Here is a 56,104-nt window from a genome sequence, read left to right on the forward strand (position 1 = left end):
GGAAGCGGACGAGCCGGTCACCTTCACCGAGGCGCTGCAGGACTATGCCAATGCGCTGCGTGAGGCCGGCGACCGGCGCCTGGCCGACAGCCTGAGCGGAGAGATCACCGCGCGGCGCAACCAGGAGGTCGGCACCCGGCCGCGCTACCTGATCGCCCGCTACAGCCCGTCCTGCCGGAACGGCCATATGCTGGTCTATAACGGCCGCGCCTGAGCGCCCCAGCACCTGTGGCCTGACACCGGGCCCCCTTGATTCTCCGGGGCGGCCCGACCACACTCCGCGCCGATGAGCAACGCCGTCGTCAGCCCGCAGAAGATTACAGTCCGACCCGGACCGATCATGTTTTTCGTCGGCGTCGTCAGCTGCTGTATCGGCTTTGCCATGCTGGCGCCGATGCTGGTCGACATCGCTGATGACCACGAGGACTACGCCGTCTTCCTGGTCTGCGCCACCGGCACGCTGTTCCTCGGCGCTGGCCTGGCCTTTGCCACTTACGACCGCGGCCAGAAGATCACCCTGAACGAGACGCTGCTGCTGCTGCCGGCCACCTGGCTGACTGTCAGCCTGGTGAGCGCGGTGCCCTTCATGCTGTCGGAACTGCAGATGCCATTGGCCGATGCGGTCTTCGAAGCTGTTTCCGGCCTGACCAACACCGGCTCCACCGTAATTGTCGGACTGGATGACCTGCCGCGCGGCCTGCTGATGTGGCGCTCGCTGCTGATGTGGATCGGCGGGTTTGGCGTCGTCACCATTGCCGTGCTGGCGCTGCCTTTCCTGCGCATCGGTGGCCTGCAGCTGTTCAGCCTCGACCTGTCGCCCAATTCCAGCAAGTTTCTGCCACGCATCACTGAAGTGGTGAAGCAGATCGGCGTTATTTACGCGCTCCTTACCTTCGCCTGCACTTTCGCCTTCTGGGTGGCGGGGATGAGCTTCTTCGATGCCATCAACCATGCCATGACGGCGCTCGCCACCGGCGGCTATTCCACCCACGACGCCGGTTTTGGCTTTTTCGAGAGCGCGGCCATCGAATGGGTGGCCGTCGTCTTCATGATGCTCGGCGCCATGCCCTTCGGCCTCTACATCCTTGCCACCTACGGCCGGCCCGAGATGCTGTGGCGTGACGAGCAGGTGCGCCTGTTTCTCGCCATTATTGCCGCGTCTACCGCGATGATCGCGCTGTGGCGGCTGGTGCATGAGGACCTTGGGGTCTGGGAAGCCATCCGCAGTGCCGCCTTTGCCGTGGTCGCCACGATCACGACCTCCGGCTTCACCGGTCACGATTACTCGCTCTGGGGCGGCTTTCCCGAAACGGTTGCCTTCCTGCTGATGCTGATCGGCGGCTGCACCGGATCGACGGTGGGTGGCATCAAGGTCTTTCGTGTTCTGATCATGCTCAAAACCCTGCGCATGCAGGTGCGGCGCCAGATTTATCCGCATGGCGCTTTCCGCGTCACCTTCAATGGCGACACGGTGTCTGATGCCATTCGCACTGGTGTCGCCACCTATATATTCACCTACCTGCTGCTGCTTGTGATGCTGATGCTGGCAATTTCGGCCTTCGGACTGAATTTCACCGAAAGCCTCGGTGCGGCAGCCACCGCGCTGGGTAACGTCGGCCCCGGCCTCGGCCCCAACAGCGGCCCCTGCTGCACCTTCAAGGAAGTGCCGGCCGGTGTAAAATGGCTGATGTCGTTCGGCATGTTGGCCGGGCGACTGGAAATCCTGATCCTGCTGATCCCGTTCAGCCGCTCTTTCTGGCGGAACTGATCCCCTCGGCAACTGACGTGACGGCCGTCACTGGCCGTTCACACACCCATCTTGCGGGCCCATCGGGGCAATCTAATCTCGTAAGCACCATGCGCCGCCACCTGCTCTCCCTGCCATTACTGCCACTCCTGGCACTGACCGGCTGCGCTTCCAGCACCGAGATACCGATGCCGAACAAGCCTGCCCATCACCTGGCCGACGGACGCTTCCGCAATCCCTATAACGACAATCCGCCGGCGCCAGCGACGCTCGGTGACCGAATTCCGTTTTTCTGGGGCATGATGTGGAAGGGCTTCGACATCGTGACGGTGCCCGAGGGCCATGTATTGCCTAAGGCCGAAGTCTTGGCCGGGCTGCAGCGCCATCATAACGCCGACAGCTACACCTGGCTCGGCCATGCTGCTTTCCTGATCAAACTCGGCGGCGCCACCATCCTGACCGACCCCTATCTGTCTGAGGTCGCCGGACCGTTCAATGCCTTCGGACCGAAACGCTACGTGCCGTCCGCCCTGTCACCGGCTGAGCTGCCGCCCATCGATATTCTGACGCTGAGCCACAATCACTACGACCACCTCGACCTGAAAGCTATCGCGGCGATTCCAAACAAAGACAGGATCAGCGTGGTGGTGCCGCTTGGTCTCGGCGTGTATTTCCGCGACTCCGACTATACCGATGTGACCGAACTCGACTGGTACGACAGCATCGAGCGCAAGGGTGTCCTCGTGACGGTAACGCCTGCGGTGCATTTTTCACGCCGCGGCCTGTTCGACGGCAACCGCACGCTCTGGGCCGGTTTTACCTATGCGGCCGGCGGCCGCAAATTGTATTTCTCGGGCGACACCACATATGGCACGGTCTTCCGCGAAATCGGCAGGAAGCTCGGCCCGTTCGACACCGCCTTCATCGGCATCGGCGCCTATGAACCGCAGACCATCATGCGCAGCAGCCACACCACGCCCGAACAGGCTGCCCAGTTGGCCCGGGATGTTGGCGCGCGGCGCGTGATCGGCATGCACTGGGGCACGGTTGTGCTCAGCAATGAACCACCTTTCGAGGCGCCGGACCGCCTGCGCGCGGGTGCGGCTGCCGCAGGCTATGCGCCAGGCGAAGCCGATGTGATGCCAATCGGGGCGACGAGAGCTTTCTGACCGGAACTTTCGCGGCCTTCCGCCATTTACTCCCAGCCTGCCCCAAGACGTCTGAGGAGTGCCCATGGCCAGCGAATCCCTGCATGCCCCACGCGAACGTCTTTCGAAAAAGACGATCTCGATGCATCACGCCATCGTCTCACTGATGGAGGAGTTGGAAGCGGTCGACTGGTATCGTCAGCGCGCCGACGACTGCGAAGACGAGTCGCTCAAAGCCATTCTGCTGCACAACATGCGCGAAGAGATCGAGCATGCCGCGATGGCACTGGAATGGCTGCGCCGCAACGACGAGCACTTCCAGGAACAGCTCAAGGAATACCTGTTCACCGAGAAGGACATCGTCGCCGCCGAAAAGACGGCGATGGGCCGGGAATAGATGAACCTGGGCTAGCCAGCCGCCACGATCTCCAGCTCCACCAGCCATTCCGGTACCAGCGTCTGCACCACGATGGCGGTCGTCGGCACCACGCGGCCCTTCAGTGCGGCGACACGCGCGTTCTGATTGGCCTCGACATAGGCCGGATCGCGCAGATAGCTGGTGATGCGGACGATATTGTCCACCGTCATGTCGGCGCTGGCCAGAATGGCGCGCAGGTTGTTCCAGATCAGCGCCAGTTGCTCGTCCAGCGTCTTGCCGGCCGCGCCGCTTTCATCCAGTCCCATCGTGCCGGCGACATAGAGGAAGCGTGACGGATTGCGCACTTCCAGCGCATGAATGTAGTCCGGCGTGGCGGCATAGACGCCTTTGGTCGGATTGCGGGTGATGGTTTCCATGGTCGTCACCCTTTCAGTCTGGCCCGTTAAGTCTGGCCAGGGCGCGGGCGTCGACCTCCTGCATCATGGTCGCATAGGGTCCGAGCTTTCCGCGTAAGCTTTCTACCGTTGCCGGATCGGCCGTGGCCGGCGACCCGCCATAGGGCGGCTGCGGCTCGTATTCGATCTGCAATTGGATTTCCCGCGCCGCCTGCTCGCCCGCCAGTGCCTGCACCAGCACCAAACCGAAATCGATCCCGGCCGTGACGCCACCTCCGGTCACGCGGTTGCGGTCGGTGACGACGCGTTCAGACACCGGTATCGCGCCAAACGTCGCAAGGCGTTCGATCGACATCCAGTGCGTGGTTGCGCGATAGCCTTTGAGCAGCCCGGCCGCCGCCAGTACCAGTGCGCCGGTGCAGACTGCCGTGACATAGCGGCAGCCCGGCGCCTGTGCGTTGAGGAACTTCAGCGTGGCAGCGTCTTCCATGACCTGAAGATGCCCCGGCCCGCCGGGAACGCAGACGATGTCGAGCTGCGGGCAGTCGGCATAGGTCGTGGTCGGCAGGATGGTGAGGCCGGCACTGCTGCTCTTCACCGGCTGCATATCTGGTGCCAGCAGGTGGCAGGTTGCGCCGGGCAGCTTGGAAAACACCTCCCACGGCCCGGTGAGGTCAAGCTGGGTCAGGTTCGGAAACAGCACAAAACCGATCTGCAGGGACATGACGGCCTCCCGGTTGGAACAAGGTCAGAATGTTTTGATGCCCAGGCGAGCGGCGCGGCAGAATCCGCGCTCCCCGGTGGAACCACCTTGTCTCGCCAGTCGCGCCGATGCGGCCAGTGTGATGGATGCGCCGCCACGCTTCAATCGTGGAATTGCACCGGTTCATTTTGGATTCCCGCTTTCGCGGAAATGATGAAAATGGGAAACTGCGGTGAAATTTTTTACCGGAGCCGCCCCATGGCCCATGCCTTCACGCCCGCCCCAGCCATTCACAGTGGCCATAACCGCCCGGACCTCGACACGCCGGAGATTCGCCAGGCCCGCATCGACCTTGCCACCTGCTTTCGCATGGCGGCAAGGCTCGGCCTGCATGAGGGTATCTGCAACCACTTCTCGGCCATGCTGCCTGGCCATGACGACCTCTTCCTGGTCAATCCCTACGGCTTTGCCTTCAGTGAGGTGACCGCCTCCAATCTGGTGGTCTGCGACTTCCATGGCAATGTCGTCGCTGGTCACGGTATCCCGGAAGCCACCGCCTTCTTCATCCATGGCCGCATGCACAAGAACGTGCCGCGTGCCCGCGTCGCGCTTCACACGCATATGCCGCATGCCACGGCTCTGTGCATGGTCGAAGGCGAGCCGCTGGCTTTCGCCGGCCAGTCGTCGCTGAAATTCTACGGCCGCACCAGAGTCGACCACGACTATAACGGCCTGGCGCTCGACAATACTGAAGGCGATCGCATTGCGGCCTCGGTGGGCGATGCCGACATTATTTTCATGATGCATCATGGCGTGATGGTGCTGGGCAAGACCATCGCCGAGGCCTGGGACGATCTCTATTACCTGGAACGCGCCTGTCAGGCCCAGCTGCTGGCCGAAAGCACCGGGCGAAAACTGAAGCCGGTGCCGAAACACATCGCGCAGGCGACCTATGAGCAGATGCGCGCTGGCGACGATGAGTCAGCCCGCCTGCATCTGCTGAGCCTGCAGCGCATTCTGGATCGCGAAGAGCCGGATTACAAATCCTGAGACATAGGCCGGTGCCCGCTGGTCCTACAGCACTTCCTCGGCACGGGCGGCGAGCTCTTCAAGCCGCAGTGGCTCAGCGCGGCCGGGCGTCAACGCGGGGAAGACCAACGTCACGGTAGTCCCCTCCCCCGGCACGCTGTGCAGATCGAGACGGCCGTGATTGAGTTCGACCATCGCCTTGGCCAGCGGCAGGCCTAGACCGGTGCCGACATGCTTACGACTCAGCATGCTGTTGACCTGACCAAACGGCATGAATGCGGCGCGGATGTCAGTCGCCGACATACCGATGCCGGTATCGCCAATCTCGACCACGGCCTCACCTGCTGCATTGCTGCTCAGCATGACCGTCACCTGCCCCTGCGGCGGTGTGAACTTGATCGCGTTGGACAGAAGGTTGATCAGGATCTGGCGCAACATCCGCTCGATCGCCATGATGTGCAGGCCCGGGGTAGCGATCTCGACCTTGACCTGAACCTGTTGCTGCGTTGCCAGTGGACGCAACAGGCGGATCGCCATTTCAATGCCGTCCTCCACTTCGATGGCTTCGGCGTCGCGGGCATCGAACCCGCCGGCTTCCAGCTTGGCCAGATCGAGCAGGTTGTTGATCAGGTCAAGCAGGTGCTGGGCGCTGTCGTTGATGTCGCCCGCGAATTCGAGGTAGCGCGCATTCTGCATCGGGCCGAAACGCTGATGACGCAGGATATCCGAGAAGCCGACGATGGCGTTCATCGGTGTGCGCAATTCATGGCTCATATTGGCGAACTGCGCCGCGCGGGAATTATTGACGTCCTCGGCATTGTGCAGGGCGATGGCCAGTTCGCGAGTCATCATCTTCAGCCGGTAGCGCGCGGTGCGCTGTGCCCGCAGCATCATCTGCGCATGCAGGATCACCGGCGTGGCGACCAGGATGGTGATGATGCCGCAGATCGTGAACATCTTGCCGTTCAGCGGCTGCGCAAAGATTTCGCCGCAGAGGACCAGCAGTATCTGTGTGCCGAGGGCGCAAAACCCCACCAGGATTGCCGTCGCAAGCGCGACATGGCAACGGCCGAGCCAGCGGTTGGCGGCATGCAGGTAGCGCAACAGGCGGGGCTGTTGTCTGGTCGCGGCAAAAAGCATGCCGGAGTGTAGAATCCCGGCCGCAACCGCAGCAGTATAAAAACAATAATCTGGGCCCTGACGGACACAGATTCCGGCCCTTGCCGCACTTAATAGTTGAAATCAGATTTCACCCTGCGGGTATCTGCCACCCGAGAGGCGCGCCGGATACTCACCCAGGCCAGTTAATTTTAACGATTGCCGACCAGGCTCCTTTCGCTACCCCACGATGCCGATCTGCCAGGGTACGAATTCGTGGTCGCCGACGCCGAGAAGCTCGCTCTTGCTCTTCTCGCCCGACGCGGTGCGCAGGATATGTTCGAAAATCTCCTGCCCCATTTCCTGCATTGACCTCGTGCCGTCGAGGATCTGGCCGCAGTTGATGTCCATGTCCTCTTCCAGACGACGGTACATCGGCGAATTGGTGGCAAGTTTCAGCGACGGCACCGGCTTGGCGCCAAAGGCCGAACCGCGACCGGTGGTGAAGGCGATGATGTTGGCGCCGCCGGCGATCTGCCCGGTGGCCGAACATGGGTCGTAGCCGGGTGTATCCATGATGACGAGGCCCTTGGTCGTTACCGGTTCGGCGTATTTGTAGACATCCATCAGCGGCCCGGTGCCGCCTTTCATGGATGAGCCGAGCGACTTCTCGAAGATATTGGCCAGGCCGCCAGCCTGGTTGCCCGGACTGACCACGCCGTTGATCTGCACGTCGCGACCGACGGCATAGACGTCTTTCCACCAGCGAATGCGCTCGATCAGCTTCTCGCCGACCTGTTGCGTCACCGCGCGGCGCGTCAGCGTGTGTTCGACGCCATAAAGCTCCGGCGTTTCAGACAGGATCGCCGTGCCGCCATGACGGACCAGGATATCCATCGCCGCGCCCAGCGCCGGATTGGCGGTGATCGACGAGAATCCGTCCGAGCCGCCGCATTGCAGGCCCACTGTAATGTGGCTGGCCGACACGGTGCTGCGCGTCACATCGTTCGCCTTGGGCAGGATGCGCTTCACGGCCTCAATGCCGGCTTCGATGGTCTTGCGGGTGCCGCCCGTATCCTGCATCACGAAAGTGACGAGGCTGTCGCTACGCTCCAGTCCCTGTTCTTCCATCAGGCCGCCGATCTGGTTGCGCTCGCAACCCAGGCCGATCACCAGCACGGCAGCCAGATTGGCATGGCGCACATAACCACCCAGCGTCCGGCGCAGCAGTTGCATCGCCTCGCCGGTCATCTCCATGCCGCAGCCCAGCGCATGGCTGAAGGCCACCACGCCATCGATATTCGGATATTCTGCCAGACGCTCCTCGGTGAAGTGCCGGGCGATGGCATGCACCACCGTGGCCGAGCAGTTCACCGTCGAGACAATGCCGACGAAGTTGCGCGTGCCGACCCGGCCATCGGGCCGCACGATGCCCTGGAAGGTGGCGCGCTGCGCCTCGGGTAGCATCTCCACCGCCCGGTAATCCTGGGCATAGGCATAGTCGCGGTCGAATTCGCGGAACTCGGTGTTGTGACTGTGCAGCATGCTGCCGGTCTGGATGTCGTCCTTGGCGAAGCCGACGGTGACATTGTACTTGCGGATCGGGTCACCCTTCCTGATGTCTTCGGCGGCGATCTTGTAGCCGGCCAGCGTCTTGTCGCGGATCAGGAAGCCGGGATGCCGGTTATCGCCTTCCACGGGGATGCCGGGCACCACATCGATGCGGGCGACGACGGTGTTGTCGTCCGGGTGAAGACGGATCACGGGCCCGATCAGGCGCTTGGCATGCAGGTCGATCATGGACATGGGGCGGACTCTGTTGCTGGTCAGAACTCGATTGATTTTACACCGGTGTGGGCTGGTCGTAAAAAATGTTACCGGTAACATGAAAGCCAAACCTACCGTCAAAAAGCGCGTTTGGCTATACTCGATTTGTGAAGAAGCCCGCTCAGAAGCTATCTAAGACCCGTACCGCAGTTGCGAAAACGCCGACGTTGGCCGATATCGCCGTCGAGGTGGGCGTTACGAAAATCACGGTTTCCCGCGCTCTGAACACACCGGACCAGCTCTCGCCAGCCACGCTTGAAAAGGTGCTCGCCGCCATCAAGCGCAGCGGCTACACCCCCAATCTGCTGGCCGGCTCGCTGTCGTCGAATCGCTCCAAACTGATCGTCGCCCTGGTGCCCAGCATCAGCGGTGCGATGTTCACCGCAACGATGCAGAATGTGGCCGAACACCTGCAGCAGCATGGCTATCAGCTGCTGATCGGCCAGGCCGGCTATGACGATGCGCGCGAGGATGCGCTGCTGGAAGCCGTGATCGGCCGCCGGCCGGACGGCATCATCCTCACCGGCATCGTACACTCCACCCAGGCGCGACAGAAACTGCGCGCCGCCCGCATTCCGGTGGTCGAAACCTGGGACCTGACTCAGAAGCCTATCGACATGCTGGTTGGCTTCTCGCATCCCGCCATCGGCAAGGCGGCGGCGGAATACCTGTGGCAGCGTGGCTGTCGCCGGCCAGCCATCATCTCGCCCGACGATCGCCGCGCCCGGCTGCGCGCCGAAGCTTTCACGACCTTCTATGCGGCCAGGAAGATTGCCGTACCGATCGTGGAGGCGCCCGCCCCCACTCCCATGGGCGACGGCCGCAGCGGGCTGGCTGCATTGCTGCATGACCATGCGCACATAGATGGCGTGTTCTGCGGCTCAGATAATCTGGCGCTCGGCGCGGTGGTCGAGGCGAAGGCGCGCGGCATTGCCGTGCCGCAGCAGTTGAAGGTGATTGGCTATGGTGACCAGAGCTATGGCAAGGATGCCGATCCACCGCTGACCAGCGTGCGGATCGATGGGGCTGCGATCGGGCGTATCGCGGCCGAGATGCTGATGGCACGCGCCGCCGGCCAGACCCCGAAGAAAAAAGTCGTCGATGTCGGATTCGCCATCGTGGAGCGCGCCAGCGCCTGAGTCGCGACTTCAATCTGGGTCATCATACGAGTATACACGCGATTACTACCCGCACGCCTCAACCACAAGTATTCGATGCAATAAACCATAAGTAATCAGATACACCCCAAAATCATTCAAAATAAAACTTCAAGTAAAAAAACATTAAGCACGAAGATTTCACTCATCCAAAAAACGTTTTTCTGCGAATAATCCGCATACGCTGATTTCTCGAGAATCAACGTTTCAAAAAAAGAACCACTGGCAATGACGCTGGTGATGTGCAGAAAAAGGATGCGTTGATGTTTCAGTTTTCCACGTCGCCCTCAGCGAATGATCTGCGGGCGCAGTTCGCGGCTATCAACCGCGCTCAAGCCATCATTGAATTCACGCTGGATGGCAAGATTCTTACCGCCAATGAAAACTTTCTCAGCGCCATCGGCTATTCGCTGGTCGAAATCCAGGGCCAGCATCACGGCATGTTCGTGACGCCGGAATATCGCGCCAGCGCGGAATATAAGGCCTTCTGGGCCAGGCTGGCACGCGGTGAGTATGAGTCCGCGCAGTACATGCGCATCGCCAAGGGTGGCCGGGAAATCTGGATCCAGGCCAGCTACAACCCGATCTTCGACAAGCGCGGGCGCCCGTATAAAGTCGTGAAATTCGCGACAGATATCACCGAGCAGAAGCTGACCATGGCCAATTACGAAGGCCAGCTCTCGGCCATCGGCAAATCGCAGGCCGTGATCGAGTTCAGGCTCGACGGCACCATCTTGACCGCCAATCCGAATTTCCTCAGCTGCATGGGCTACAGCCTGGATGAGGTGAAGGGTCGTCATCACAGCATGTTCGCACCGCCCGGCGTGAGCGAGAGTGCGGAATACAAGGCCTTCTGGGCCAAGCTCGGTCGCGGTGAATTCGATGCCGGCCAGTATCGTCGCGTGGGCAAAGGTGGCACGGAAGTCTGGATTCAGGCCAGCTACAACCCGATCATGGATGCCGCGGGCCGCCCATATAAGGTTGTCAAATACGCCACCGACATCACCGCCCAGACCAAGGCCGCGCAGATGCAGCAGCTGGCCGTGCGGCAGGTGGGCGAGGTGGTGGAAGCCACCAAGGCGAACGATCTGACCCGGCGCGTTTCGCTGGACGGCAAGACCGGCGACACCCGCGCGCTATGCGAAGGCGTGAACGATCTGGTCGTCGCCATGAGCGCCATCATCGGCAACCTGCGCACGACGTCGGCGACTATCGCCGCCGCCTCGGCGGAAATCTCCACCGGCAGCCAGGACCTCGCGCAGCGCACGGAAAGCCAGGCCGCCAGCCTGGAAGAAACCGCCGCCTCCATGCATGAGGTGACGCAGACCGTGAAGATGAATGCCGACAATGCCCAGGCCGCCAACCAGTTGGCCAGCGCGGCACGGGACACCGCCGAAAAGGGCGGCACCGTCGTGCAGAATGCGGTGGCCGCCGTCAGCGAGATCGAGAACAGCGCCCAGAAGATCAGCGACATCATCGGCCTGATCGACGAGATCGCTTTCCAGACCAACCTGCTCGCCCTGAATGCTTCCGTGGAAGCCGCACGTGCGGGCGAAGCCGGCAAGGGCTTTGCCGTCGTGGCGCAGGAAGTGCGTGCCCTGGCCCAACGCTCGGCCAACGCATCGAAGGACATCAAGGCGCTGATCCAGACCTCGAACAGCCAGGTGAAGACCGGCGCCACGCTGGTCAACCAGGCCGGCCAGTCGCTGACCGAGATCGTCGGTGCGATCAAGAAGGTGTCGGATATCGTCGCCGAGATCGCGGCCGCCAGCCGCGAACAGTCGAGCGGCCTTGAGCAGATCAACACCGCGATCGCCAGCATGGATGAGATGACCCAGCGCAACGGCGCGCTGGTCGAGGAAACCTCTGCTTCCGCCCAGTCGCTGTCGAACCAGGCCCAGGATCTTGCCGGTCTCGTACAGCGTTATCGCCTGGACGACAGTGTGTCACCCGCCCCTGCTCCGGCAGCCCGGCCGAAGACGACAGTTCTCACGGTGAAGAGCAACGGCGCAGCCCGCCCGACTGTCACGCCACGGCCGGCACTCAAGGTCGTGCCGCAACAGCCCAAGACGGCCAACGCTGGCGAGTGGGAAGAATTCTAAGCGCGCGGGCCGTCGTCAGTTTCTGACGGGGGCGCGGCAATGGCGATCTGCCAGTTGTGGCGGATCGCCAGCACCCGCAGCACGAAGCACAGCAAACCGCCCGCAATCATGCTGATATGCGGCGGCACAGCCAGCAACTCTCCGGCCACCACGATGGCAGCGCCGGCCAGCGCCGCCACCGCGTAGACTTCGGCGCGCAGCACGGTGGGGATTCCGGCCAGCATAATGTCGCGCACCATGCCGCCGCCGATGCCGCTCAGCACACCCAGCATCGCGGCGGCCAGCGGATTCATGCCAAACATCAGCGCCTTCTGCGTGCCCAGCACGGCAAACAGCGCCAGACCCGCAGCGTCGAAGAGTTGCACCGGATGCTTCAGCCGCTCGATCAGCGGATAGCGGAAAAACACGATCAGGGCGGCCACGCCGGCAATCACCGGATAGGCCCAGTCGCGGATCGCCACCGGCGGCAACGCGCCGATCAGCACGTCGCGCAGGATGCCGCCCGCCGCCGCGGCGGCAAAACTCAGCACCAGCACGCCGAACAGGTCGAGCCGCCGACGCACGCCGGCCGTCGCGCCCGAAAGCGCGAACACGAAAGTCCCGGCGAAGTCGAACAGGGTCAGGAACATGGCATCCGCAGCCTGATCGTGATCAAGGTGGCTGGCGCCGGTCGTGCAGCCCCGGTCAGGGCTGCTTTTTTTTCGGTTTCGACCAGCCGGACTTGTTTGTAGCAGGCGCACGGTCGGGCTGGAACTCTCCGCCTTCGCTGCGTTCCTTCTTTTTCCACGGCGGCTTGCCGCCCGGCTTGAAGTCGCGCGGTTTGCCCTCGCCGGGTTTACCGCCGCTGGCCGCGCGTTGCTGGCGGAATTCGTGTTCCGGAATCCAGGCCTTCTTTTCGCGCTGCGGCGAGGCGGTTTCCGGCGGCGGGCCATCGGCGCGCGTGATGCTGATCTTCTTCTCGCCGGTGCCTTCGCGCTCCACCGTCTGAATGAAGCGTTCGGCTGCGGGGGCCGCGATCTCGAACAGGCTTTCGGTATGGAAGATCTTGATCGATCCGACATCGTTGCGCGTGACATGGCCGACGCGGCAAATCAGCGGCAGCAGCCAGCGCGGTTCGGCATTCTGCTTGTGGCCGGCATTGATCTTGAACCAGCTGCCGCCCAACCTGCCCCTGCCCGGGCCGTCCGAGGCAAGGCCGTCGCGCGGCGTCTTCCGGCCGTAATTCGACTGTTCCGGCCCCCGGTCATTCTCGGCGGCGACATCCAGCAGCTCTTCCGGCGCAGGACGGTTTTTCTGCTGCAGGCGCAGGAAGGCGGCGGCAATCCGCTCGGCGCCATGCTGTTCGATCAGCTGGGCGGCAAATGTCTGCTCTTCAGCGGTCAGTTCGCCCTGCAGCGTCTCGTCGTTCAGGATGCGCTTGCGATCGGCGGCCTGGATTTCCGTGGCCGACGGCGGCTGGCCCCAGGTGGCGTCGATATTCCGCTCGCCCAGCAAACGCTGCATGCCGCGCCGGCGGTTATGCGGCACCAGCAGCACGCAGAGGCCCTTGTTGCCCGCTCTGCCAGTACGACCTGACCTGTGAAGCAGTGTCTCACTGTTGGTCGGCAGGTCGGCATGCACCACCAGTTCCAGACCGGGCAGATCGATGCCGCGTGCCGCCACGTCGGTGGCGACGCAGACCTGGGCCCGACCGTCACGCATCGCCTGCAGGGCATGCGTGCGCTCGTTCTGGCTCAGCTCGCCCGACAATGCGACGACTGTAAACCCACGATTTGAGAGGCGCGCGGTCAGGTGTGTCACCGCCATACGCGTGCCGCAGAAGATAATGGCGCTTTTGGCGTCATGGAAACGCAGCACGTTGATGATGGCATTCTCGCGCTCGTTCGGCGCCACCATCAGCGCGCGATAGGCGATGTCGCCATGGCGCTCGGTCGCACTCGCGGTAGCGATGCGGATCGCATTCTTCTGGAACCGCGTGGCCAGTTGCGCGATCGGCTTGGCCACGGTGGCCGAAAACATCAGCGTGCGGCGCTCGGACGGCGAGGCATCGAGGATGAACTCAAGGTCCTCGCGGAAACCGAGATCGAGCATCTCGTCGGCTTCGTCGAGCACGACAGCGCGCAAGGAACCGATATCCAGCGCGCCGCGTTCGATATGATCCTTCAGGCGGCCAGGCGTGCCGACCACGATATGCGCGCCGGCATTCAGCGCCTGGCGCTCGGCTCGCATGTCCATGCCGCCGACACAGGAGACGACGCGGGCATTGGTCTGTTCATACAGCCAGGCCAGTTCGCGGCAGACCTGCAGCGCGAGTTCGCGCGTCGGCGCGATGATCAGCGCCAGCGGCGGCATCCAGCTGCCCGGACGGAACGGCTCGAAGCCGTCCGATCCCTGCAGCAGCGTCGGTGCGATATTGAGGCCAAAGGCGACGGTCTTGCCCGAACCGGTCTGCGCCGAGACGAGAAGATCGGCCTCGGCATGTTCCGGCGCCAGCACGGCGGCCTGCACAGGGGTCAGGGTGGTATAGCCGCGCGCGGTGAGCGCCGCGGCCAACGGCGAAACGGCACCGGCAAAGGCGGCGCCAACAGACTCAGTCATGTCTACTCTAACTTTCAGGAGATGCGGGGTTCGGCGGTCAATGCAGCGGCCCACCCAATGTCACAGGGCCGATCAGGGAATGGCGATCATCCTGCGCCGGCCCTGCTGGGGCGGGTTTTAGGGGCGAAACCCGGATTCGTCAACCGCAGGGCGCCCCCCTGTGACAATTGGGCACTTTACCGCGGGAAACGGGGCACCGATTGACCTTGCGGCCCGCCCCGGCAAGGCAGACACTGTCGCCAGACGACTCCTGACAATCAAACCGCACTCCAGCTCGCATGGGGTCCACAGCAGGGCAGCACCTCGCTCTGCTGCGGCACCGATTGTGCTTATGAAAGCCCGCCTCATGTCCAGCCGCAGTACAGAGACCACCGTCACCTTCCTGCATGCCTTCCATATGAAGGGGCTGGAACAGCCGCAGCCGGCTGGCACCTACCTCGTGGTGACCGAGGAAGAACTGCTGGATGCCCTGTCCTTCCCGGCCTGGCTACGCACCGGCACGCAGCTGCATCTGCCCGCCATCGGTCTGCCGGCGTTGTCGCGTCAGGCAATTACCATCGATCCGGACGACCTGTCGGCCGCACTGCTGGCGGATGGCCCGTCCCGCACCGCGCCGCCTGCCGCCTCGCCGCATCCGGGCGGGCACTGAGATGCAACTGCGCATCCATCATCGCACCATCTATCTTTACAGCCGGCCGGTCGATCTCGGCCCGCATCGCCTGATGCTGCGGCCACGCGAAAGCCCGGACATGCGGCTGCTGTCCTTTGCGGTCAGCACCTCGCCGCCGAGCCTGTTCGGCTGGAGCCAGGATGTCTATGGCAACAGCGTGGCGCGCGCGCTGCCGATGTGGACCGCCGACAGCCTGATGATCGACTGCGAAATCCGCGTCGACAACCTGGCCCTCGCCAACCCGACGCTGAACATCGCGGCCGAGGCAACCTCCTACCCCTTCCGCTATACCGACACCGAGTGGAACGATCTCGGCCACCTCACCCAGCCGCTCTATGCCGATCCGCACGGCGAGCTGCGTGCCTGGGCGCAAGCGTTTGTCGCCGCGTATCCAACCGGCACACTGGCGCTGCTGCTCGACCTCAATGCCGGCGTCGCGGATGCCGTCGCCTATCAGAGCCGGCATGGCGACGGCACGCAGACGCCGCTGGAAACCCTGCGGCGCGGCTGGGGCTCATGCCGCGATTTCGCCGTGCTGATGGCGGAAGCCGCACGCCAGCTGGGATTCGGTGCGCGGCTGGTCTCGGGCTATCTCTATCTGCCGGATCTTGATCCTGGTCTCGATGCCGGGCCGGCCGATGCGACGATGCCGGCCACCGGCGCAACGCATGCCTGGATCGAGATCTATCTGCCCGGCGCCGGCTGGGTGGCTTTCGATCCCACCCATCGCAGCTATGGCGGCGCCAACCTGATCCCGGTGGCGGTGGCGCGCGGCATTGCAGACCTGCCACCAGTGGAAGGCAGCTTCACCGGCACGACCGGCGACTATATCGGCATGCATGTGGGCGTAACCGTCTCGGCGCCGGCGGCGCAGCACGGCATGATCCGCAGAACCTGAAACCCGCCGTCGGGACTACTTGCGGTAGCCGCCGCCCTGCATCTCGCGCAGCACCTCAAGTTCCTCCCGGTTCGGGCAGAAATATGGCAGCGCGGCGTCATCCCGCGCTTCCGCCGGTACGCTGAGCCAGTCGCGACATTCAGAACGTTGCCTGCAAAGGGCGCAGACACGCTGCAGATCCGGCAAGGCGCCCCGCATGGCTGCAGTCTGCTGCAGATCGCCACGACGCAGCAATTCGTCCAGTTCGGCGGTACCGCCGCTTTCGGCGATCAACGTGCCGACATCGCCTCCACTGAGTCCAAGATCCTGCGCCACCCGTCGGCGTTCGCATCCGTCGAGCGACTGCCACTCACGCAGGCGAGCGGCGCGGCAAAAGGTTTCCTTCACATCGTCCAGCAAACTGCCGACAACGCTGCGCTCGCCCGGTTTCCTTGGTTCGTTCATGGCCTGCCTCCTCGCCTATGAATACGAATGAAGGCTGTATCCAATCGTGTGGAAGCTCTTTGTCCTGGATCAACGATGGCCACCTTTAGTCCAGACCATTCGCTCCCCCGGACCACCGTCACCCCGGCTTCGCCACCCGCAGGAAAACCTCGCCGACCAGCAGATGGCTCACCTCGCCCCCGGCATCGGTCAGCGGCAGGATCAGCCGGTCGTATTGCAGGATGCGCGGCCCGTCCCAGCGCGTGATGCTGACATGGAAGGCCTCGCGCTGCTCGAGCGCCAGGTCGAGATGCTGACGCACCACCGGGCGCGTCTCGCGTGTGACGCCGTCGGCATCGGGCTTCAGCGCCGCCGTGCGGCGATACTGCTCGCCCATCGCCAGATAGGCATAGCGGCCATCGCCTGCCACCTCGAGGATGGCGAGGTCGGCCGGCCCGGGCAGCGCATGCGGTTCCGGCAGCGCATCGAAGCCGGCCATCGCCTTGTCGCCGCGCGCCTCGTCATACCAGACCTTCAGCGCGATCAGCGCCGGCGCGACGATCTCATCGGCCGCATAGTGACGCGTGCTGCCGTTGGTCACGTCACTTCCCTTCTGCCGGCACCGGACGCGACTTGCCGTTTTCATCGATGGCGACATAGGTGTAGACGCCCTCGGTCACCTTGATCTCGGTGGGATCGAGGCGGCGGGCCACGATGGTTTCCATTTTTACCGCCATCGAACTGCGGCCCACACGGATGACGCGGCCGTAGATCGAGACAATATCGCCGACCTTGATCGGCTGGTGGAAGGTCATCGCATCCACCGCCACGGTGACGACGCGGCCCTGGGCGCGACGTGCCGCGACGATGCCGCCGGCGATATCCATCTGGCTCAGTACCCAGCCGCCGAAGATGTCGCCGTTGCCGTTCATGTCGGCCGGCATTGGCGCCGAGCGGATCAATGGCTCGCCGCGCTCCGCGACAGTAAGCTCCCTGGCCGATTCGCCTACCGATTCTTTGCCCATGCGAACCTCTATATTCCTACCAGATGTTGGTTGTTTCCCGGGTGTGGCCTACTATACTGCGGCGCAAATACGAGTCACCCCTTAATCTTAAATCCGTGAATAGTATGAACGACTTGTTCCAGACGGGAAGCAAGGGCGGCAACGATTACACCGCCAAGGACATCGAGGTTCTCGAGGGTCTGGAGCCGGTGCGTCGCCGGCCCGGCATGTATATCGGCGGCACCGACGAGCGCGCCCTGCACCACCTCTTTGCCGAAGTGCTCGACAACTCGATGGACGAGGCCGTCGCCGGCCATGCCGACCGCATCGAGGTGTCGCTGCTGGAAGACGGCAGCTTGCGCGTGACCGATAACGGCCGCGGCATCCCGATCGACAGGCACCCCAAGTTCAAGGACAAGTCGGCGCTCGAGGTCATCCTCACCACGCTGCATTCGGGCGGCAAATTCTCCGACAAGGTTTATTCCACCGCGGGCGGCCTGCATGGCGTCGGCATCTCGGTGGTGAACGCGCTGTCTGACCGCCTCACCGTCGAAGTCGCCCGCGACAGGGAACTGTGGAAGCAGGATTACTCGCGCGGCGCGCCGCAGGGCAAGCTGGTCAAGGTCGGCGCTGCCCCGAACCGTCGCGGCACAGCGGTGATCTTCCATCCCGACGAACAGATTTTCGGCAAGGGCGCACATTTCCGCCCGTCGCGCATTTTCAAGATGGCGCGCTCGAAGGCCTATCTCTATCCGGGCGTGAAAATCGTCTGGTCCTGCGCGCCTGAGCTGCTGACAGGCAGCGAGGAAGTCACGCCGCAGGAGGCCGTGCTGCATTTCCCCGGCGGCCTGCAGGATTACCTGTCCGAACAGCTGGAAGGCCAGCAGACAGTGACCCCGACGCCGTTTGCCGGCCGCGCCGATCTGGCCGGTGGACGTGGCAAGGTGGAATGGGCCATTCACTGGCCGCAGGATATCGATGAAGGCTGGCTGCAGTCCTACACCAACACGGTGACGACGCCGGAAGGCGGCACGCATGAGGCCGGCTTCCGCACGGCCCTGCTGCGCGGTCTGAAGGATTATGCCGAGCTGGCCAACAACAAGAAGGCCGCGCAGATCACTGCTGACGACATTCTTGGTGCCGGCGCGGCGATGCTGTCTCTGTTCATCAAGGATCCGCAGTTCCAGGGCCAGACCAAGGACAAGCTGGTCACCGTGGAAGCGCAGAAGCTGGTCGAGACGGCAATCAAGGACCATTTCGACCACTGGCTGGCCGGCGCGCCGCAGCATGCCAACGCGCTGCTGACTCGCCTGATCGAACGCGCCGAAGACCGCCTGCGCCGCCGCGCCGAAAAGGACGTCAGCCGCAAGTCGGCCACACGCAAATTGCGTCTTCCCGGTAAACTCGCGGACTGCGCTGATGAGGCCGCCAACGGTTCTGAAATCTTCATCGTCGAGGGTGACTCGGCCGGCGGTTCGGCCAAGCAGGCGCGCGACCGCCGCACCCAGGCCGTGCTGCCGCTACGTGGCAAGATCCTGAACGTGGCCTCGGCCGCCTCGGGCAAGCTGGCCGCCAACCAGGAACTGGCCGACCTGATGCTGGCGCTGGGCTGCGGCACCGGTGGCAAGTATCGCGACGAAGACCTGCGCTACGACAAGGTCATCATCATGACCGATGCCGATGTCGATGGCGCGCATATCGCCTCGTTGCTGATGACCTTCTTCTTCCGCGAGATGCCGAAGCTGATCGAGCACGGCCATCTCTATCTGGCGCAGCCCCCGCTCTATCGCCTGTCCGCCGGCGGCAAGACTTTCTATGCGATGGACGATGCCGATAAGGACAAGCTGATCAAGCAGCATTTCGGTACGCGCAAAGTTGAAATCAGCCGCTTCAAGGGTCTGGGCGAAATGCCGCCGGGCCAGTTGAAGGAAACCACCATGAACCGGAAGAACCGCGTGCTGCTGCGCGTGCAGGTGCCGGTGGAGGAGGCCCGCGAGGCCGACGATCTGGTGGAGCGCCTGATGGGCCGCAAGCCGGAACTGCGCTTCCAGTTCATTCAGGAACGTGCCGCCTTCGCCACCGATATCGACGTCTAGCCGATGTCGGATTTCATCAGGGCCAACGACCTGCCGGTTATTGCCCTGGTGACGTTAGCTCTGCTGGGGATCAATGTCCTCGTCGGTGTCTGGGCCAGCATCGTGCATCCACGCGAGGAAGGCCCGGCGACCTGGGCGCTGGCCAATGTGCTGTTTGCCACCAGCGTTTCGGTGCTGATGCTGCGTGTGCCGCAGCAGGAGCCCTCCGTGGCCCTGTTCGGCAACGTCGTCATCGTCGTCAGCTATCTGCTGATGTGGTTCGGCTTCCTGCGCTTCCGCTTCCGCACGGTGCCATACTATCCGGCCGGCATCGGCCTGCTTGCCTATGTGACCGGGTTTATATGGTTCCTGTTCGCGCAGCCCGACATCGTGGTGCGCGTTAGCCTCACGGCCGGCACGATCGCTCTGCTCTGTGGCCTGATCACCTGGACCATGCTGTATCGCATCGAAGCCGGCCTGGTGCAGACCCAGGCTTTCATCGGCATGCTGTTCGGCGCCCTGGGCATGCTCAATCTGCTGCGCGCGGTGGCCGCCGCGACCGGCGCATTGCTGCCCAGCGATTTCGGCGGCGGGCCGCTGGGGGCCGGTATCTTCGTACTGCCTACCATCGCCTCGCTGCTGGCGGCTGCCGCCTGCATCCTGATGCTGAACCAGCGGCTGCAGCAACGCCTGCATGTCAGCGCGCAGACCGACCCCCTCACTGGCCTGATCAACCGCGGCATGCTCGACGATCTCGGCCGAAAGGAAGTTGCCCGGGCCAAGCGCCATGCCTACGGGTTGTCAGTGGTGCTGATGGAGATCGATCATTTCGATGCGATCAACAGCACGCATGGCTACGATACCGGCGACATGGTGCTGCGGCGGATTTCCGTACTGGCCACCGCCAGCCTGAGGCAAGAGGATTTCATTGCCCGGCTGGACCATTCTGGTTTCGCAATGCTGTTGCCCAGCACGCGGATGGCCGGTGCCCAGCAGATGGCGGAACGGTTGCGGCTGGAGATTGCTGACGCCGTCATCGAAACGGGTGGCGAGCCCCTGTCGCTGACCGCCAGTTTCGGTATCGCCGCCTTCGGCCTGCACAGCGAAGACTGGACTGAAATGGTGCAGCGCGCCCAGACCGCGCTTTATCGCGCCAAGACCGATGGCGGCAACCGCATCGAGATCGCGGTGCTCAGCGACACATTGCTGGAACGTTCAGCCTAGGCGGCAAGCCACGTCTTCAATGCGGCTGCCGTCTCGTCGGGCTGTTCCATCGGCGGCAGATGGCCGCAATGATCCAGCACCACCTGCACGGCATTGGGGATCAGCAACGCCATTTCGTCATGCAGTTCCAGCGGCGTCAGGGCATCCTGCCGGCCGCAGAGCACCAGCGCCGGCACCTTGTAACCTTTCAGGTCCGGGCGGCCATCGGGCCGGTTGATGATGGCGGTCTGCTGGTTGGTGAAGCCGTCGCTGCCAATCTCGACCGCCATATCCATCAGCCGGTCGACGATGGCTTTGTTCGTCTGGTTGTCGGGATGCAGCAGCAACGGCAGCAGTCGCGGCGTCACGCCCTTGAAGTTGCCGATCTTGCCAAGGTTTATCAGTGCCCGGCGGCGTTCGGTCTGCTCCGGCGTATCGGCACGGGATGAGGTATCCATCAGGCAGATACGCGTCACCCGCTGCGGCGCCTGGCGCATGATCTCCTGCGCGACATAACCGCCCATGGAGAGACCGCAGAGCGCAAACCTCTCAGGCGCCTCGTCGAGCACCAGGCGCGCCATATCGCTGAAACTGTCCATGCGGAAATGGCTTGTAGGTACAATGCACTGCGCAACTTCAGAAAGGCGCGCGATCTGCTCACGCCAGAAGTCTTCGGTCTGCAGCAGGCCGGGGATCAGCACCAGCGGCTCACGCATGAAACGGTCCTTTCAGCATTGCGAAAAAATCACCTGATCAGGCCTGACAATGTCTTGAAAGCCGGATGAGATGCCGTGCCCAGCCATTCGAAAATGCACATTTCGGTGGTCACCAGCGTGATGCCAGCCGCCGCCATGCGATCGCGCGCCACCATCGCACTGTCGGGATGGCGCGAGGAGATTGCATCGGCGACGACCGTCACGCGAATACCCGCGGCCGCCATATCGAGCGCGGTCTGCAGGACGCAGACATGCGCCTCGACGCCAGTGATGACGGCCGCCGGTCGCGACACCTTCTCGATATGCGCGCGAACGGTGTCGTCGCCCCAGGCGGAGAAGTGCATCTTTTCCAGCGTCGGACTTTCGCCGGCCGCAGCGCGAATTTCCGGCACCGTGCGCCCCAGTCCCTTGGGATACTGCTCGGTCAGCAAGGCGGGAATCTGCAGAATATTCGCTGCCTGCAGCAGGATTCCCGCATTGCGCTGCACGCGCACGCCATCATGGATCGCCGGTAGCAGGCGATCCTGGATATCGATGGTGATCAGCAGGGTCTGATCGGCGGTCAGCAGCATGAGTGCGGGAATCCTTGCGCTCCGGATGAAAATAGGGCCTGACCTTGGCAAATACCACCGCGCGAGCCGGCCAGCGTTGCTTTTTAGCGCACCTACAGTGCAAAATTGACCACCGTCCGCTTTCACAGTAGCCATGACTCTCGATACACCCACAGTCGCATTCGTCACCGTTCTGGTCGTGTGTCTGCAAGGCGGAATTCTCACCGCTCTCTGGCTGATCCATCGCGACATGCGAGGCATTGGCTTCTGGGCCGTCGGCGCGCTGGTCGTCGCGCTGGGCGTGCTGGGAGCTTTCCTGCGCAGCGACTCCCTGCCCTCCGCCGCCCTGGCAGCTGCCAATATCGCGATCGTCACCGGCCTGACCATCACATGGTGGGGCGTCGATGCCTTCTTCGGACGTCGCCCCGGCTACGGCCTCGGCCTGGCCATCCTCGCGATCACTGCCACCGGGGTTGTCTATTTTATCGTCACCGAGAATTCGCGTGCCCGCATCATCTTCCTGCTCGGCATTTTCGTCTTGATGGCAGGATTACGCCTTTACAGCCTGCTGCGCGAGGTGACTCCCGGCACGCGCTTTTCACAATTCCTGACCAGCATGGCGCTGGGCGCGCAGGCCATCTATTACCTGGTGCTGGCGACCACCGTGTTCAGTCTGCCGCCGGTCGAGAAACCGCTGGCGCAGGTTCCCTTCTTCGGCTGGCTGTTCCTGATCCCGATGCTGCTCTCGATCGTGGTCGTGTTCGGTATCGTGCTGCTGGTCAACCAGACGATCGCGACCCGGCTGAAGGAATCGGCGCGCCGCGATGCGCTGACCGAGGCGCTGACCCGTCGTGCCATGGAAGAAATGGCGGAACATGAACTGGCGCGCAGCCGGCGGCATGACCTGCCGCTCAGCCTGCTGCTGCTCGACATCGATCATTTCAAGCTGGTCAACGACCAGTATGGCCATGCTGCCGGCGATGCCGCATTGCGTCAGTTCGCCTCCGCCGTGCGCGGTTGCCTGCGCCGCGAGGATGTCTTCGGCCGGCTCGGCGGCGAGGAATTCTGCGCGTTGCTGCCCAGCACCGCGGTAGGCGGCGCCGCGCAGCTCGCCGAACGCATTCGCCAGTCGGTCGCCAACCTGGCGGTCGAGGCCGGTGGCAATCGTCTGTCGCTGAAGGTCAGCATTGGTGTCGCCAGCCTTGGCGACCATGCCGGCAGCTGGGACGAACTGGTCAACCAGGCAGACCGCGCGATGTATGCCGCCAAGCGCGCCGGGCGCAACCGCGTGATCGTCGGCAATGCCGAGCCGGCGTCGGCAGAACAGCCCGGTTAGTTGCTCAGCAAGCCTGGTTGCTGAGTAAGACTAGTTGCTGAGTAAAACTGGCAGCGTCATGTTGCCCAGCACGGTTTCCGTCACACCGCCGAACACCATCTCGCGCAGGCGCGAATGGCCGAAGGCGCCCATCACCATCATGTCGCAGCCGCGCGACTTGGCTTCGTTCAGCAGCGCCTGCCCCACCTTGGCGCCATTGGGGGCGATCACCGCGCTTTCCAGCCGCAGGCCGTGGCGCTGCAGGTGGTCGGCGATTTCCGCCAGCGCGGCACGCCCCTTGCGCTCGGGACCGAGCGTGATCAGATGCACCATCTCGGCGCCGCGCAGCAGCGGCATGGCGTCATGCAGCGCGCGCGCCGCCTCGCGCTTGCCGTTCCAGGCCACCAGAATGCGGCGGCCGAGATCGGGCTGGCTGCCGGCATAGGGCACCGCCAGGATCGGCCGGCCGGCCTGCAGCGCCAGTTCATGCGGCAGCACATCCGTGCCGTAGGGAATGCTCGCCGGGTCGCTCGGATTGGGATCGGGCTGGCCGACGATGGCGATGTCGCTGCAGCGTGCCGCCAGCCGCAGCGCCTCCACCGGCGCCAGGTCGCTGCTGAGCCAGCGATGCTCGATGCCAGCGGCTGTGCAGGTGGCGAGGAATTCCTCCTTGGCGCCGACCGAGGCTTTCTGCGCCTCGTCCATCTGCTTCTGGATCAGCTCTGTCGGAATATACTCGCCCATATAATAAGGCACGTTCGGCGGCGGCACCGTGTACAGCCCGCTGATGCGCGCGCCAAAGCGGCGCGCCATAGCGATGGCAATCTGCGTGCGCGCAGCATTGCGCGGGTCAAGCGTAAGATGAACCACGATATCGCGGTAACTCATCGCGCGGCCTCCTGTGTTATGGCCGTGCCGCTTATCCCCCGGCAGCATCGACCCGTCTTTATCGGAAGTGCAGATGATCTACTGGCCTAGACTTTAGGCAGCCGGACGCGCCGAGGCAAGGACGGCCTGTCGCCATCCCGCCCCTGTTTATCGTTCGTTTATAGGCGAATCAGGCGGCGGCCAGCCTTACGCGGCAGCCTGGGCCTTCCACGGCGGCAGGCGGTTTTCCTCGACCGCATGGCAGGCCACGGCGCCGCCCTCGACCGGCAGCGCCTTCGGCACTTCGCGCTTGCAGCGGTCGTTGGCCAGCGGGCAGCGCGGATGGAAGCTGCAGCCTGGCGGCGGATTGAGCGGGCTGGGCACCTCGCCGGCCACCGGCGTGCGGGCCCGGCCGGTCATGTCGAGATCGGGGATCGCATCCAGCAGCATGCGCGTATAGGGATGCAGCGGCCGGTCGAACAGCGTCTTGGTGTCAGCCCATTCCACAAGGCGGCCGAGATACATCACGCCGACCTTGTCGGAGACATGATAGACCACCGCGAGATTGTGGCTGATGAACAGATACGTCAGCCCGAGCTTGCGCTGCAGGTCCTTCATCAAATTGAGAATCTGCGCCTGCACCGAGACGTCGAGCGCCGAGGTCGGCTCGTCGCAGACCAGGAATTCCGGCTCGCCGGCGAGTGCGCGCGCGATCGAGATGCGCTGGCGCTGACCGCCGGAGAATTCATGCGGATACTTGCGCGCATCCAGCGGCGACAGGCCGACCTGGGCCAGCAGTTCGCCGACCCGCTTGTCGATCTCGGCGCGGTTGGTGAGCAGCCGGCGGAAGCGCAGCGGCTCGGCCACAATGTCGCCCACGCGCCAGCGCGGATTGAGCGACGCATACGGGTCCTGGAAGATCATCTGCATCCGGCCCTGAATGTCCGGATGCTTGGCGCGGTCGGCGCCGCTGCCGATTTCCACGCCTTCAAAATTGATCGAGCCATCGCTCGGCTCATACAGGCCGACGATCAGCCGCGCCACGGTCGACTTGCCGCAGCCGGACTCGCCCACCAGGCTGAAGGTCTCGCCCGCCCTGATCGAGAAATTCACGCCGTCCACAGCGCGCACGATGCTGCGACCCTTGCCTTCCAGCAGGCGGTTCAGCAGGGGCGCGGAGACGTCGAAGACGCGCTTCAGATTGGTGACGGTGAGCATCGGAACGGAGAAGTCTCTGGTGCGGGTGGGCTTAGACATGCGCCGGCTCCTTCGCCACCAGCCAGCAGGAGGCGTGGCTCTGACCGGCCGGCATCAGATCGGGCCGCTCGACGCGGCAGCGGTCAAACACCTTCGGACAGCGCGGATTGAAGGCGCAGCCTTTCGGAATGGCATTCAGGCGCGGCATCGACCCGTCGATCTGCGTCAGGCGCTCGGTCTTATGGCCCATCGTCGGGATCGCGCCCATCAGGCCAACGGTATAGGGATGATGCGGCCGCTTGATCACGTCCTGCACCGGGCCGATCTCGGCGATACGCCCGGCATACATCACAGCGACACGGTCGGCGGTTTCGGCGATCACGCCCATATCGTGCGTCACCAGCATCACCGCCGTGCCATGTTCGCGGCAGAGCTTTTTCAGCAGCTGGATGATCTGCGCCTGGATCGACACGTCGAGCGCGGTAGTCGGTTCGTCGGCAACAATCAGTTTCGGCTCGGCCGCGAGCGCAAGCGCGATCACCACGCGCTGGCGCATGCCGCCAGAGAACTGGTGCGGATAGCTGTTGATGCGTTCCGCAGCTGAGGGAATGCCGACATCTTCCAGCAGTTTCACGGCACGGTCGCGCGCCTGGGAATGAGTCATCGGCAGATGCGTCAGGATCGTCTCGATCAGCTGATCACCCACCTTGTAGAGCGGGTTCAGGCTGGTCAGTGGATCCTGGAAGATCGCGCCGATCTGGCGGCCGCGGATCTTGCGCATCTCGGCATAGGGCAGGTTGTCGATGCGGCGACCTTCGAGGCGGATTTCACCCGAGGCAATACGGCCGGGCGGTTCGAGCAGGCCGATGATGGCCGTGCCGGTCATCGACTTGCCGGCACCGGACTCGCCCACCACGCCGAGCACTTCGCCGGCGGAGATTTCGAGCGAGATATCGTCCACCGCGACAAGGGTGCCGCGCCGGGTGGGGAACTCGACGCGCAGATTTTTTACTTCAAGCAGCTTCGGGCTGGTCATGGGGGTATTACCGGAGCTTTGGATTGAGGGCATCGCGCAGCCAGTCACCCAGCAGGTTGACCGACAACACGAGAATGGCAAGCGCCGCACCGGGGAAGATGGTGATCCACCACTCGCCCGACAACAGGAATTGCTGGCCGGTATTGATCAGGGTCCCAAGCGACGGCTGGGTCGGCGGCAGGCCGACACCCAGGAAGCTCAGCGTAGCTTCGGTGATCACGGCGAGCGCCAGGTTGATAGTGGCGATCACCAGCACCGGGCCCAGCACGTTGGGCAACACATGGCGCAGCGCGATCAGCGGCCCGGGCAGGCCGATCACGCGGGCTGCCTGCACATATTCCTTGTTCTTTTCGACCAGCACCTGACCACGCACGGTGCGGGCATACTGCACCCAGTAGCTGAGGCCGATGGAGACGATCAGCACGGTGATTGCTGCCTGACTGTGCTTGTCGGCGCCCAGCAGCCCGCGGGTGACACCATCGACCAGCATGGCAATCAGGATGGCCGGGAAGGACAGCTGAACATCCGCCACGCGCATGATGAAGGCATCGACCGCGCCGCCCATGTAACCGGCGAGCAGGCCGAGCGTGATGCCCAGCGTCATGGCGAAGACGACGGCAAGGAAACCGACGCTGAGCGACGTGCGCGAGCCATACATGATGGTCGAGAGAATATCGCGGCCCTGGTCATCGGTACCGAACAGGAACTGCGGCTCACCGCCCTCTTCCCAGGCCGGCGGCTTGAAACCATCGGAGAGATTGAGTGATGCCAGATCGAACGGATTGTGCGGTGCCAGCAGCGGCGCGCCATAGGCGCCGATGAAGAACAGCGCGGTGACCGCAGCCGAGACCATCACCAGCTTATTGCGGGTGAAGCTGTACCAGATGTCGCTGTCGCGCGCGCGGCGCCAGTATTCGGCAAGCAGGCTCATCACTTGCTCCCTGTCCGGCCCTGCGCGCGCAGGCGAGGATCGACCACGAAATACAGCATGTCGACGATAAGATTGATCACCACGAACACGAAACCGATCATGACTAGGTAAGTCGACATCACCGGAATGTCGGCATAGACGACCGACTGCAGGAACAGCAGTCCGACGCCCGGCCATGAGAACACTGTCTCGGTGATGATTGCGAAGGCGATGATCGCGCCCAGCTGCAGGCCGGTAATCGTGATCACCGGCACCAGAGTATTCTTGAGCGCATGACCGAAATGCACGGCGCGATTGGACAGGCCACGGGCGCGCGCGAACTTGATATAGTCGGTGCGCAGCACTTCCAGCATTTCCGACCGCACCAGACGCATGATCAGGGTCAGCTGGAACAGGCCGAGCGTGATCGCCGGCAGGATGATGGCCTTCAGGCCGCTGATCGTGAACAGGCCCGTGGACCAGAAGCCCAGATTGATCGTCTCGCCGCGACCGAACGACGGCAGCCAGCCGAGGATCACGGCAAAGATGTAGATCAGCAGGATGCCGATCAGGAAGGTGGGCAGCGAAATGCCGATCAGCGAGACCGTCATCATGCCACGCGACAGCCAGCTGTTGGGATACAGCCCGGCGAACACGCCCATGGGAATGCCGGCGGCCAGCGCGAAGATCGCGGCGACCAGACTGAGTTCCAGGGTGGCGGGCAGGCGATCAGCGATCATGCGGCCGACCGGCTCGGTGGTCCGATAGCTCAGGCCGAACTTGCCCTGCAGGGCATTGACGACAAAGCGGCCGAAGCGCACCGGCATCGGGTCATCGATGCCCAGGCTCTTGCGAAGCTCGACGATCTGGTCGACCGGCGTGTCCTGACCGACGATGTTGGCGACCGGATCGCCAACGAAAGTGAACATCGCGAAGGAGACGAAGGCGACCGCCAGCATCACCAGCGCGGCCTGCACAAGGCGGCGTACAATAAAAGCAATCATGGGGGCAATGTCCCTAACGGGAGCGACCCGGGCCGAAGCCCGGGCCGTCCGTTTGAGATAACTGGCTTACTTGATCTTGACGAAGCGCAGCGGGAAGTAGTTGTCCGCCGGCTGCACGAGATCGACCGTGTCCTTCGCGGCCCACACCACGAACTGCTGATGCAGCGGGATGTAGCCGAAGTCATCGAGGTAAGCCTTGGTGGCTTCCTTGATCATCGCGTCGCGCTTCGCCTTGTCGGTCTCCTGCTCCATCTTGTCGGAGAGCTCGTCGACCTTCTTGTTCGAATAGCCGCCCGCGTTGAACAGGCCCTTCTTGCTGGTGGCGCTCGGAGTCTGGATCAGCGACTCGAAGACGTTATGCACGTCGTAGGTCGCGGCCGGCGACCAGCCCAGCATGTAGAAGCTGGTGTTCGGCGACTTCTCGATATCCGACGCGGTGCGCAGGATCTTCGCGAAGTACTTCGAACGGGTCTGGGCCAGCAGGTTCACCTTGATGCCGACCTTCGCCAGCATGGCAACCGACGCCTGGCAGATCGCTTCGTCGTTGATGTAGCGATCGTTCGGGCAGTCCATGCCGACTTCGAAGCCGTTCGGATAACCGGCTTCGCTCAGCAGCTTCTTTGACAGTTCGGGATCGAACTTCGGACGCACGTCCAGTTCCTTGTCGTAGCCATTCAGACCCTGGCCCACCATGAGGGCGCTCGGACGCGACTGGTTACGCATGACAGTGCGCTTGATCGCCTCAACGTCGATGGCGCGATAGAACGCTTCACGGACCTTCTTGTCCTTGAAGGGGTTCTTGCCCTTGACGTTCGACTCCGGCAGCTCGTCGAGCTGCTGGTTGAAGCCGAGGAAGACGATGCGGGTTTCCGGGCCATCGATGATCCGGCGACCGGCCGTCTTGCGGATGCGCTCGGCATCCTGCGGCGGCACGGTGTAGACCATGTCGATTTCGCCCGACAGCAGAGCCGCGACACGGGTGGCGTCATTGGCGATGCGCTGGAAGATCACCTCGGTGAGGTTATGTTCCGGCTTGTCCCACCAGCCCTTGTTCGGCTCGAGAACCGTACGCACGTCCGGCTCGCGCACCTTCACGACGAAGGGACCGGTGCCGTTCGAGTTGCGGGTGGCGAAGTTTTCTTCGTTCTTCGTCATGTCGGCGGCGAACTGGGCATTGTTCTTCTCAGCCCAGGCCTTCGACATGATGCCGATCAGCGCCAGCTTATCGGCCAGCAGCGGATCCGGATACTTGGTGTCGATCTCGACGACGAAGTCGCTGACCTTGCGCACTTCCTTCACCGAAGTGAAGTTGCCGCCGAGGTTCGAGCCCTTGCCCATCGCGCGATTGTACGAGAACACCACGTCGTCGGCCGTGAAGGCCTCACCGCCGGTGAACTTCACGCCCTGGCGCAGTTCGAAGCGCCACAGGGTCGGGCTCGGGTTGCCCCACTTCGTCGCCAGCGACGGCTCGAGCTTCAGGTTACGGTCACGACGCACGATCGGCTCGTAGACATTGGCCATGAAGGTGAGCAGGAACGTCTCGTTGCGGGCGTATGGATCCATCGAGCTGACGTCGCCGTCATTGCTCCACTTGAACGTCTTGGCCGAAGCCGGCTGTGCGCCGAGCAGAGCGACCGTGGCAACCGCTGCAATCAGCGACGCCTTGAAGAACTTGCTTTGCATCGTCCCCTATTCCTTCTCCCAACGAATGATATCGACCTGTATTTTCAGACCGAATGCTGACAGGCCCGCCCCCGCGGTGCCTGCAGCGCTGGGCGGATCATAGGCGGGGGGACGTATATACGTCTACTGCTGACTGTAAAAACATCAGGGCCAAAAAAACGGCCCCGTGCCTGCCCTTAAGGCACTTCCGGGCGGAATTAACGCCGCGGGTAAATGGACCAATCTGCGCCGGAATGGTTCATATTCCGGGCGCTGCGCGACATGGTAAATGCGGGTGCACTTACGACAGGCGGCGCGCCAGAGACACCACATCCCTGCCCTTCACGATCCGGCGAGCCGGCATCACCAGCGTGCAGCCTTCCGCCGGCGCACGCAGTTCCTCATCGCCATCGGTGGCGATCAGGGCGCCGGCGGGCAATTCCTCAAAGCCAATGAAATCGCCGGCAAAGCGGAAGCGGTCGGTCTTGGCGACCATCACGTCGGTCACTTCGTAGCGTTTCGGCGCGCCGGCTTCGGCCTTGTATTGCGCCGCGAGATCGGTCGGGATCAGTCCGTAGAAGTCGAGGAAGCGCATGGTGACGGAGATCGCGATCTCGCCGCTGCTACGTGCAAAATGCTGGCCGCACTCTACCACCACTGCGAGCGGACTCGCGTCAGCTTTCCCGAATGCGCCGTACTGGATCAGCGGCCGGCCGGGATGCTTTACACCCGGAAGGATTACGTGATGCAGCGGCGAATGCAGATGGCGGGCCAGCGGATCGAGCTTGGCATGCGGCTCGTAGATCAGCATCGACGGCACGGCATAGGAGGTGGAATGCAGATCGAGCAGGCCATCGGCCTCAGCGTAGATATGCCGCAGCGCACGGGCGCGTTTCACATCCACGGTGGCATCGGGACCTTCCAGCGTGTCGGTATCCCAGACGCGGTTGAAGTCGCGCTCGACATAGCGGGAGTCGAAAGGCTTGGCCGGATCGAAGTTGTGATAGGCATCCACATTGGCGAAGGCCAGCGTCAGCTTGCCGCGCCGCGGGCGGATGTTGTGCTCGAACAGGTGCGTCACGGCGATCATGCCGCAGAATTCGTTGCCATGCGTCAGGCCGTTCACGATCACATGCGGACCCGGCCGGCCCGAATCGAAGGTGTGCACGTAATCGACGCCGCGATTGCCCGTGCGATAGGCTGAAAGATCCTTCGGCGTCACTTCGATCGGCGGCAGTTCCAGATGCTGACTCGTCATTGTGCTGTCTTTACCTCAGTAAAAAACTGCCGATGCCATACAGGCCGAAGCCGAGCATCAGCAGGCCCGAAGACCCATTGATCCATTTCAGGCCGCCATTGCCAAGGCGTTGGCGGAACGCACCGGCCAGCCCCGCCAGCGACAGCCACCAGACCGACGAACCGGCAAACACGCCGAGGACCAGCCACAGGGCCATCGCATTCGACAGGCCGAACGCGCCAATGCCGAAAAAGGCGAAGATGCCAAGGAAGGCGACGATGGTGATCGGATTGGTCGCCGTGAGAATGAAGGTGGACACGAAGCAGGCAATGGGCCGCTCGTTATAGGTGCGATCGGCCGAGACGGTCGGCTCCGGATGCAGCGCCGCGCGCAGCATGCGCCAGGCCATGAACAGCAGAAACAGGCCGCCGCAAAGGCGGAACGTCGCTTCATGCGCCTGCAGCCAGTTCGAGATCAGGCTGAGGCCGAAGGCGGCGACGCAGCCATAGGCGGCATCGGCGATGGCGGCGCCAAGGCCCGACATCAGGCCGGCGATGCGGCCCTGGTGCAACGTGCGCTGCACACACAGCACGCCGACCGGACCAACCGGCGCAGCGATGATGAAGCCCGCCACAATGCCCTTGCCCAGCATCAGCAGGTTGTCCCACACCGCATCGAACTCCGAGAGATGAAAAGGCCGGGTGTCGCCCCACAAGGCATGCCCGGCGAATTGTGCAGTGCTGGCCTGTAGCATGCCGGTGCCCGCCGCGCAAACGCCGGGGGGATATTCTGGCCCCATGATATTTACTAAAACTGGAGCTTATTTTGGAGCCTGATGCCGGCTATCCCTTTGGCCGACAAGGAGTTCCCCCAAGGAGTCTACTGTGAACCAGATTGCCCCCAGCCCACGCAGCCGCGTCGTCCGTGTCGGCGACCGCGGCCATTACGATGCCGCCACGCTGCACGCCATTCTCGATGCCGGGTATGTCTGCCATGTCGCTTTCGTGCATGACGGCCAGCCGATGGTGATCCCGACCGCCTACTGGCGCGAGGCCGACCATCTCTACATCCACGGCTCGACCAAGAGCCGCATGGCCATGGCGCTGGCCACCGGCATCCCGGCCAGCGTCGCCGTCACGCTGCTCGACGGCCTGGTGCTGGCGCGTTCGGCCTTCCATCATTCGATGAACTACCGTTCGGTGGTGGCGATGGGCGTGTTCGAGAAAATTCCCGACGAGCACAAGATGGCGGCGCTGGAAGCCTTCACCGAGCGTGTGGCGCCCGGCCGCTGGGCCGACATCCGCGCGCCCAACAGGCAGGAGATGAAGGGCACCATGGTACTGCGCATGCCGCTGGACGAAGCCTCGGCCAAAATCCGCAGCGGCCCGCCGAAAGACGACGCGGAGGACATGGCGATTCCGGCCTGGGCCGGCGTGCTGCCCTTCACCCAGGGCTTTGCCATGCCGGTACCCGATCCACAGCTGGGCGCCGGCGTGGCATTACCGGATTACCTGAGGACTTTGACCAGCCGCTGAACCGCCACATCCAGCTCGTTTTCAGGAAACGCGGCAAAGCCCAGCACCAGACCGCTGACCGGGCGGGCGATGGCATAGCGCGACAGCGGCATCGCGCTCAGCCCGGCCGCCCGTATGGCTTCGACAGCGGCGCGGTCGTCTCTGCCGTCACGGAAGCGCACGGCCAGATGCAGGCCGGCCTCGGTGGCGCCGATCTCGAACAGGTCAGCCGCCTCGCGCTGCAGGGCCGCCAGCAGGGTGGCGCGACGCTTGCGGTACAGCACACGCATGCGCCGCACATGCTGCGCCAGGTGGCCCTCGGCGATGAAGCGCGCCAGCACCGCCTGGGAGGCCGGCGGGGCAAACCCGTCGGCGGTCGCCTTCAGCCGCAGGAAGCCCTCCACCAGCGCCGGCGGCAGCACCACATAACCAAGCCGCAAACCGGGGAACAGCACCTTGCTGAAGGTGCCGACATAAAGCACGCGCTCGCCGCCATCGAGCCCCTGCAGGGCCTGCAGCGGCGGGCCGCCATAGCGGAACTCGCAATCGTAGTCGTCCTCAACGATCCACAGGTTACGGGCGCGCGCCTCGGCGAGCAGGGCGAGCCGGCGCGCCAGCGGCAAGGTCATGCCGAGCGGGAACTGGTGCGAGGGGGTCAGCATCACCAGCTTGGGCGCCGGCTGCAATTTGGCCAGCGCGGCCGGGTCGAAGCCCTGGGCATCGACCGGCACCGGATGCAGCTTCGCCCCCACTCCGGCCAGCGCCTCCCGGAGGCCGACATAGCCGGGGTCCTCCACCGCCACGGCGTCGCCCGGATCGAGCAGCAGCCGGCCGATCAGGTCGAGCGCCTGCTGGGCCCCGGAGACGACCACGATGGTCTCCGGCGTGCAGACGACACCCCGGGAATTTGTCAGATAACCTGACAACTCCTGGCGCAATTCGGGCAGGCCCTGGGCCGGGCCGTTGGCCAGCAGCCGGGCGGCCCCGGCCCCGCGCAGGGTCTGGGCGGTCAGCCGCCGCCACAGGTCGAGGGGGAATTCGTCCAGCGCCAGCGGCCCGGTCGCGAAGGGTCGGGCCGGAAACTGGCCGGGAAAAGTCTCGCCTTCCGCGTGTAGCTGGGTGAAGCGATCCGAGCGGCGTGACAGGACCGGTTCGGAGGATTTGGCTGCCCCGTCGATCATGCCTTCTGGCGGCAGGTCGGCCGCCACGAACAGCCCGGCACCCCGGCGGCTGTCCAGGTAGCCTTCCGCCACCAGCCGCTCGATGGCGGCCATCACGGTATTGCGGCCAAGCCCCAGCTCGGCCGCCAGTGTCCGGCTGGAGGGCAGGCGTTCGCTGGGCGACCACTCCCCAGCCAGCACGGCCTTGCGGATCGCGGCGTATAACTGCTCCTGCAGGCTCGGATCGCCGGGGCCTCTGGCTGGCCGAAACCAGCCGATAAATCGTCCTGCGGCACGGCGCGCCATCAGATCTCACACTTCAGATTATTTATATTATATAATATACTGTTCCTATTATATTTTTTATAATTACAATTTTGTATCTTGAACATCATGGATGAAAGACCGGCACGCCAAGCAGCTTCTCATGCCCATATATAAATACCCCGTAAAGTACTGCAGAAATTAAAATATCCAGAATTCTGATATCCGACCATCTGAGCCGTACTTTGCCCTGCAAAACCGCCTGCAGCGGCCAGATCGAGGTTTTCTCTCTAAATCTTTGCCATTGCTCGCCGAATTGCGCTGCACGCTTGCGATCAATGGACATCATCCCGTTCAGCGCCGTCACCAGGATCGCGCCGGCCAGCAGCCAGTGTGCCGCATCGCCGTTGGCGATCATGTGGCTCCCTGCCCACAGGCTGAAGGCCCAGAGCATTGGATGCCGCGTGAGTTTCGTCATGCCCCGCACCGGCAGCTCGCCCTTCAGCACCATGTCGGGACCGGCCATGGTCGGATTGCTGGCGCGCAGGCTGCCGACCAGCAGCAGCACGGCGACCGGCATGACCAGCAGCGGCATCAGCGCGAGCGTCGAACTGACTGGCCAGAATTCCACATAAGGTGCCCGGCCGTAGGTCCAGATCAGGGCCGCCAGAGCCACGGCGCTCAGCACCGAGAACAACCCACGGTAGCCGGGCAGACCGAGCCGGTGGACGAGACCCGGCCGCAGCGGACCGGCCACGACGACATGCAGCAGCACCCAGGCGAGCGCCGCCAAAGCCAGAGGCATCAGACTGGGAAACATGCGGTCCTCCTCGCTATTCGTCTTCCCGCTCGCGGCGGATGCCGGCGGCGAGTTGCTGCGCCATAGCCTGGGCGCGGGCCAATTCTGACGGCAGCAGCCGGCTTTCGATGTAGCGGCGGTTACCGCCGGCTTCGGCCATGCCGTATTCCTCGGCCAGCCGCAGATAGGCCCAGGCCAGCGCCGGGTCGGCCGGCCGCCCCTCACCGCGATAGGTCAGGTCGCCCAGCACGAACAGCGCCTCGGGATGGCCCTGTTTCGCGGCCCGGTCGAGCCAGCGCCGGGCGGCAGCCGGATCCGCCGCGCCGCCCTCGCCGGCCTCCAGCATGCGGGCAAGCTGGAACTGCGCGTCCGAATTGCCGCCCTCCGCCCCGATGCCATACCAGTGGCGGGCCGCCGGGATATCAGCCTTGATGCCCTCGCCGGCCTCGAGATAGGCGGCGTATTTGAAAGCCCCCGAGGCATGACCGTTTTCGGCCGCACGGCGGAACCAGCGGATCGCCGCCGGCAGATCCTTCCTGGTGCCCTGCCAGCCCTGTTCCTGCCACAACCCCCAGCGGAACTGTGACGGCGCATAGCCGGCCTCGGCCTGCGCCGCGATCAGCGTCTGCGCCCGCGCCGGATCGGCCGGCCGGCCGCGCCCGGTGGCGAGATAGGTGGCGAAATTGTTCACCGCGGCGCCATGGCCCTGGGCGACGGCCTTTTCCCACCAGTCCATCGCCGCTGTCTGGTCGGCCGGCACGCCATCGCCGTTGAACAGCAGACCGGCCAGCAAACTCTGCGCATCGGCGATGCCGCCCTCGGCCGCGCGCTGCAGATAGGGTCGTGCGGCGCTACGGTCGCGCGGACCGCCTTCGGCCTTGAACAGCATCTGCCCGGCGAGGCCGGCGGCTGGGATATGTCCCATATCTGCTGCGCGGAGCGCAGCCTGGCGCGCCAACACCTGATTATGCATGCCGTATTGCGGGTCATTGTGCAGCAGCGCGAGATTGTACCAGCCGCTCGGCTCACCCTGTTCGCCGGCTGTGGCGAATGCCGATGCCGCGCGGCGCGGATCGCGTGATGTGCCAAAACCGGCCATGTGGTAGCGGCCCAGCTCGTTGAGCGCCACGGCGAGATCGGCGTTCGCCGCGCGACGCACCAGAGCAAAGCCGCGGCCCGCCTGCGCCTCGTCGCGGGCCTCATAAATCAGATATGCCAGATAGGTTTCGGCAAGGGGATGGCCCTGCTCCGCCGCCTCGTCTAGCAGTTTGCGCCCGCGCGCCGGATCGGCGGCAATCACTTCGCCCTCGATCAGGAACCGCCCCAGGCGGTAACGTGCATTCGTCGCGCCGGCCGCAACCGCGCGCTCCAGCAGCGCCATCGCCTCGGCTGTTTCCGCCGGCCGCTGATGCAGTACCAACTCGGCCATATTGGCCCAGGCTGAGGCTTCACCAGCTTCGCCGGCGCGGCGCAGAGCCTTTTCCGCGCCCGCGACATCCACCGGACCGCCGGCGCCAACGCTGAGCATGTAGCCCAGACTGGCCAGCGCACGGATATGATTCTGCGCCGCCGCCTTCGCAAACCAGCTGCGCGCGGCGGCATCGTTGCGCGGGGTGCCGAGCGAGAACTGGTACGCAATCCCGACCTGGTATTGCGCGTCGGCATCACCCGCCTCGGCGCGGCGCAGCAGCGCGGGCAGATCATCGACGGGCGCTGCCGAGGGCGATTGCGGCACCGAGAAACGGTCGCTCGGCCGTGCGGTGGCCTCTGCGGCCAGCAGCAGCGCGAGAACGGACACCGACAGCGCCAGCAAGCGGGCGCGACGGGAAAAACGAGAAATCATGATCAATGCCTGATGTCGAACAGCGCGCGGCCCGAAGATGTCAGCTTGCAGACAAGCCAGTCGGGCTTGATGGGGTTTTCAAACCACGGCTCGGCCCAGCCGGCCTTGACGCAGGATTCGATGGTATGCGTGCTGATCTGCTGTCCATGTTCGTCAAACAGCGGCAGCTTGCCACCCGGCTGACGCAGGCCGCGCCGCAGATAGCGCAATTGCGCCTCCGACGGTTTGCCCTGAGCCATGCGAACGAACCGGCTGTGATCGGTCATCGCCCCCTCCTGCACGGCAGTATCCTATGTGATGGGCCGCCCGGCCGGCAACACCAGCCATACCGCCGAACGGTTCATCGGACCGAACATTTGCGAATGGATCGCACATGGCTTACATCAGGGCAGTGACCGATCTTGCCGCCCCCCCCTCTCTGCCCTCCACTTCGCTGCTGCCCCTGCGCAACCGCCAGACAGCCGCATGGCTGGCCTTTGCCGCACTGGTCGCCCTGGTGATCGCGGCCCCCATTCTGGCCATCCTGATCAATCTCGGCCGGCCGGCACCCGATGTGTGGCAGCATCTGGTCTCCACCGTATTGCCCGAAATGCTGCGCAATACCGTGCTGATGATGGTCGGCGTCGGACTGGGCGCAATGGTGATCGGCACCGGTTGCGCCTGGCTGGTCACGATGACGGAGTTTCCCGGCCGGCGCCTGCTGTCCTGGGCGCTGTTCCTGCCGCTCGCCATGCCAGCCTATGTCAGCGCCTTCGTCTACAGCGACCTGCTGCAATTCGCCGGGCCGGTGCAGACCGCCTTGCGCCATGCCTTCGGCTGGCAGCGCGGCGATTACTGGTTCCCCGATTTCATGTCGCTGAATGGTGCAATCGCGCTCTTCGTCTTCGGCTTCTATCCTTACGTCTTCATGCTGGCGCGCGCCGCCTTCCTCGATCAGTCGGTCTGCGTGCTGGAAGTCGGCCGCACGCTGGGCCTGGGGCCGTGGACGCGCTTCTGGCGCATTGCGCTGCCACTGGCACGCCCGATGATCGCCGGCGGCGTGGCGCTGGTGCTGATGGAGACGCTGGCCGATTTCGGCGCGGTCAGCTGGCTTGGCGTGCCCACCTTCACCACCGCGATCTATCGCACCTGGTTCGGCATGGGAGATGTGACAGCCGCCGCGCAGCTGGCGGCCGTGTTGCTGATCTTCGTACTGGCCGCAGTGATGCTGGAACGCGCCAGCCGGCAAGCCAAGCGATTTCATCACACCTCGGCGCGCACACGACCGCTGCCGCTGCGCCCGCTGCGGCCGCTGCAGGCGACACTTGCGATCCTCGCCTGCTTCCTGCCGATCCTGCTGGGTTTCCTGCTGCCCGGCGGCTGGCTGTTCCATCTGGCATGGGTCGAAGGCGATGGTTTCAGCTTCGGCCGGCTCGCCGGCTTCACCGTCAACAGCTTCGTTCTCGCCGGCGTTTCCGCCGTGTTGCTGATCGTGGTGGCGCTCGGCCTTGCCTACATGCATCGCGTCGCCAACAACCGGGCCGCCAGCTGGCTGATCCGGCTCGCGACCATGGGCTATGCCGTGCCGGGTTCGGTGATCGCCATCGGCGTGCTGTTGCCACTGGCCGCTTTCGATCATGTCGTCGACCACTGGGCCTACAGCCTGTTCGGCGTTTCCTCCGGCCTGCTGCTAAGCGGCACGGTGGCGGCACTGTTCTATGCCTACCTGGTGCGTTTCCTGGCGGTGGCCTTCAACGCGGTCGATGGCGGCTTGCACCGCATACGGCCAAGCCTCGACCAAGCCGCCCGCGTACTGGGTGAAACGCCGCTGGGTGTTGTGCGCCGGGTGCATGCCCCGCTGCTGCGCGGCAGCCTGATGACCGCCGCCCTGCTGGTTTTCGTCGACGTCCTGAAGGAATTGCCCGCCACGATGATCGTGCGGCCCTTCGATTTTGATACTTTAGCGGTCCGGGTCTACCAACTGGCCAGCGATGAACGGCTGGCCGAGGCCTCGACCGGGTCGCTGATCATTGTGGCCGTAAGCCTCATTCCCGTAATCTGGCTGCATAGAGTGGTGGCACGGTCTCGCCCGGGCGATTCGCCCTGAGGGCGTCATCCGGCAATCGTCACACAGATGCAGTATAATGCGGCCATCCGGCCAGTCCCGGATGCGTGCAGGGTTTGAGGATCATGACGAATCCAGTGAGTGACATGCTGATGCAGCAGGCCGGTGCCGGCGCCGATCCGGTGGCGACTGCCGTGGCCTTGGCCAATCAGGGCCAGCTCGATACCGCGCAGCAGATGCTGCAGGATGTGCTGAAGCGCGCTCCCAATCATCCCGAAGCCTGGTTCCGGCTCGGCCAGATCCACAACAGCCGTGGCGACGTCAAGCAGGCGATTGCTGCCTTCAAGCGTACGGTCGGCATCCTGCCGCAGGCGCCCGAAGGGCATGTGCATCTGGGCAATGCCTATCTGCGCCATGGTCGCCTCAGTCAGGCGCTGCAGGCGTATCGCGACGGCCTGAAGGTGCATCCTTCCTACGCGCTGTTGCATTTCAACCTCGGCGTCGCACTCAAGCAGTCTGGCGATACGGACGCGGCGATCGCCAGCTACAGCACCTCGCTCGGCCTCGAACCGAATTACGCGCAATGCCATTTCAGCCTGGGTAATGCCCTGCGCGAAAGCGGCAGGCTGCAGGAGGCGGAAGCAAGCTATCGCCGCGCCATCGAACTGCAACCCGACTTTACCGGCGCGCATGTCAATCTCAGCGGCCTGCTGGCGACTCAGGAGAATCATCTCGGCGCGCTGGAAGCGGGCTTCGCCGCGCTGAGGCTGGCCCCCAGCCAGCCCGACGCGCTGCGGAATGTCTCGACCTCGCTGTACAAGCTCGGTCGCTTTGAGGAAGGCGTGAAGCTCGCCATGCATGCCCTCGCCGTCCTGTCGGGCGAGACGATGTTCCAGTATCACATGGGCGAAATGCTTTACGGCATGGTGCGCAGCGGCGACGAAGCGCAGGCGCGCGAACATGCCGAGCGCTGGAAGACCGCCTTCCCGAACGACGCCGTGGCGCAGCATATGGCTTCCGCCGTGCTGGGCGGTCAGGTGCCGGAGCGCGCCGGCGACTCTTACGTGCGCGAAACCTTCGACCGCTTCGCCGACGATTTCGAAAAGGTGCTGGGTGGTCTCGGCTATCGCGTGCCGGAAATCCTGTGCGCCGCGATCGCCGAGCAGATGCCGGGCCGTACCGGTCTGTCGGTGCTGGATGCCGGCTGCGGCACCGGCCTCTGCGCGCCCTTCCTGCGTCCGGCGGCAAAGTCGCTGGTCGGCGTCGATCTCAGCGGCGGCATGCTGGAGAAGGCGCGGGCGCGCAAAATCTACGATGCGCTGCATGAGGCAGAACTCGGCAGCTTCCTCGCCAGGACCCCTGATCGCTATGACGTCTCGGTGGCCGCCGACGTGTTTTGCTATTTCGGCGCTTTGACGCCGAGCTTCAGCGCACTGGCGGCGAAGATGACGCAGAACGGCGTGTTCGGTTTCACGGTCGAGGCCATGCCGGAAGGCGTGACTGCCGCCGAAGGCTATCGCCTCGGTGCGACCGGACGTTACCAGCATGATGAAGCTTACGTGAAACACGCGCTGGAACAGGCTGGCTTCAGCCTGCTGCGCTTCGACCAGACTCACGGCCGTGAAGAGATGGGCCAGCCGGTGCCATGCTTCATGGTTCTGGCCAGACGAAGCTGACCGGCATCTGACGGCACACCGGACGGCAGGATGATCATGATAGGGCGATCATGAATATCAGCCAGCAGGCACTGCTCGCGCCCCGGGGCCTTCCGGGTTTCATTCCGGTCTCGCCGTTCAAACGCGCGATGAATGCCCGCTTCCGCGCGGAGTGGCAGGAGTTGCGCGACTGCCTCATGGACCTGCAGCACAAGGGCCATGAACCGATCTGCGCGATGCAGATGCTGGGCGAAGCGCGCGACCTGATGAATTACACCCGAAATGCCGAAGCGGTGCGCACCCGCCTCGACGACCTGCGCGCCAGCCTGGCCGAACCCGACCAGGATTATGGCTATACGCAATCGGCCGAAGACGGCTCCTGGGGCGGCGGCTACAAAGCCTGGTATCTGCGGCTCGACGCCAGCGTCGATCCACTGAAGGAACTGGTCGAGGCCGGCCATCGCCCCACATATCCTCTGCGTTTTTTCGCGCCTGTCGATACGCCGGAAAAAATGCGGCGGTATCTCGAAGGCCTGCTGGTCTCCGATATGCTGGCCACCGGCACCGACAACCGCAAGGAACTGAATTACGCGATCACCAGCCTGGCGCAGATCCTGTTCAAGCCAAAGGTTGCGGCCCTGCTGCCGGATGGCACGCCGGTGCAGCAGCTTGCTGCCACGCTGCAGGACTTCCTCGACAACACGGCGCAGAATCCGGAAACCGGTTTCTGGGGCGCCTGGTACATGATCGACGGTGAGCTGAAGAAGACCAACGATCTCAGCATCACCTTCCATGCGATCAGTTATCGTTCGGACGATCCGCCGCATATGCGCGAGATGGCCGAGACACTGTTTGCCATGCGCGGCAGCCGCTATCCGTATGGCTGGCGCGATGAAGGCAACCAGAATAACCATCACGCCTATGATGTAGCGCGGCTGCTGCGCCGCGCCTGGCCACATATGACGGCTGACCAGCGGGCCCGGGCTGAAGCCGAACTGAGCGCGATGGTGGCGCGTGCGCTGAAGGTCTCGATCCGCCCGGACGGCCGCTTCGACGATGCGCCTTATGTCAGTCCGGCCGAGGCCTATTACTTCGGCGTGTCGTTCTTCGATGAAGTGGGCTTCTTCCGTCCAAGTCGCCGCTTCTGGGGACAGATCGAAAGCGACGATGCGCGCAAATTCCGCGCTGCGCTGCGCGACGACCTGCTGCATATGGACCAGCGCAACGCCATGGTCACCGCAGCATTGCGCAAGCTCGACGCCGTGGACTGAGCGGCCCGCCGCAGGTCAGGAAACAGAAAAGGGCGGGGTTTCCCCCGCCCTTCGTTCATCCGTATCGCGCGGCTGTTACTTCCAGCCTGCCCTGTCCATAAGCTTGAGCGCTTCTTCGTTGTTACGGCCGAAAACGGCGGCACTGATCTGGTCTTCCTTGAAGCTGCCCCAGGCCTGGATCACCGGGTGCAACGGCACGCCAGCCACCACCGGATACTCGTAATTGCCCTTGGCGAAGTAGTTCTGCGCTTCGGGCGACGCGAGGTATTCGAGGAACTTGATGGCATTCGCCTTGTTCGGCGAATACCTGGCCACGCCGGCACCGGAAATGTTCACATGAGTGCCGCGGTCGCCCTGGTTCGGGAAGATCACAGCCAGCTTGGACGCCACTTCCTTCTCATCCGCCTTGGACGAATTGATCAGGCGCGCGAGATAGTAGGTGTTCGACACCGCCACATCGCCCTCGCCCGCCGCCACAGCCTTGAGCTGGTCAGTGTCGCCACCCTTCGGGGCGCGGGCCAGGTTGGCCACCACGGCCTTGGCCCAGGTCTCGGTCGCCTGCTCGCCCAGCGTGGCGATCATCGAACCGGCCAGCGATTGCATGTAGACATTGGTGGAGGAGCGGATCAGCAGGCGGCCCTTCCACTTCGGATCGGCGAGATCCTCATAACGGGCGAGATCGCCCGGCTTCACCTTGTCCTTGTTGACCACGAAAACGCGGGCACGCTTGGAGAAACCGAACCAGTGACCCTCGGCCTCGCGCAGATGGGCCGGGATGGCCTTTTCCAGGTAGGCGTTCTTCAGGGGCTGCAGCAGGCCATTCTGCTGCGCACGCCACAGGCGGCCGGCATCCACGGTGATCAGCACGTCGGCCGGGCTCTTGTCGCCTTCGGCGCGCATGCGCTGCAGCAGCTGGTCTTCGCCCGCCTCGATACGGTTGATCTTGATGCCGGTGGCTTTGGTGAAGTTGTCGTACAGCGCCTCATCGGTGTCGTAGTGGCGCGAGGAATAGAGATTCAGAACCTTGTCCTGCGCGGCCGCCATCTGGGGCAGGCCGAACATGGCGCCGGCGGCAGCGAGGCCAAGCAGCAGAAGACGACGGGAAAACGAGGAACTGGCGGATTCGCGGCGCATAACGGGCTCCTGGAGGATTATTTGCAAATGACTTGCAGGGGCAAATTAGCACTGCCCAGTTGCGACTGCAACGCAGAGTAAAAATCACATAAACTTCATTGCAGGACCCGCCTGACCGCGGTTTTGACCCCGGTAACGGATAAAAAACGTGCACCGCGGGCCGCAGCTGGGGTATTCAGCGGACTGATCGACCATTCAAGCCGGCAAGCAATTCAATGCCCTATTTGGCAGACCCGCTGCGCGAGACCTACGAACCAGGCCTGATCCTGCTCAGCCTGGCGGTCATCTTCTTTGCCGGCTTCACCGCCCTCACCCTGGCCGACCGGATGAAGGCCAGCTCGGGCCAGATCCGCTTTGGCTGGCTGCTCGGCGCCGCGATCGCGCTGGGCGGCGGCATCTGGAGCATGCACTTCGTCGGCATGCTGGCCTTCGAGCTGCCGATGCCGGTGCGCTACAGCGCCAGCCTCACCGTGTTTTCCTTCCTGGTCGCCATTCTGGTGGTCGCCGCCGGCCTTGCCATCGTTGCCTACCGTCCCGACAGCAGGATCAGACTGCCGCTTGGCGGCGTCATCGCCGGTCTGGGCGTCAGCGCCATGCATTATACCGGCATGGCCGCCATGCAGATGGGCGCGGTGATCCAGTGGCATGCCGGGCTGGTCGCGCTGTCGGTGCTGATCGGCATCGCCGCCTCCACCGCGGCACTGTGGCTCTCGCTGAATGTGACCGGCCTGATCATCAAGCTGTTCGCCTCGGTGCTGATGACCGTGGCGGTGGCCGGCATGCATTACACCGGGATGGCGGCGGCGGTCTATTTCCCGGTGCACGGCTCGCTGACGCCGTCGGAAGGCGTGTCGTCGGACATCCTCGCGGTGGCGATCGCCTCGGCTTCCTTCGTGATCCTGTTCCTGGCCCTGCTCGCGGCCATGATCGACCAGACGCTGGCCAACCGCGCCCAGGCCGAAGCGCTGCGCTTACGCCACATGAACGAGAAGCTGGAAGCCATGGTGGCCGAGCGCACCATCGAGCTGCTGAAAGCCAAGCAGACCGCCGAGCGCGCCAGTCACGCCAAGACAGATTTCCTCGCCAGCATGAGCCACGAGCTGCGCACGCCGCTGAATGCCGTGATCGGCTACAGCGAACTGCTGATCGAGGAATCCGAGATGAAGGGCCAGAAGGACGGCCTGGGCGACCTCGAGATCATCCGCTCATCGGGCAAGCATATCCTGGCGCTGATCAACGATATTCTGGATCTGGCCAAGATCGAGGCCGGCAAGATGGAAATCGCGGTCGACCGCGCACGGCTGAGCGAACTGATCGATGACTCGCTCGCCGTCTGCAGCCGCCAGATCACGCAGAACGGCAACAAGCTGAAGATCGAGCTCGACAGCAGCGTCACCTATATCGATACCGACATCACCAAGCTGCGTCAGGCGATCATCAATCTGCTGAGCAATGCCGGCAAATTCACCCGCAACGGAGAGGTCCGCCTGACTACGCGCGGGTATCGCCATCACGACGCCGACTGGATCGAGATCGCAGTGCGCGACACCGGCATCGGCATCGCACCGGAATACCAGAGTGCCGTGTTCGAGGATTTCCATCGCGGCGACAGCAACACGGCGCGCCACCATGGCGGAACAGGCCTGGGCCTGGCGCTGAGCCGGCGGCTGATCCGCCTGCTTGGCGGCGACATCATCCTGGAATCGGCAGCGGGAGAAGGCTCGCTGTTTGCAATCAGACTTCCTGCCCGTATTGCCGAAACGACACCTGCCGCTGCCGCGGATTAATGCCATGACCAAACTGCTGATCGTCGAAGACAATGCCTTCAACCGCGACATGCTGGGCCGCCGCCTGCAGAATCGCGGCTACACGCTGTGCTACGCCGAGACCGGCGAGGCCGCGCTGGATATCGCGCAGCGCGAACTGCCCGATCTGGTGCTGATGGATATCGGCCTGGGCGACGGCATCGACGGGCTGGAAACCACCCGGCGCCTGAAACACATCCCGGCGACGTCGCGCATGCCGGTGATCGCACTGACCGCGCATGCGCTGGCGAGCGATCGCGAACGCAGCCTGGAAGCCGGATGTTCGGATTATGATACCAAGCCGGTCGACATGCCCAGGTTGCTGGCGAAGATCGAAGCTTTGCTGCCTGCCGTCGGCAATTAGTCGGCGGCGATGGCGGTACGGCCCTCGCCGGCCGCCGACAACACGTCGCGCAACGTGAGCAGCGACACCGGCTTCTGCAGCACGCCGGCGATGTTCAGCCCCTGGCTGCGGCCGATTTCGAGCGCCGCACGGGCATAAGACGGGTTATGCCCGGTGATGATGTAGATCGCCGCCTTGCACTGCTGGCCGGTCAGCCACTGGATCAGTTCGATCCCGTCTTCTTCCGGCATCACGATGTCAAGGCAGATGATGGCCGGCTGCACCTCGGCATAGGCCTTGCGGAAGGCTTCGGCGGTATCGACCAACTCGGCGACAAAGCCCTCCTTCTCAGCCACGCGCCGGACGAAATTCGCGAAGTCGAGATGATCATCGACGACGAGAATCCGTTTTCCGGCGGGAATCGCTGTGGAGGCGCTATCAGTCATAACGCGGCGAGAATGCCACATTGCAGTTGCAATGAAACGCGTTCTTTTCCCTGAAAAGAGCGCAAGTCCGTAAAATAGCTGTGCGTTTATCGGCGGAACCGGCCGAATCAATACCCAAGGCTGTGTATGAAGCCGGCCAGCGCCTTCAACGTTGCAGCGGGCTGATCGCGCTGGGGCGAATGACCACAGGCGGGAATCAGCAGGATGTCGGCCCCTGCCCTCTGTCGGATACTGCCCACTTGGGCGATGGTCCCGTATTCGTCATCCTCACCCTGGATCACCAGCACCGGGACTTTGATGCGGTCGACATAGGCTTCGATATTCCAGTGGTGGAACTCCGGGTTGAGCCAGGAATCGCACCAGCCGCGGAAGGCGCAATCGACATTGTCGCCGTGGTATTTCGCCAGCCGCGCCTTCAGGTCGCCCCCGGCATAGGCCTTGTCGGCGGCGCGGATCGAACGAACGGACACTTCCTCGCAGAAGACATGCGGCGCCATCACGGCGACGCCCAGCAACCCTTCTCTCTGCGGAATGGTTTTTTTGGCACCAGCATAGATCAGCGAGATCGATGCGCCGTCGGAATGCCCGACCAGAATATGCGACTGGATCCCGAGCGCGGTGAGCAGATCGGGCAGACCCGTCTCGCCTTCGGCATGCATGTAGGTGATCGGGCGCGGCAGCGCGCAGGGCGACGAACCGCCATAACCGATGCGGCTGTATACCAGCGCCGGCAGACCGGTGGCCTGCGCCAGCTGGTCAGGGAAATCCTTCCACAGCGCGACGCAGCCCAGCCCTTCATGCAGGAAAACCAGCACCGGCAGCGATGTATCGCGCAGCGCGGAACCCGCCCAGCGATATTCAATGCGGCCGGCCGGCGTATCGATGAACTGCAGGCCGGACATGCCGATCAGGCGCGCAGTTTGAAACGCTGGATCTTGCCGGTCGCCGTCTTCGGCAGCTCGGCAACGAATTCAATCCAGCGCGGATACTTGTACGGTGCAAGCCGGTCTTTCACGAACATCTGCAACTCGCCGATCAGCGATTCTTCGGCGATGAACTCCGCCTTCAGCACCACATAGGCCTTAGGCTTCACCAGCTCATCGGTATCGGCATGCGCCACCACGGCGGCTTCCAGCACCTTGGGATGCGCCAGCAACGCGGACTCTACTTCGAATGGCGAAACCCAGATGCCGCTGACCTTCAGCATGTCGTCGCTGCGGCCCGCATAGGTGTAATAGCCATCCTTGTCGCAGACATATTTGTCGCCGGTACGGGTCCACGGACCGTGGAAGGTGGCGAGGCTCTTGGTGCGGTTGTTCCAGTAGGCGACAGCACAGGACGGCCCGCTGACCAGCAGTTCGCCGATCTCGCCGGCGGCAACCTCTTTGCCATCCTCACCCACCACGCGCAGGTCATAGCCCGGCACGGCCATGCCGGTGCTGCCGTAACGCACTTCGCCCGGGCGATTGGAAAGGAAGATATGCAGCATCTCGGTCGAGCCGATGCCGTCGAGGATTTCGACGCCGAAGGTTTTTTCCCAGCGCTTGCCGATATCTTCGGGCAGCGCCTCACCAGCCGACACGCAGCGGCGCAGCATGGCAGAACCGCTGTCTTTGGTAATGCCTTGATCGGCGAGAATGCCGGCGTAGAGCGTCGGCACGCCGTAGAAAATGGTGGCCTGATGATCCTTCAGCCGCTTCATCACGGCATTGGGCGTCGGCCGCTCGGCCATCAGCACGCCGGTAGCACCGACATGCAGCGGGAAGGTCATGGCATTGCCCATGCCATAGGCGAAAAACAGCTTCGCCGCCGAGAAGACGACATCGCTTTCCCGGATGCCCAGCACCTCTTCGGCATAGAGCACGCAGGTATGCACGATATCACTGTGCAGATGCATGGTGCCTTTCGGCGAGCCGGTCGAACCCGAAGAGTAAAGCCAGAAGCCGATATCGTCCGGCGTGGTGGCGGCCGTCTCAAGCTGGTCGGACTGTTCTTCCAGCAGTTTGACAAGCGGCGTCACCGTTGGCGGCACCTGGCCGGAGATCAGCACCTTCTCCAGATAGGGCTGGCCGGAAATGATCGGGCGGAAGCGTTCCATCAGTGCATCCGACACGCAGAGCACGACAGCGCGGCTGTCGCGCAGCATGAAGTCGTAATCCGGCGTGGTGAGCAACGTGTTGACCGGCACCGGCACGGCGCCGATTTTCATCGCGCCCCAGAACATCGCGGGGAAGTCGATGCTGTCCAGCATCGCCAGCAGCACGCGCTGCTCGGGCTTGACGCCCTGCGCCTTCAGCAGATTGCCGGCACGGTTCACCCGCGCGGCCAGCTCGGCGTAAGTGCAGCTGCCCTTGTCGTCGATGAAGGCGGTCTTGGCCCCACGGCCTTCAGCGATATGGCGATCGATGAAATGGGTCGCGGCGTTATACCGCCGCGGCAGCTCAAGAAAGCGCGGCATGGGATCCTCCCGGGGAATTTGTTTTTGTTTTATGCCGCCCGCTAATGGAAGCAGGCGGTTATGCAGCCTTGGCCAGCGGAGCGACCTGCTCTGCCCATTCCACCGCCCAGGCCACGCCGTCATCTTCGGGCAGAGTCCCGCTCGACGCGTTATGCTGCATGCGTTCGCCGATCATGGTGGCGTTCAGGCTGCGCAGCGCATCCTCGAACTGCTTGCCGCCGTGGTTGAACGTGTCCTGATAGGTCGTGTCGCCCAGACCGATCACGCCGGCATACTTGCCGCTGAGATCAGGGCGCACGGCCAGCAGGTCGGACATGAAATCGCGGGCGTTGTCGGGCACGTCGCCCTGACCGTAGGTCGAGGTAATGATCAGGAAGGCGCCGGGACGCTGGAACACGTCGGCCTTCAGGTTGTCCATCAGCAGGATGTCGACGCCGTGGCCCTTGCCTTCCAGCGCCTTCTTGACGTCGCCCGCCACCAACTCGGCTGTGCCGGTCATGGTGCCGACCAGAATGGATACCTGCATGAACAGCTCCTCAACGCTCCAATGGTAGTGATCCCGAACTATAACGCATCATCCTCTAGCGCTCCAGAGGAAATTGCACTATAGTGCACTTCATGAGCGAGACACGGGACAAAACCACCCCCGAAGATACCGCCTTTCTGCAGACGGTAGGCGAACGCGTCCGCAATGCTCGTGCCCGCCGCGGCATGAGCCGCAAGATTCTGGCAAAGGATTCCGGCGTTTCCGAACGCTATCTGGCGCAGCTTGAGGGTGGCGCCGGCAATATCTCTATCCTGCTGCTGCGCCAGATCGCGCGCGCCATGGACCTGCCGATCACCGATTTCCTTGGCGACCGCGCCCCCCTCGGCGTCGACCAGGCTTTGCTGTTGCGCCAGATCGAAGACCTTTCGCCTGAACAGCTGCAGGAACTGCAGGGCTTTGTGCGCGACCGGTTTGGGGTGGCGGCCAGCGTGAAGCGCCATATCGCCCTGATCGGACTGCGCGGTGCCGGCAAGACCACGCTGGGCCAACTGCTGGCGCAGGCTTTCGGGCTCCAGTTTGTCGAAATGGCCAAGGAAATCGAGGTCGAAGCAGGTCTGTCGCTGAACGAGATTTTCGATCTCTATGGCCAGGCCGCCTATCGCCGCTTTGAGCGTCGCGCGCTGGAACGCATCACCGCCGATCCCGCTCCCAAAGTGATCGCCACCGGCGGCAGCCTGCCATCGGAGCCGACGACCTATGCGCATCTGCTGACGCATTGTTTCACCATCTGGCTGAAGGCCTCACCCGAGGAGCATATGGGGCGCGTCGTGGCCCAGGGTGACATGCGACCAATTACCGGCCAGTCCGAAGCCATGGCCGACCTGAAACGGATTCTGACCCAGCGCGAGGCGCTCTATACCCGCGCCGACATGGCCTTCGACACAGCAGGCAAGGCCGTGACCCAGGCCGCAGCCGATCTGGCCACGGCGCTGCGCGCCCATCCGGCCTGGCTGGCCCGGGACGCAGCCGAATAAGGCAATAGCTGCAAGATAGTTCTTGCATCGACCCGAAACTGCACTATAGTGCATTATCCGTTTCAGGGAGGATTGCCTCAATGGCCGAACAGATCAACGGCACCCAGCATGCCCAGGAAAAGCTTGCCTTGGTCGATTTCCGCACCGAGCCGAGCCAGTACAAGCACTGGAAGCTGACTTTCGATGGCCCCGTCGCCACGCTGGCGATGGATGTGCGCGAAGATGGCGGCCTGCGTCCCGGCTACGAACTGAAGCTCAATTCCTACGATCTCGGCGTCGATATCGAACTGCATGATGCCGTGCAGCGCCTGCGCTTCGAACATCCCGAAGTGCGCTCCGTCATCCTCACCTCGGGCAAGGAACGCATCTTCTGCGCCGGCGCCAATATCCGCATGCTCAACCAGTCGGCCCATGGCTGGAAGGTCAACTTCTGCAAATTCACCAACGAGACCCGCAACGGCATCGAAGATGCCACCAACGAGTCGAGGCAGACCTATATCGCGGCCGTGAACGGCCCCTGCGCCGGCGGCGGCTATGAACTGGCGCTTGCCGCCGATTACATCCTGATGGCCGATGACGGCAACACCAGCGTGTCGCTCCCGGAAGTGCCGCTGCTGGCCGTCCTGCCGGGCACCGGCGGCCTGACCCGCCTGGTCGACAAGCGCATGGTGCGCCGCGACCGCGCCGACTTCTTCTGCACCATCGAGGAAGGCATCAAGGGCAAGCGCGCTGTTGACTGGCGTCTGGTCGACGAGATCGTGCCGCGCACCAAGCTGAATGATACGGTGCGTGAGACCGCGCAGAAGTTCGCCGCCAAGTCGGACCGCCCGACGGACGCCAAGGGCATTAGCTTCAGCAAGCTGGACCGCAAGATCGACGGCGACAAGATCAGCTACAGCCATGTCGAGGCCAAGCTCGATCGCACCAAGGGCATCGCCGAGATCACCGTGCATGGCCCCAAGGCCGCGCCGCCGGCATCTGCCGAGGCGATCCAGGCGCAGGGCGACCAGTTCTGGTCGCTGGCGCTGGCGCGTGAGCTGGACGACCTGATCCTGCATCTGCGCACCAACGAAGAAACCACTGGCATGTGGGTATTCCGTACCGAGGGCGATGCCGACCTGGTTGCCGCATACGATGCCGCCCTGGAACAGCACAAGGCTCATTGGCTGGTGCGCGAAATCCGTCTGTTCCTCAAGCGTGTGCTCAAGCGCATCGACGTCTCGTCGCGCTCGACCTTCGCCCTGATCGAGCCGGGCTCCTGCTTCACCGGCACGCTGCTCGAACTGGTCGTGGCATCTGACCGCTCCTACATGCTGGACGGCCAGATGGAAGGCGACAATCGCCCGCCCGCCACTGTGCGCATGACGCCGATGAATTTCGGCGCCTATCCGATGGGCAACGGCCTGAGCCGCATCGCCAGCCGGAATCTCGACGATCCGTCCCGCACGGATGAAATGAAGAAGCTGATCGGCAACGATCTGGATGCCGAAGCCGCCGACGAAGCTGGCCTCGTCACCTTCACGCCCGACGACATCGACTGGGAAGACGAGGTGCGCATCGCCATCGAGGAACGCGCCGCCTTCTCGCCCGATGCCCTCACCGGCATGGAAGCCTCGCTCCGTTTCGGCGGCCCCGAGACGATGGAGACCAAGATATTCGGCCGTCTGACCGCGTGGCAGAACTGGATTTTCCAGCGTCCCAACGCCGTCGGCGACCAGGGTGCGCTCAAGCTTTACGGCACCGGCCAGCGCGCCGGCTTCGACCGCAAGCGCGTGTAAGACAGGGAGAACGACGATGGCTATCGACTACAATTCGCTCATCCCCAATAACGTCAACCTCTCCGACAACCGCCGCCTGCAGCGCGCGCTGGAAGACTGGCAGCCGAAATTCCTCGACTGGTGGGGCGATATGGGCCCGGCCGGTTTCCAGGCGCGCGAGGCCTATCTGCGCACCGCGATCAGCGTCGACAGCCAGGGCTGGGCGCATTTCGACTATGTGAAGATGCCCGACTATCGCTGGGGTATTTTCCTTGCCGAGCCGGAAGCCGAGCGCAAGGTGAATTTCGGCGACCACAAGGGTGAGGCCGCCTGGCAGGAAGTTCCCGGTGAATATCGCGGCGTGCTGCGCCGCCTCATCGTTACCCAGGGCGACACCGAGCCGGCCTCAGTCGAACAGCAGCGTCTGCTCGGCCAGACCTGCCCGTCGCTGTATGACATGCGCAACCTCTTCCAGGTCAACGTGGAGGAAGGCCGCCATCTCTGGGCCATGGTCTACCTGCTCGACGCTTACTTTGGCCGCGACGGCCGCGAGGAAGCCGAGGCGCTGCTGCAGCGCCGCTCGGGCGACGACGACAAGCCGCGCATCCTCGGCGCCTTCAACGAGGCGACGCCGGACTGGCTCAGCTTCTTCATGTTCACCTTCTTCACCGATCGTGACGGCAAGTTCCAGCTGGCATCTCTCGCCGAGAGCGGCTTCGATCCGCTGTCGCGCACCTGCCGCTTCATGCTGACCGAAGAAGCGCATCATATGTTCGTGGGCGAAACCGGCATCAGCCGCGTGATCCAGCGCACCTGCGAAATCATGCGTGACTTCAAGACCGACGACGTGCGCAAGCATGGCGCCGTCGATCTGCCCACGCTGCAGAAGTATCTCAACTTCCACTTCTCGGTGTCGGTCGATCTGTTCGGTTCGGAAATCTCGACCAACGCGGCGAACTACTACACCATGGGCATCAAAGGCCGCTTCGACGAGACCCGCATCGGCGACGACCACAAGCTGACCGATGCGTCCTACAAGGTGCTGGAAGTGCACGGCGACGGCTTCCGTGAGGTCGAGGCTTCCGCCCTCACCGCCCTGAACGAGCGCCTGCGCGACGACTATGTGGCCGACTGCGCCCGCGGCGTGATGCGCTGGAACCAGATCATCAAGCGCCATGGCATCGACTTCGAGCTCAAGCTGCCGCACCGGGCCTTCAACCGCCAGATCGGCCAGTTCGCCGAACTGAAGGTCAGCCCGGACGGCAAGATCGTCAGCCAGGCCGAGTGGGATGCCAAACATCACGCCTGGCTGCCGACCGAGGACGACCGCCTCTATGTGATCAGCCTGATGAAGCCGGTGACCGAGATCGGCAAATATGCCGGCTGGATCGCTCCGCCGGCCCGCGGCATCAACAACCAGCCGACCGACTTCGAATACGTCCGTCCGTAAGGCGGCCCAGTTCCCTCCCAGACCACCATCTCCTTCCCAGACCAGTTGGGCGTCCGAATCCCCTTCGGACGCCCTTTTTTTTAGCATGCCGGCTCCGTATCATCCGGCCATGACCGATTCAGCCCAGTTCAGCCCCGACCGCCCGTTTTCCTGCCCCCGCATCGTGCAATGGGGCGAATGCGACCCTGCCGGCATGGTCTACACCACGCAGTTCCTGGACTATGTGATGGAAACGCTGGAGGCCTTCTGGCGCGACGTGATCGGCTTCAGCTTCCTGCGTCTGCACAAGGAGCTCGGCTACGGCTCACCGACCGTGAGCACCAAGCTGGATTTCCAGCGCGCCCTGAAAGGCGGCGAGCCCTTCACGGTCGAGCTGCGCGTCGAGAAGCTGAGCCGTTCGACCATCACCTACGATTTCAAGGGGCGCAATGCCGCCGGCGAGGTCTGCTTCACGGCGGCGCATATCTCCTGCATCGTGGATGAGAAGATTCTCAAGTCGGTGGAAATCCCGGAGCGTATCCGCACCCCCATCGAAACCTATCGCCAGGCAACGACAGCCTAGTCACGGAACCAGCAGCATGACCGAGAGCCACGGCTATACCAAATTCTTCCCTGTCTCCTGGGAGGAGCTGCATCGTCACTGCAAGGCGCTGGCCTGGCGTCTGCTCGACAACGGCACGCATTACAAGGGCGTGGTGGCGATCACCCGCGGCGGCATGGTGCCGGCTGCCATCGTGGCGCGCGAACTGAATGTGCGTGTGATCGAGACGATCTCCTGCTCGACCTATAACGAGCTGGAACGGGGCACCAAGGTGAACGTGCTGAAAGACGCCACCGCCGCCATGCCAGACCAGGGCGAAGGCTGGCTGATCATCGATGATCTGGTTGATACCGGCATCACGGCGAAGGCCGTGCGCCAGCTGCTGCCCAAGGCGCATTTCGCCACCATCTACGCCAAGCCCTCGGGCCGGCCAATGGTCGACAGCTACATCACCGAAGTGAGCCAGGATACCTGGATCCTGTTCCCCTGGGACATGGAAGCGGTGATGTCGAAGCCGATCGTGGAACTGCGCAGGCAGTCGTAAATAAGCCCAGTGGATAGACTCGATTCCCGCTTACGCGGGAATGACGAGTAAAATTGCTCTTACTCTTTCTTCGCTGTCGTCATCGCCCAGGCGACCGTGTCGCGCAGTATCTTGCCCAGCGCGTCGTCGAAGGCTTCCACCACATTCAGAATGCCAGCCGATTTCGCCACCGCACGCCGCTCGAAGGTCGCGGAGGCCACGATCTGCTGGCGCGGCTGCGCGATCAGCTTGACCTGCAGCACGATGATGACTTCCGGCGCGGCCTGGCCCTCCTTGAGCACGGCCTGGAATTCGCGCAGGTCGCTTTTCAGGTTGAAATCCGAGCGCAGACCGACCGACTGGCGGCCGACCGCGACGATCCTGCCGGTATTTTCAAAGCTTTCCACCAGCAGGGTCTGCACCATGCGCGGTGCGCGCTCGGCCCAGCGCGCCTCGGCGTAATACTTCACTTCGTAGGGGTTGGTGTAGATCGCGATCTTGTGGCTGTCGAGACCGCCGGCGGCGTAAGGCTCCTCCACCACCAGCTGCCAGTCGACGCGCGGCAGGCTGTCCGGGAAGGTCGTCTTGGGCGACAGATTGTAGATGTTCGACGGCGGCGCCTGCGGAATCAGGCCGCCACAGGCCGTGAGCGGCAAGGCGGCTGCCGCCAGCAGCAGGCCGCGTCTGGTGGTGTTGCTCATCGACGTCCACTCCCCCCTTCGTTGCGGTATTCGGCATCACGGTTGCCGAACAGCACGGCGCTCGGATTATCCTCCAGCCGCTGCGCCACGCGCGCCAGGCTGCTGACCAGAATACGGGTTTCCGCCATCAGGCGGCGAAACTCACCGAAGCCATCGGTCGTCATGGCATTCAGCGGTACGCGGTTTTCATCAATCACCACATTGAGTGCGGTCAGCAGCTCGTTGAGCTGCGCCATCGCCTTGCGTGCATCCTGCGCCGCAGCCGCGCCATCGACCTGCAGCAGCTGGTTGGCGTTGCGCAAAGTGCCCTCGGCCTGGTCCATCACGCGATCCAGCTTGGCGGCGATCTGCTCGGCCGCTGCGGCCGCCTTGGCGATGTCGGTGCTGGTCTTGGCGAAACTGTCAACCGCGCCGGCAATCGCATCCTGACGCTGCACCAGGGTCTGCGACAGCGAACGCAGATCGGCGATGAAGCCGCCAAGATTCTGCAGGTTCTCGTCGCTCAGTACCTGCGCCGCGCGGGTGACCAGATCGGGCGCGGCCTCGAACAACGCCTCGATGGCCGAGGTGCGCGAACGAATGGTGGGGTATTTCGACATGTCGCGGCCGGCCACCACTGGCAGGATCGCGGCCTCGCGGCTGCCCGGCGTGATCTGCACGAAGGACACGCCGGTGATGCCCTGCAACTGCAGCGTGGCTTCGGAATCTTCCCTGATCGGCGTATCGCCGGCCACTTCGGCGATCACGCGCACGCGGCTGGTGTCCTGACGGTCAATCAGGATCTGCGACACGCTGCCAACCTTGATGCCGTTGAAGCGTACATCGCCGCCAACCCCTAAGCCGGCCACCGAGCCGCTGAAATAGATATTGTAGCGCGCGACTTCACGGTCGACCTCGGTCTTGCCCAGCCAGAGCACGAAGGCGACGATGAGCACCAGGAAGGCCAGCATGAAGCTGCCGATCAGCAGATGATGCGCCCGCGTTTCCATCTTACGTCCTCTCTTCCAGCGTCGCCGTGATGGCGGCAGCCCGGGCCCGCGGCCCATGGAAATATTCGACCACCCATGGATGCTGCGCCTTCAGCATGACATCCATCGGCCCGGTCAGCAGCACCTTCTTCTCGGCCAGAACGGCGATACGGTCGCAGATGGCATGCAGCGAATCGAGATCGTGCGTCACCATGAACACCGTCAGTCCCAGCGCCCGCTGCAGGTCGCGCACCAGCTGGTCGAAGGCGGCCGCACCGATCGGATCGAGGCCCGCTGTAGGCTCGTCGAAGAACACGATCTCGGGGTCGAGCGCCAGCGCACGCGCCAGCCCTGCCCGCTTGCGCATGCCACCCGACAGTTCGGCCGGATATTTCGCCCCGGCATCGGGCGACAGGCCGACCATGTGCAGTTTCGCCGCCACGATCTCGTCCAGCAGGTCCTGCGGCAGGTCGTAGAATTCCTTCAGCGGCACTTGGATATTCTGCGCCACCGTCAGCGAGGAGAACAGCGCGCCATCCTGGAACAGCACGCCGAAGCGCTGGCGCACCGCGCGCAACTCGTCCGGACCGCCGTTGATCATGTCGGTGCCAAGCAGGCGGATGCTGCCGGTGACGGGATGATTGAGGCCGATGATGGTGCGCAGCAGGACAGACTTGCCGGTGCCAGACCCGCCGACCACGCCGATCACCTCACCGCGATAGACGTCGAGGTCGAGGCCCTGATGGATCACGTTGTCATCAAAACGGTTCACGAGCCCGCGCACGCTGATCACCGTATCCCGCTGTCTGTCCGGTGTCCCCATGTTCAGATTTCCAAGAAGTTGAACATGATGGAAAACAGCGCATCGAACACGATGACAAGGAAGATCGACTGCACCACCGAGCGCGTGGTCAACCGGCCAACGCTCTCGGCATCGCGCTTGACGCGCAGGCCTT

At 63.6% G+C, this 56,104-nt stretch carries 55 protein-coding genes and 1 riboswitch (2 of these 56 cut by a window edge); of the genes, 23 read left to right on the forward strand and 32 right to left on the reverse strand.

All coding sequences use genetic code 11. The annotated features are described in order from the left end of the window. The 4 genes from FNB15_RS18400 to FNB15_RS18415 all read left to right on the forward strand — a co-directional run. Positions 1-214: the 3' portion of a tetratricopeptide repeat protein gene (locus FNB15_RS18400; protein WP_185973605.1), read on the forward strand. It extends 416 nt beyond the left edge of the window; the window shows 214 of its 630 coding nt (coding positions 417-630); the start codon falls outside the window, past its left edge; its stop codon occupies positions 212-214. A 126-nt stretch (positions 215-340) separates the two neighbouring features. After that, positions 341-1,768: a TrkH family potassium uptake protein gene (locus FNB15_RS18405; protein WP_185973606.1), complete on the forward strand. Its 1,428-nt coding sequence runs from the start codon at positions 341-343 to the stop codon at positions 1,766-1,768. A 167-nt stretch (positions 1,769-1,935) separates the two neighbouring features. Next, the gene (locus FNB15_RS18410) at positions 1,936-2,916 is read left to right on the forward strand and encodes an MBL fold metallo-hydrolase (RefSeq protein ID WP_185973607.1); all 981 of its coding nucleotides are present in this window, start codon (positions 1,936-1,938) and stop codon (positions 2,914-2,916) included. A gap of 64 nt (positions 2,917-2,980) precedes the next feature. Next, positions 2,981-3,292: a ferritin family protein gene (locus FNB15_RS18415; protein ID WP_144258120.1), complete on the forward strand. Its 312-nt coding sequence runs from the start codon at positions 2,981-2,983 to the stop codon at positions 3,290-3,292. 11 nt (positions 3,293-3,303) lie between these two features. Here the strand turns inward: FNB15_RS18415 and FNB15_RS18420 are convergent, their stop codons facing one another. Beyond that, entirely contained in the window at positions 3,304-3,690 is a 387-nt protein-coding gene (locus FNB15_RS18420; RefSeq protein WP_144258121.1) for a RidA family protein, read from the reverse strand. A 13-nt stretch (positions 3,691-3,703) separates the two neighbouring features. Then, positions 3,704-4,393 carry a DJ-1/PfpI family protein gene (locus FNB15_RS18425; protein ID WP_144258122.1) on the reverse strand — a complete coding sequence of 230 codons (690 nt, stop codon included), beginning with the start codon at positions 4,391-4,393 and terminating at the stop codon, positions 3,704-3,706. A gap of 32 nt (positions 4,394-4,425) precedes the next feature. Continuing rightward, a riboswitch (ZMP/ZTP riboswitch) is annotated at positions 4,426-4,506 on the reverse strand. A gap of 124 nt (positions 4,507-4,630) precedes the next feature. Between FNB15_RS18425 and FNB15_RS18430 the strand changes: the two genes are divergently transcribed. Next, a complete protein-coding gene (locus FNB15_RS18430) occupies positions 4,631-5,422 on the forward strand; it encodes an aldolase (RefSeq protein WP_144258123.1) in 792 nt (263 codons plus the stop codon). A 24-nt stretch (positions 5,423-5,446) separates the two neighbouring features. On the opposite strand, the gene FNB15_RS18435 is transcribed toward FNB15_RS18430, so the two are convergent. Together FNB15_RS18435 and FNB15_RS18440 are read right to left on the reverse strand one after the other, a co-directional pair. After that, the gene (locus FNB15_RS18435; protein WP_144258124.1) at positions 5,447-6,541 is read right to left on the reverse strand and encodes a sensor histidine kinase; all 1,095 of its coding nucleotides are present in this window, start codon (positions 6,539-6,541) and stop codon (positions 5,447-5,449) included. A 198-nt stretch (positions 6,542-6,739) separates the two neighbouring features. Further along, the gene (locus FNB15_RS18440) at positions 6,740-8,305 is read right to left on the reverse strand and encodes a UxaA family hydrolase (protein ID WP_221932677.1); all 1,566 of its coding nucleotides are present in this window, start codon (positions 8,303-8,305) and stop codon (positions 6,740-6,742) included. Positions 8,306-8,493: 188 nt separating this feature from the next. Here FNB15_RS18440 and FNB15_RS18445 point away from each other — a divergent pair, with 188 nt between their 5' ends. Together FNB15_RS18445 and FNB15_RS18450 are read left to right on the forward strand one after the other, a co-directional pair. Beyond that, positions 8,494-9,465, forward strand: a complete 972-nt coding sequence (locus tag FNB15_RS18445) for a LacI family DNA-binding transcriptional regulator (RefSeq protein WP_144258125.1) — start codon at positions 8,494-8,496, stop codon at positions 9,463-9,465. A 281-nt stretch (positions 9,466-9,746) separates the two neighbouring features. Then, positions 9,747-11,585 (forward strand): methyl-accepting chemotaxis protein, encoded by a 1,839-nt coding sequence (locus tag FNB15_RS18450; RefSeq protein WP_144258126.1) that lies wholly within the window; start codon positions 9,747-9,749, stop codon positions 11,583-11,585. On the opposite strand, the gene FNB15_RS18455 is transcribed toward FNB15_RS18450, so the two are convergent. Together FNB15_RS18455 and FNB15_RS18460 are read right to left on the reverse strand one after the other, a co-directional pair. Further along, positions 11,582-12,214: a trimeric intracellular cation channel family protein gene (locus tag FNB15_RS18455; protein ID WP_144258127.1), complete on the reverse strand. Its 633-nt coding sequence runs from the start codon at positions 12,212-12,214 to the stop codon at positions 11,582-11,584. The genes FNB15_RS18450 and FNB15_RS18455 overlap by 4 nt on opposite strands. Positions 12,215-12,269: 55 nt before the next feature. Next, a complete protein-coding gene (locus FNB15_RS18460) occupies positions 12,270-14,183 on the reverse strand; it encodes a DEAD/DEAH box helicase (protein WP_144258128.1) in 1,914 nt (637 codons plus the stop codon). 346 nt (positions 14,184-14,529) lie between these two features. Here FNB15_RS18460 and FNB15_RS18465 point away from each other — a divergent pair, with 346 nt between their 5' ends. Together FNB15_RS18465 and FNB15_RS18470 are read left to right on the forward strand one after the other, a co-directional pair. Next, positions 14,530-14,832 (forward strand): hypothetical protein, encoded by a 303-nt coding sequence (locus FNB15_RS18465; protein WP_144258129.1) that lies wholly within the window; start codon positions 14,530-14,532, stop codon positions 14,830-14,832. A gap of 1 nt (position 14,833) precedes the next feature. Continuing rightward, the gene (locus FNB15_RS18470) at positions 14,834-15,751 is read left to right on the forward strand and encodes a transglutaminase family protein (protein ID WP_246068727.1); all 918 of its coding nucleotides are present in this window, start codon (positions 14,834-14,836) and stop codon (positions 15,749-15,751) included. Between the two features lie 15 nt (positions 15,752-15,766). On the opposite strand, the gene FNB15_RS18475 is transcribed toward FNB15_RS18470, so the two are convergent. From FNB15_RS18475 to FNB15_RS18485, 3 genes are all read right to left on the reverse strand, one after another. After that, the gene (locus FNB15_RS18475; protein ID WP_144258131.1) at positions 15,767-16,195 is read right to left on the reverse strand and encodes a DUF6455 family protein; all 429 of its coding nucleotides are present in this window, start codon (positions 16,193-16,195) and stop codon (positions 15,767-15,769) included. Positions 16,196-16,313: 118 nt separating this feature from the next. Beyond that, on the reverse strand, positions 16,314-16,775 hold the full coding sequence (locus FNB15_RS18480) for a hypothetical protein (RefSeq protein ID WP_144258132.1): 462 nt from the start codon (positions 16,773-16,775) through the stop codon (positions 16,314-16,316). Position 16,776: 1 nt separating this feature from the next. Beyond that, positions 16,777-17,199: an acyl-CoA thioesterase gene (locus FNB15_RS18485; protein ID WP_144258133.1), complete on the reverse strand. Its 423-nt coding sequence runs from the start codon at positions 17,197-17,199 to the stop codon at positions 16,777-16,779. 104 nt (positions 17,200-17,303) lie between these two features. Here FNB15_RS18485 and parE point away from each other — a divergent pair, with 104 nt between their 5' ends. Together parE and FNB15_RS18495 are read left to right on the forward strand one after the other, a co-directional pair. Continuing rightward, on the forward strand, positions 17,304-19,274 hold the full coding sequence (gene parE, locus FNB15_RS18490) for a DNA topoisomerase IV subunit B (RefSeq protein WP_144258134.1): 1,971 nt from the start codon (positions 17,304-17,306) through the stop codon (positions 19,272-19,274). A gap of 3 nt (positions 19,275-19,277) precedes the next feature. Then, on the forward strand, positions 19,278-20,477 hold the full coding sequence (locus FNB15_RS18495) for a GGDEF domain-containing protein (RefSeq protein ID WP_144258135.1): 1,200 nt from the start codon (positions 19,278-19,280) through the stop codon (positions 20,475-20,477). On the opposite strand, the gene FNB15_RS18500 is transcribed toward FNB15_RS18495, so the two are convergent. Together FNB15_RS18500 and FNB15_RS20995 are read right to left on the reverse strand one after the other, a co-directional pair. Beyond that, entirely contained in the window at positions 20,474-21,172 is a 699-nt protein-coding gene (locus FNB15_RS18500; RefSeq protein WP_144258136.1) for an alpha/beta fold hydrolase, read from the reverse strand. The genes FNB15_RS18495 and FNB15_RS18500 overlap by 4 nt on opposite strands. Positions 21,173-21,201: 29 nt before the next feature. After that, positions 21,202-21,744 carry a hydrolase gene (locus tag FNB15_RS20995; protein WP_185973608.1) on the reverse strand — a complete coding sequence of 181 codons (543 nt, stop codon included), beginning with the start codon at positions 21,742-21,744 and terminating at the stop codon, positions 21,202-21,204. A gap of 133 nt (positions 21,745-21,877) precedes the next feature. On the opposite strand from FNB15_RS20995, the gene FNB15_RS18510 reads away from it, so the two are divergent. After that, positions 21,878-23,059: a GGDEF domain-containing protein gene (locus FNB15_RS18510; protein WP_144258138.1), complete on the forward strand. Its 1,182-nt coding sequence runs from the start codon at positions 21,878-21,880 to the stop codon at positions 23,057-23,059. Positions 23,060-23,089: 30 nt separating this feature from the next. Here FNB15_RS18510 and FNB15_RS18515 read toward each other — a convergent pair whose 3' ends face one another. From FNB15_RS18515 to FNB15_RS18550, 8 genes are all read right to left on the reverse strand, one after another. Beyond that, complete coding sequence (locus tag FNB15_RS18515; RefSeq protein WP_185973609.1) at positions 23,090-23,926, reverse strand: universal stress protein; 837 nt, start codon at positions 23,924-23,926, stop codon at positions 23,090-23,092. A gap of 186 nt (positions 23,927-24,112) precedes the next feature. Next, entirely contained in the window at positions 24,113-25,162 is a 1,050-nt protein-coding gene (locus tag FNB15_RS18520; protein WP_144258140.1) for an ABC transporter ATP-binding protein, read from the reverse strand. Then, entirely contained in the window at positions 25,155-26,138 is a 984-nt protein-coding gene (locus FNB15_RS18525; RefSeq protein WP_144258141.1) for an ABC transporter ATP-binding protein, read from the reverse strand. Before FNB15_RS18525 ends, FNB15_RS18520 begins: the two co-directional genes overlap by 8 nt. A gap of 7 nt (positions 26,139-26,145) precedes the next feature. Further along, positions 26,146-27,069, reverse strand: coding sequence for an ABC transporter permease (locus tag FNB15_RS18530; protein WP_221932678.1), 924 nt, complete (start codon positions 27,067-27,069; stop codon positions 26,146-26,148). Continuing rightward, on the reverse strand, positions 27,069-28,052 hold the full coding sequence (locus FNB15_RS18535) for an ABC transporter permease (RefSeq protein ID WP_144258143.1): 984 nt from the start codon (positions 28,050-28,052) through the stop codon (positions 27,069-27,071). The genes FNB15_RS18530 and FNB15_RS18535 overlap by 1 nt, the downstream gene beginning before the upstream one ends. A gap of 66 nt (positions 28,053-28,118) precedes the next feature. Further along, complete coding sequence (locus tag FNB15_RS18540) at positions 28,119-29,735, reverse strand: ABC transporter substrate-binding protein (protein WP_144258144.1); 1,617 nt, start codon at positions 29,733-29,735, stop codon at positions 28,119-28,121. A gap of 280 nt (positions 29,736-30,015) precedes the next feature. Continuing rightward, positions 30,016-30,972 carry a M14 family metallopeptidase gene (locus FNB15_RS18545; protein WP_144258145.1) on the reverse strand — a complete coding sequence of 319 codons (957 nt, stop codon included), beginning with the start codon at positions 30,970-30,972 and terminating at the stop codon, positions 30,016-30,018. A gap of 10 nt (positions 30,973-30,982) precedes the next feature. Further along, on the reverse strand, positions 30,983-31,705 hold the full coding sequence (locus FNB15_RS18550; RefSeq protein ID WP_185973610.1) for a LysE family translocator: 723 nt from the start codon (positions 31,703-31,705) through the stop codon (positions 30,983-30,985). Between the two features lie 130 nt (positions 31,706-31,835). Here FNB15_RS18550 and FNB15_RS18555 point away from each other — a divergent pair, with 130 nt between their 5' ends. Further along, positions 31,836-32,486 (forward strand): pyridoxamine 5'-phosphate oxidase family protein, encoded by a 651-nt coding sequence (locus FNB15_RS18555; protein WP_144258147.1) that lies wholly within the window; start codon positions 31,836-31,838, stop codon positions 32,484-32,486. Here FNB15_RS18555 and pdxR read toward each other — a convergent pair. The 4 genes from pdxR to FNB15_RS18575 form a co-directional block, all read right to left on the reverse strand. Further along, positions 32,459-33,931 (reverse strand): MocR-like pyridoxine biosynthesis transcription factor PdxR, encoded by a 1,473-nt coding sequence (gene pdxR / locus FNB15_RS18560; RefSeq protein ID WP_144258148.1) that lies wholly within the window; start codon positions 33,929-33,931, stop codon positions 32,459-32,461. The two genes, FNB15_RS18555 and pdxR, sit on opposite strands and share 28 nt — an antisense overlap. 85 nt (positions 33,932-34,016) lie before the next feature. Then, a complete protein-coding gene (locus FNB15_RS18565) occupies positions 34,017-34,682 on the reverse strand; it encodes an NnrU family protein (RefSeq protein WP_185973611.1) in 666 nt (221 codons plus the stop codon). 40 nt (positions 34,683-34,722) lie between these two features. Then, on the reverse strand, positions 34,723-36,531 hold the full coding sequence (locus tag FNB15_RS18570; RefSeq protein ID WP_144258150.1) for a tetratricopeptide repeat protein: 1,809 nt from the start codon (positions 36,529-36,531) through the stop codon (positions 34,723-34,725). A 2-nt stretch (positions 36,532-36,533) separates the two neighbouring features. Continuing rightward, a complete protein-coding gene (locus FNB15_RS18575; RefSeq protein WP_246068728.1) occupies positions 36,534-36,797 on the reverse strand; it encodes a hypothetical protein in 264 nt (87 codons plus the stop codon). Positions 36,798-36,904: 107 nt separating this feature from the next. On the opposite strand from FNB15_RS18575, the gene FNB15_RS18580 reads away from it, so the two are divergent. The 3 genes from FNB15_RS18580 (at position 36,905) to FNB15_RS18590 (ending at position 41,501) form a co-directional block, all read left to right on the forward strand. Beyond that, positions 36,905-38,617, forward strand: coding sequence for an ABC transporter permease (locus tag FNB15_RS18580; protein WP_221932679.1), 1,713 nt, complete (start codon positions 36,905-36,907; stop codon positions 38,615-38,617). Between the two features lie 83 nt (positions 38,618-38,700). After that, positions 38,701-40,251 carry a tetratricopeptide repeat protein gene (locus tag FNB15_RS18585; protein WP_144258151.1) on the forward strand — a complete coding sequence of 517 codons (1,551 nt, stop codon included), beginning with the start codon at positions 38,701-38,703 and terminating at the stop codon, positions 40,249-40,251. A gap of 50 nt (positions 40,252-40,301) precedes the next feature. Then, positions 40,302-41,501 (forward strand): hypothetical protein, encoded by a 1,200-nt coding sequence (locus FNB15_RS18590; RefSeq protein WP_144258152.1) that lies wholly within the window; start codon positions 40,302-40,304, stop codon positions 41,499-41,501. Between the two features lie 75 nt (positions 41,502-41,576). Here FNB15_RS18590 and FNB15_RS18595 read toward each other — a convergent pair whose 3' ends face one another. Next, positions 41,577-42,635, reverse strand: coding sequence for a Fe(3+) ABC transporter substrate-binding protein (locus FNB15_RS18595; RefSeq protein WP_144258153.1), 1,059 nt, complete (start codon positions 42,633-42,635; stop codon positions 41,577-41,579). A 215-nt stretch (positions 42,636-42,850) separates the two neighbouring features. On the opposite strand from FNB15_RS18595, the gene FNB15_RS18600 reads away from it, so the two are divergent. Together FNB15_RS18600 and FNB15_RS18605 are read left to right on the forward strand one after the other, a co-directional pair. Then, entirely contained in the window at positions 42,851-44,422 is a 1,572-nt protein-coding gene (locus tag FNB15_RS18600) for an MHYT domain-containing protein (protein WP_144258154.1), read from the forward strand. Between the two features lie 4 nt (positions 44,423-44,426). Further along, positions 44,427-44,804 carry a response regulator gene (locus FNB15_RS18605; RefSeq protein WP_144258155.1) on the forward strand — a complete coding sequence of 126 codons (378 nt, stop codon included), beginning with the start codon at positions 44,427-44,429 and terminating at the stop codon, positions 44,802-44,804. Here FNB15_RS18605 and FNB15_RS18610 read toward each other — a convergent pair. From FNB15_RS18610 to FNB15_RS18625, 4 genes are all read right to left on the reverse strand, one after another. After that, positions 44,801-45,229 (reverse strand): response regulator, encoded by a 429-nt coding sequence (locus FNB15_RS18610; protein ID WP_185973612.1) that lies wholly within the window; start codon positions 45,227-45,229, stop codon positions 44,801-44,803. The genes FNB15_RS18605 and FNB15_RS18610 overlap by 4 nt on opposite strands. Before the next feature lie 107 nt (positions 45,230-45,336). Next, positions 45,337-46,131: an alpha/beta fold hydrolase gene (locus FNB15_RS18615; RefSeq protein ID WP_144258157.1), complete on the reverse strand. Its 795-nt coding sequence runs from the start codon at positions 46,129-46,131 to the stop codon at positions 45,337-45,339. Between the two features lie 5 nt (positions 46,132-46,136). Continuing rightward, positions 46,137-47,687: a benzoate-CoA ligase family protein gene (locus FNB15_RS18620; protein WP_144258158.1), complete on the reverse strand. Its 1,551-nt coding sequence runs from the start codon at positions 47,685-47,687 to the stop codon at positions 46,137-46,139. A 58-nt stretch (positions 47,688-47,745) separates the two neighbouring features. Beyond that, entirely contained in the window at positions 47,746-48,213 is a 468-nt protein-coding gene (locus FNB15_RS18625) for a flavodoxin domain-containing protein (protein ID WP_144258159.1), read from the reverse strand. Between the two features lie 92 nt (positions 48,214-48,305). On the opposite strand from FNB15_RS18625, the gene FNB15_RS18630 reads away from it, so the two are divergent. The 5 genes from FNB15_RS18630 (at position 48,306) to gpt (ending at position 53,500) form a co-directional block, all read left to right on the forward strand. Next, the gene (locus FNB15_RS18630; protein WP_144258160.1) at positions 48,306-49,208 is read left to right on the forward strand and encodes a helix-turn-helix transcriptional regulator; all 903 of its coding nucleotides are present in this window, start codon (positions 48,306-48,308) and stop codon (positions 49,206-49,208) included. 80 nt (positions 49,209-49,288) lie between these two features. After that, positions 49,289-50,986, forward strand: a complete 1,698-nt coding sequence (gene boxC, locus FNB15_RS18635; RefSeq protein WP_144258161.1) for a 2,3-epoxybenzoyl-CoA dihydrolase — start codon at positions 49,289-49,291, stop codon at positions 50,984-50,986. A 16-nt stretch (positions 50,987-51,002) separates the two neighbouring features. After that, positions 51,003-52,415, forward strand: a complete 1,413-nt coding sequence (gene boxB / locus FNB15_RS18640) for a benzoyl-CoA 2,3-epoxidase subunit BoxB (RefSeq protein ID WP_144258162.1) — start codon at positions 51,003-51,005, stop codon at positions 52,413-52,415. Between the two features lie 109 nt (positions 52,416-52,524). Continuing rightward, positions 52,525-52,977, forward strand: a complete 453-nt coding sequence (locus FNB15_RS18645; protein ID WP_185973613.1) for an acyl-CoA thioesterase — start codon at positions 52,525-52,527, stop codon at positions 52,975-52,977. Between the two features lie 16 nt (positions 52,978-52,993). After that, positions 52,994-53,500 carry a xanthine phosphoribosyltransferase gene (gene gpt / locus FNB15_RS18650; RefSeq protein WP_144258164.1) on the forward strand — a complete coding sequence of 169 codons (507 nt, stop codon included), beginning with the start codon at positions 52,994-52,996 and terminating at the stop codon, positions 53,498-53,500. A 59-nt stretch (positions 53,501-53,559) separates the two neighbouring features. On the opposite strand, the gene FNB15_RS18655 is transcribed toward gpt, so the two are convergent. The 4 genes in view from FNB15_RS18655 to FNB15_RS18670 are tightly spaced (at most 2 nt apart) and all read right to left on the reverse strand, a layout consistent with a single transcriptional unit that may run on beyond the window. Next, complete coding sequence (locus FNB15_RS18655; protein WP_144258165.1) at positions 53,560-54,180, reverse strand: ABC-type transport auxiliary lipoprotein family protein; 621 nt, start codon at positions 54,178-54,180, stop codon at positions 53,560-53,562. After that, on the reverse strand, positions 54,177-55,169 hold the full coding sequence (locus FNB15_RS18660) for an MlaD family protein (protein WP_185973614.1): 993 nt from the start codon (positions 55,167-55,169) through the stop codon (positions 54,177-54,179). The genes FNB15_RS18655 and FNB15_RS18660 overlap by 4 nt, the downstream gene beginning before the upstream one ends. Position 55,170: 1 nt before the next feature. Then, positions 55,171-55,971, reverse strand: coding sequence for an ABC transporter ATP-binding protein (locus FNB15_RS18665; RefSeq protein WP_144258167.1), 801 nt, complete (start codon positions 55,969-55,971; stop codon positions 55,171-55,173). Positions 55,972-55,973: 2 nt separating this feature from the next. Then, a protein-coding gene (locus tag FNB15_RS18670) for an ABC transporter permease (protein WP_144258168.1) crosses the window boundary here: on the reverse strand, positions 55,974-56,104 show its 3' portion. Its footprint extends 1,027 nt past the window's final position; only the last 131 of its 1,158 coding nucleotides appear in the window; its start codon lies off the right edge, out of view; the stop codon is at positions 55,974-55,976.

This window comes from Ferrovibrio terrae, assembly GCF_007197755.1.
GTDB lineage: Bacteria > Pseudomonadota > Alphaproteobacteria > Ferrovibrionales > Ferrovibrionaceae > Ferrovibrio > Ferrovibrio terrae.

Excerpts from the sequence above, each read along its gene's own strand:
- FNB15_RS18405 (WP_185973606.1), top strand. The coding sequence starts at position 341 with ATGTTTTTCGTCGGCGTCGTCAGCTGCTGTATCGGCTTTGCCATGCTG.
- FNB15_RS18410 (WP_185973607.1), top strand. The coding sequence starts at position 1,936 with ATGCCGAACAAGCCTGCCCATCACCTGGCCGACGGACGCTTCCGCAAT.
- FNB15_RS18415 (WP_144258120.1), top strand. The coding sequence starts at position 2,981 with ATGGCCAGCGAATCCCTGCATGCCCCACGCGAACGTCTTTCGAAAAAG.
- FNB15_RS18420 (WP_144258121.1), bottom strand. The coding sequence starts at position 3,690 with ATGGAAACCATCACCCGCAATCCGACCAAAGGCGTCTATGCCGCCACG.
- FNB15_RS18425 (WP_144258122.1), bottom strand. The coding sequence starts at position 4,393 with ATGTCCCTGCAGATCGGTTTTGTGCTGTTTCCGAACCTGACCCAGCTT.
- FNB15_RS18430 (WP_144258123.1), top strand. The coding sequence starts at position 4,631 with ATGGCCCATGCCTTCACGCCCGCCCCAGCCATTCACAGTGGCCATAAC.
- FNB15_RS18435 (WP_144258124.1), bottom strand. The coding sequence starts at position 6,541 with ATGCTTTTTGCCGCGACCAGACAACAGCCCCGCCTGTTGCGCTACCTG.
- FNB15_RS18440 (WP_221932677.1), bottom strand. The coding sequence starts at position 8,305 with ATGTCCATGATCGACCTGCATGCCAAGCGCCTGATCGGGCCCGTGATC.
- FNB15_RS18450 (WP_144258126.1), top strand. The coding sequence starts at position 9,747 with ATGTTTCAGTTTTCCACGTCGCCCTCAGCGAATGATCTGCGGGCGCAG.
- FNB15_RS18455 (WP_144258127.1), bottom strand. The coding sequence starts at position 12,214 with ATGTTCCTGACCCTGTTCGACTTCGCCGGGACTTTCGTGTTCGCGCTT.
- FNB15_RS18460 (WP_144258128.1), bottom strand. The coding sequence starts at position 14,183 with ATGACTGAGTCTGTTGGCGCCGCCTTTGCCGGTGCCGTTTCGCCGTTG.
- FNB15_RS18465 (WP_144258129.1), top strand. The coding sequence starts at position 14,530 with ATGTCCAGCCGCAGTACAGAGACCACCGTCACCTTCCTGCATGCCTTC.
- FNB15_RS18470 (WP_246068727.1), top strand. The coding sequence starts at position 14,834 with ATGCAACTGCGCATCCATCATCGCACCATCTATCTTTACAGCCGGCCG.
- FNB15_RS18475 (WP_144258131.1), bottom strand. The coding sequence starts at position 16,195 with ATGAACGAACCAAGGAAACCGGGCGAGCGCAGCGTTGTCGGCAGTTTG.
- FNB15_RS18485 (WP_144258133.1), bottom strand. The coding sequence starts at position 17,199 with ATGGGCAAAGAATCGGTAGGCGAATCGGCCAGGGAGCTTACTGTCGCG.
- parE (WP_144258134.1), top strand. The coding sequence starts at position 17,304 with ATGAACGACTTGTTCCAGACGGGAAGCAAGGGCGGCAACGATTACACC.
- FNB15_RS18495 (WP_144258135.1), top strand. The coding sequence starts at position 19,278 with ATGTCGGATTTCATCAGGGCCAACGACCTGCCGGTTATTGCCCTGGTG.
- FNB15_RS18500 (WP_144258136.1), bottom strand. The coding sequence starts at position 21,172 with ATGCGTGAGCCGCTGGTGCTGATCCCCGGCCTGCTGCAGACCGAAGAC.
- FNB15_RS20995 (WP_185973608.1), bottom strand. The coding sequence starts at position 21,744 with ATGCTGCTGACCGCCGATCAGACCCTGCTGATCACCATCGATATCCAG.
- FNB15_RS18510 (WP_144258138.1), top strand. The coding sequence starts at position 21,878 with ATGACTCTCGATACACCCACAGTCGCATTCGTCACCGTTCTGGTCGTG.
- FNB15_RS18515 (WP_185973609.1), bottom strand. The coding sequence starts at position 23,926 with ATGAGTTACCGCGATATCGTGGTTCATCTTACGCTTGACCCGCGCAAT.
- FNB15_RS18520 (WP_144258140.1), bottom strand. The coding sequence starts at position 25,162 with ATGTCTAAGCCCACCCGCACCAGAGACTTCTCCGTTCCGATGCTCACC.
- FNB15_RS18525 (WP_144258141.1), bottom strand. The coding sequence starts at position 26,138 with ATGACCAGCCCGAAGCTGCTTGAAGTAAAAAATCTGCGCGTCGAGTTC.
- FNB15_RS18530 (WP_221932678.1), bottom strand. The coding sequence starts at position 27,069 with ATGAGCCTGCTTGCCGAATACTGGCGCCGCGCGCGCGACAGCGACATC.
- FNB15_RS18535 (WP_144258143.1), bottom strand. The coding sequence starts at position 28,052 with ATGATTGCTTTTATTGTACGCCGCCTTGTGCAGGCCGCGCTGGTGATG.
- FNB15_RS18540 (WP_144258144.1), bottom strand. The coding sequence starts at position 29,735 with ATGCAAAGCAAGTTCTTCAAGGCGTCGCTGATTGCAGCGGTTGCCACG.
- FNB15_RS18545 (WP_144258145.1), bottom strand. The coding sequence starts at position 30,972 with ATGACGAGTCAGCATCTGGAACTGCCGCCGATCGAAGTGACGCCGAAG.
- FNB15_RS18550 (WP_185973610.1), bottom strand. The coding sequence starts at position 31,705 with ATGCTACAGGCCAGCACTGCACAATTCGCCGGGCATGCCTTGTGGGGC.
- pdxR (WP_144258148.1), bottom strand. The coding sequence starts at position 33,931 with ATGGCGCGCCGTGCCGCAGGACGATTTATCGGCTGGTTTCGGCCAGCC.
- FNB15_RS18570 (WP_144258150.1), bottom strand. The coding sequence starts at position 36,531 with ATGATTTCTCGTTTTTCCCGTCGCGCCCGCTTGCTGGCGCTGTCGGTG.
- FNB15_RS18575 (WP_246068728.1), bottom strand. The coding sequence starts at position 36,797 with ATGACCGATCACAGCCGGTTCGTTCGCATGGCTCAGGGCAAACCGTCG.
- FNB15_RS18580 (WP_221932679.1), top strand. The coding sequence starts at position 36,905 with ATGGCTTACATCAGGGCAGTGACCGATCTTGCCGCCCCCCCCTCTCTG.
- FNB15_RS18585 (WP_144258151.1), top strand. The coding sequence starts at position 38,701 with ATGACGAATCCAGTGAGTGACATGCTGATGCAGCAGGCCGGTGCCGGC.
- FNB15_RS18590 (WP_144258152.1), top strand. The coding sequence starts at position 40,302 with ATGAATATCAGCCAGCAGGCACTGCTCGCGCCCCGGGGCCTTCCGGGT.
- FNB15_RS18595 (WP_144258153.1), bottom strand. The coding sequence starts at position 42,635 with ATGCGCCGCGAATCCGCCAGTTCCTCGTTTTCCCGTCGTCTTCTGCTG.
- FNB15_RS18600 (WP_144258154.1), top strand. The coding sequence starts at position 42,851 with ATGCCCTATTTGGCAGACCCGCTGCGCGAGACCTACGAACCAGGCCTG.
- FNB15_RS18605 (WP_144258155.1), top strand. The coding sequence starts at position 44,427 with ATGACCAAACTGCTGATCGTCGAAGACAATGCCTTCAACCGCGACATG.
- FNB15_RS18610 (WP_185973612.1), bottom strand. The coding sequence starts at position 45,229 with ATGACTGATAGCGCCTCCACAGCGATTCCCGCCGGAAAACGGATTCTC.
- FNB15_RS18615 (WP_144258157.1), bottom strand. The coding sequence starts at position 46,131 with ATGTCCGGCCTGCAGTTCATCGATACGCCGGCCGGCCGCATTGAATAT.
- FNB15_RS18620 (WP_144258158.1), bottom strand. The coding sequence starts at position 47,687 with ATGCCGCGCTTTCTTGAGCTGCCGCGGCGGTATAACGCCGCGACCCAT.
- FNB15_RS18625 (WP_144258159.1), bottom strand. The coding sequence starts at position 48,213 with ATGCAGGTATCCATTCTGGTCGGCACCATGACCGGCACAGCCGAGTTG.
- FNB15_RS18630 (WP_144258160.1), top strand. The coding sequence starts at position 48,306 with ATGAGCGAGACACGGGACAAAACCACCCCCGAAGATACCGCCTTTCTG.
- boxC (WP_144258161.1), top strand. The coding sequence starts at position 49,289 with ATGGCCGAACAGATCAACGGCACCCAGCATGCCCAGGAAAAGCTTGCC.
- boxB (WP_144258162.1), top strand. The coding sequence starts at position 51,003 with ATGGCTATCGACTACAATTCGCTCATCCCCAATAACGTCAACCTCTCC.
- FNB15_RS18645 (WP_185973613.1), top strand. The coding sequence starts at position 52,525 with ATGACCGATTCAGCCCAGTTCAGCCCCGACCGCCCGTTTTCCTGCCCC.
- gpt (WP_144258164.1), top strand. The coding sequence starts at position 52,994 with ATGACCGAGAGCCACGGCTATACCAAATTCTTCCCTGTCTCCTGGGAG.
- FNB15_RS18655 (WP_144258165.1), bottom strand. The coding sequence starts at position 54,180 with ATGAGCAACACCACCAGACGCGGCCTGCTGCTGGCGGCAGCCGCCTTG.
- FNB15_RS18660 (WP_185973614.1), bottom strand. The coding sequence starts at position 55,169 with ATGGAAACGCGGGCGCATCATCTGCTGATCGGCAGCTTCATGCTGGCC.
- FNB15_RS18665 (WP_144258167.1), bottom strand. The coding sequence starts at position 55,971 with ATGGGGACACCGGACAGACAGCGGGATACGGTGATCAGCGTGCGCGGG.